This is a genomic window from Micromonospora sp. ANENR4 (assembly GCF_015354395.1).
In the GTDB taxonomy this organism is placed as follows: domain Bacteria; phylum Actinomycetota; class Actinomycetes; order Mycobacteriales; family Micromonosporaceae; genus Micromonospora; species Micromonospora aurantiaca.
In genome coordinates this window covers 1-55,514 of record NZ_JADKYQ010000020.1, presented here as the reverse complement: position 1 = coordinate 55,514, position 55,514 = coordinate 1, and the positions used below count along the sequence as shown (strand labels likewise).

The following is a 55,514-nucleotide window of genomic DNA, read 5'->3' as shown; positions in this document are numbered from 1 at the left end:
CCTCGCTGGCGGTGTGGCCGCTCGGGATGAGCCCGATCTACGGCGTCACCGCGCTCGTGGTCGGCGGGATCTTCCTCGTCGAGGCGCACAAGCTGTGCCGGCGCGCGACGCGTGGCGAGGCGGTCAAGCCGATGCGGCTGTTCCACTGGTCCACCACGTACCTCACGATTCTCTTCGCGGCCGTCGCGCTCGACGCGCTGCTCTGACCCGCCCGTCCGGCGGTTCATCAGAAATTTTTTTCGGGCTTCCCCGGACGTGTTCAACCCGGACAGATTGTGACGATCCAGCCCGCCCGCTTCGCCCAGATATAAGCGACATGTACGGGCGAATTACCTGTGGTTCTTCTTAAACCGATGGGTAATTGGCATCACATTCAGTTCATGGTTCTCGCACATCCGGGTGGAACTCTGCTTAGGCTTCGCGTCATGGCAGATGGTTCCGATACGACGCTGACGGCTGACAAGACCGCCGAGCAGGCCCCCAACGGCCTGGTCGCGGGCATCAAGTCGTTCGCCGCCGGACACGGCGGCGCGAAGGCGGTCATCGAGTACGTCGGCAAGCGCGGCGCACGGATCGTCCTCGTGGGTTCCGACGGGGTATGGGCGGACCAGTTCGCCGACGGCACGGACGTCGCGCGGCAGGCCTGCGCCAAGGCCGGGGTCGACGTCGAGAACGCCTGGGAGCGTGAACTGATGGACCAGATGCGTCCGAGCAACGACCTGTGGCGGTCGATGGCCCGGCGCACGATGGCCCGTTGACATATACCGAATGACCGACCACCACCAGTCGACCCGGGGGAGACCCCGGGTCGCTTTCGTCACCTGCGCCGAACTGCCCGACCTCGACCCGGACGACCGGCTCGCGCTCGGCCCGCTCGCCGCCCGCGGCGTCACCGCCGAGATCGCCGTCTGGGACGACCCGGCAGTCGACTGGTCCGGGTACGACCTGGTCGTGCTCCGCTCCCCGTGGGACTACGCGCTGCGGCGGGACGAGTTCGTGGCCTGGGCGCGTACCGTGCCGGCCCTGGTCAACCCGGCCGACGTGGTCGCCTGGAACACCGACAAGCGCTACCTGTCCGAGCTGTCCGCAGCCGGAGTGCCCACCGTCCCGACCGAGTGGGTCGAGCCCGGGCGGGAGTGGACCCCACCGGCCGGCGGCGAGTACGTGATCAAGCCGGCGGTCAGCGCCGGCAGCCAGGACACCGGCCGCTACGACCTGACCGACCCGGAGCACCGCGAGCTGGCGCCGGCCCACGTGCGGCGGCTCTCCGACGCCGGGCGGGTCACGATGGTGCAGCCGTACCTCGACGCGGTGGACACCGCCGGGGAGACCGCGCTGCTGTTCCTGGCCGGTCCCGGCGGCCTGGCGTTCAGCCACGCGATCCGCAAGGGTCCGATGCTGACCGGGCCGGACCTGGGCGAGGCCGCGCTCTACAAGGAGGAGCGGATCGACGCCCGCGTCGCCACGGCGGAGCAGCGCGCGGTGGCCGAGAAGGTGCTCGCGGTGGTGCCCGGCGGCCCGGACCGCCTGCTCTACGCCCGCGTCGACCTGATCCCCGGCCCGGACGGCGAGCCCGTGCTGGTCGAGCTGGAGCTGACCGAGCCGAGTCTGTTCGTCGGGTACGCCGACGGCGCCCCGGACCGGCTCGCCGACGCGGTGCTCACCCACCTGGCCCGCCACTGACCCGGATCGGCCGGGGGAGCCCGGCTGGCTAAGCGCCGGCCGGTGCGAGCCGGGCCAGGTGGGCGTCGATCTCCGTGCGGGCGTCCGCCGGGTCCAGTCCGGTGGTCAGGATCCGTACCGTGACGCCGTCCAGCAGCGTCGCCAGCGCGGCGGCCTCGGCCCGCGCGTCCACGTGCCCGGCGATGCCGCCGGTGGCCCGGCCGAGCGTGAGCAGCCGCTCGACGTTGGCCCGCATCTGCGCCTCGCTCTCCGCCAGGATCGCCGCGACCTGCTCGTCGACGAGCGCCTCGGCGGTGAGGACCAGCCAGACGCGGGCCTCGAAGGCGCGTTCGGCGTCCAGCGGGACGAGTTGCCGTACCGCCTGCCGGATGACCTCCGGAGTGACCGGGTCGGCGGGGATCGTCCGGGCCCGCGCCACCACGCGCCCGGCCAGGTGGTCCATGGCCGCCCGGACCATCAGTTCCCGGGTCGGCAGGTAGTGCTGCGCGGTCGCCAGCGGCATGCCGGCCTCGGCGGCGACGGCGCGCACCGTCATCCCGGCCGACCCCGCGCGCGCCAGTACGACGCACGCCGCCGCGCCGAGATGACGCCGCCGCTCCTCGTGGTCCACAACCTTGGGCACGACGTGATCATAGATGGTCGGTCATTTGACCGATATAGGTCGGCCGCCTAACGTTGCCCGGCATGACCGCACCCCTCACCGACCCCGCACGCGACACCCGCCGGTTCAGCTACCTCGACATGGCGCTCGTGCTCGCCGTCGGTGTCGGCCTGGCCAACTCGGCGGTCGCGGACTTCCTGGCCCGGGGACCGGAGCGGCTGGGCATGCCGGAGACGGCGGCGTCCACCATCGCCTGGGCCCTGATCAACGGCGCCCAGCTCGCGGTCGGCCTCGCGGTGGTGCGCCACCGCTTCGGCGAGATCGCCAGGCCGCTGCGACTCGTCCGCCCGGCGGGCCGCCAGGTGGGTGCCGCGGTGGGCTGGGGCCTGGCCAAGGCCGCGCTCACCCTCGTGCTCGTGGTGGCGCTGCCCGCGGCGCTCGTCGAGGGTGGCGGCGGTGAGGGCGGCTACCCCGCCGGAAGCCTGCTCGTGCAGTTCGCCTTCGCGTTCGCCTTCGGCGCCGTCGTCTCCCCGCTCTACGAGGAGATCCTCTACCGGGGTGTCTTCTACCAGGGGCTGGCCGCGCGGCTGCCCGCGGTGGCCGCCGTGGTGCTGTCGGCGGCCTTCTTCGCCGTCGTGCACCTGCCCCGGGTGTTCAACACCGTCAGCGCCCTCTTCGCCGGGCTGCTGTTCGCCTGGCTGCTGCACCGGCACCGCAACCTCTGGGTGCCGATCCTCGCCCACGCCGTCAGCAACGGGACGCTCGTCGCGCTGGCGTTCGCCGCCGAGGCGTCCGCCTGACCGCCGGCGGCGGCGACGGCGCGCTCAGTCGCGGTCGCTGTGGTTACGTGCCCAGCGGCCGCCGATCGGCGGCGTGTCCAGCCGCAGCGCGGCCTCGGCGCCGGTCAGGTCGTTGTCCTCGAACGCGCACGAGACACAGCTGCCCGCCTCGGTGACCCAGATGCCGTACGCCTGGGTGTCGGCGTCCCGGTGCCAGATCCGGTTGCCGCGCACGGTGGCCGAGTCGAACGGCGCGGCGATCGTGATGCCGCCGCACGCCGGTGGCGAGTCGGGCAGCTCGTACGCCGTGCCGGGCTCCGGTGTGTCCGCGCTCCAGCCGGTGGAGCCGTCCGGGCGTACCTCGGCCAGGGAGAGCCCGGTGGCGCTGTTGTCGGACACCACCGCGTCCCGCGAGCCGACCCGCACCACCTTGCCCCGGTGCCCGCCGGCCGGCCAGTCGGCGTTGCCGTCGGTGACCTCGCGCGGGCCGTATCGCACCGCCTCACCGGAGCCGGAGCAGGCCGGGGCGGAGCGGCGGCCGTTGTCCCGGATCCGGTTCCCGACGATCGACGTGTCCAGCATCGGCCGGTCGATCCGGATGCCGTCCAGCGCGTTCTCCCGGATGTCGTTGTCCTGGATCACCACGTCGGCCGCCGCACCCCGGTAGCCGTGGCCCAGGTCGTGCTCGTGGTAGCCGAAACCGCCGTTGCGGCTGATCCGGTTGGCCTGGACCGCGTACGGGCCGGGGGTGTTGCCCATGCTGATGCCGTCGCCGACGTTGTAGTCGATCACGCAGCCGGTGACCAGGCCGCCGCGCCCGGCGACCCCGGCGGTGCCGTTGCCCGACACGTCGAAGCCGGCCTCCAGGTTGTTGGTCATGGTGCAGGCGGAGACGATCAGCCCGTCCGCGCCCCAGTCGGAGATGCCGAACCGGTTGGCCTGGCTGTGGCAGCCGACGATCCGGATGCCGCGCGGCGGGGTCCAGTAGTCCTTCTGCAGCTCCAGGAAGATGCCGTTGGTGCCGTTGCCGATGGTGGTGCAGTTGGCGATGGTGAGGCGCTCCACGTCGCCCCAGCCGCCGATGCCGACGCCGATCCCCGCGCCGCCCATCTGGTCGCCGTTGTCCAGCCGGCCGCATCCCACCACGACCACGCCGTCGATCAGGCTGTCCTGGAGGAAGTCACAGCCCAGGCCGGTCGCCCCGGTGTGGTGGATGTAGAGGTTGCGGAACACGCCGCGCACCACGTACTGCAGGCCCAGCCCCTTGGCCAGGTAGTCGTAGGACGTCTGGGCCACGCCGGAGCCGTCGATCTCGAAGTCGGCGAACGAGCAGTCGGCGATGTGCCGGTCCCGGTCCGCGCCGTGCTGCACCGTGGTCCAGAAGGCGAGCGGGACCGGCGCGCTGCGGTTGCCCTCGTTGCTGAGCAGGAAGCGGGTCGCCGCCGGTCCGGCGCCGATCAGCGAGACGCCGCTGCGCCAGACGGTGCCGGCGTCACGGATCGAGTACAGGCCGGGCGGGCAGTAGATCACCCGCGCCCGGCCGTCGGCGTCGTACCCGGCGCCGAGGCGGTCCACCAGCGCCGCCAGGGCGGGCTGGTCGTTTGTGACCCCGTCGCCGGTGAGGCCGTACTCGCGGGCGTCGCACCACAGCGGCGCGCCGGCGACCGGGGTCAGCCGTTGCGGTGTGGTGGTGGAGAGGCTCTTGCGCGACACGGGGAGCTCCCCTCGGGCGACGGTCGGTGGCCCGGACCGCTTTCCCGCTCCCGCCGCGCGGTAACGCCCGCGCTCAGGCGGCGGCGCCCACCCGTCGCTCGGCGGGCGCGGCCGGCACCTCCGGGGTGGCCGGCAGTCGCTCCCGGGTCGCCCAGAGCACGCCCAGCGTGGCCAGCAGCACCAGGCAGGAGCCGAGCATGTGCGCGCCGACCAGCACGGCGGGCAGGTGGGTGAAGTACTGGACGAAGCCGATCACGCCCTGGCCCAGCTCGACCGCGATCAGCACCGCGGCGGCCCGCGCCGCCCGAGCCGCGCCGACCGCCCGGAACGCGAAGTACAGCGCCACCGACAGACCGATCAGCAGGAAGACGCCGTCGGCGTGCACCTGGGAGATCGCCGCCGGGTCCAGGCCGTTGCGGGCCGCGCCGTGGTCGCCGGCGTGCGGTCCGCTGCCGGTCACCCACGTGCCGACGACCAGCACCGACGCGCTCACCGCCGTGGTGATCCAGGCGAGGGTACGCAGCGGCGCCGGTACGGTCGGGGACACCGGCCCGTCCGGGTCCTTGATGCGCCGCCAGAGCGCGTACGCGACCGCGATCACCGCCATCGAGGCGAGGAAGTGCAGCCCGACCACCCACGGGTTGAGGTTGGTGAGCACGGTGATGCCACCGATGACCGCCTGGGCCGGAATGCCGAACAGCACGCCCACCGCCAGCGGCAGCGTCCCGCGGCGGCGGGGGCGGTGCGCCAGCACGGCCAGCACCACGGCGAGCGCGATGATTCCGACCGCGAAGGTGAGCAGCCGGTTGCCGAACTCGATCACCCCGTACACGCCCATCTCGGGCGTGGTGGTGTAGGAGTCCTCGGTGCACCGGGGCCAGGTGGGGCAGCCGAGGCCGGAGGCGGTGAGCCGGACGGCCCCGCCGGTGACCACGATCGCGACGTTCGCGATGATCGAGGCGAGCGCGAGGCGGCGCAGCAGCGTGGCGGAGACCGGAAACCGGACGGATCGCTTCACGGAGCGAATCCTACGCACCGTAGTTGATCCCGATCGGGTGACTCCGGCACCCCGGTGGTCGGAATCACCGGACCCCGGGTTTGCGGGCCCTCCGCGAATTACGTAACGTTGCCGTTGTGAAAAACGCGGCGGCGCTCTCCCGAACGCCGGTGACCGGTCCGGTCGCCGGTGGTTCGCGCGCACGTCGCGGCGTACGGCCCGGCGAGCGGGAGACCGCTCCGGCCGACCTGTCGACCCGCGACCGGGTCACCCAGCTGCTGCTGGAGCGTGGTCCCACCACCGCCGCGCAGCTCGGCTCGGCGCTCGGCCTGAGCCCGGCGGCGATCCGCCGCCACCTCGACGCGATGCTCGCCGACGGTGACGTGGTCGCCCGCGAGCAGGCCGTGCGCGGCAGCCGCGGGCGCGGCCGGCCGGCCAAGGTCTTCGCGCTCACCGAGGCGGGCCGCGGCCGCTGTGGCACCCACCACTACGACAACATGGCCACCGCCGCGCTGCGGTGGATCGCCCGCACCGGCGGCACCGAGGCGGTCGCGGCGTTCGCGGCCGAGCAGGTCTCCGCGCTGGAGACCCGCTGCCGGGCAGCAATGGAGGACGCCGGTGACGCCCCGCTCGCGCGGGCGGAGGCGCTCGCCGGCGCGCTGACCGCCGAGGGCTACGCTGCCAACGCGTCCACGATCGCCTCCGGCGGCCAGCTCTGCCAGCACCACTGCCCGGTGGCGCACGTGGCCGCCGAGTTCCCTCAGCTGTGCGAGGCCGAGACCGAAGTGATCTCCCGTCTGGTCGGCACTCACGTACAGCGCCTGGCCACCATCGCGCACGGCGACGGCGTGTGCACCACGCACATTCCCGCCCAGTCCGGTTCCACCGTCACCACTGTGAGGACAGATAGATGACCGAGCAGATCGTCCAGCCCCTGACCCAGGAGGAGCAGCTCGCGGCCCTCGGCCGTTACGAGTACGGCTGGGCCGACCCCGACGTCGCCGGGGCGTCCGCCCAGCGCGGCCTCAGCGAGGCGGTGGTGCGGGACATCTCGGCCAAGAAGAACGAGCCGGCCTGGATGCTCGACCTGCGGCTCAAGGGCCTGCGGCTGTTCGGCCGCAAGCCGATGCCGAACTGGGGCGCCGACCTCACCGGGATCGACTTCGACAACATCAAGTACTTCGTGCGGTCCACCGAGAAGCAGGCCACCTCCTGGGAGGACCTGCCCGAGGACATCAAGAACACCTACGACAAGCTCGGCATCCCGGAGGCGGAGAAGCAGCGCCTGGTCGCCGGTGTCGCGGCGCAGTACGAGTCCGAGGTCGTCTACCACCAGATCCGTGAGGACCTGGAGGAGCAGGGCGTCGTCTTCCTGGACACCGACACCGCGCTCAAGGAGCACGAGGACCTGTTCAAGGAGTACTTCGGCACGGTCATCCCGGTCGGCGACAACAAGTTCGCCGCGCTGAACACCTCCGTCTGGTCCGGTGGCTCGTTCATCTACGTGCCGAAGGGCGTGCACGTGGACATCCCGCTGCAGGCCTACTTCCGGATCAACACGGAGAACATGGGCCAGTTCGAGCGGACGCTGATCATCGTCGACGAGGGCGCGTACGTGCACTACGTCGAGGGCTGCACCGCGCCCATCTACTCCTCCGACTCGCTGCACAGCGCCGTCGTGGAGATCATCGTCAAGAAGAACGCCCGGTGCCGGTACACGACCATCCAGAACTGGTCGAACAACGTCTACAACCTGGTCACCAAGCGCGCCGTGTGCCACGAGGGCGCGACCATGGAGTGGGTCGACGGCAACATCGGCTCCAAGGTCACCATGAAGTACCCGGCGGTCTACATGACCGGCGAGCACGCCAAGGGCGAGGTGCTGTCGGTGGCGATGGCCGGCGAGGGCCAGCACCAGGACGCCGGCGCCAAGATGGTGCACGCCGCGCCGCACACCTCCTCGACCATCGTGTCGAAGTCGATCGCCCGGGGCGGCGGCCGCACCTCGTACCGCGGTCTGGTGCAGGTGCTGGAGGGCTCGACCAGCAGCAAGAGCACGGTCAAGTGCGACGCGCTCCTGGTCGACACGATCTCCCGCTCCGACACCTACCCGTACGTCGACATCCGCGAGGACGACGTGTCGATGGGGCACGAGGCGACCGTCTCCAAGGTCAGCGAGGACCAGCTCTTCTACCTGATGAGCCGGGGCCTGAGCGAGGACGAGGCGATGGCGATGATCGTGCGCGGCTTCATCGAGCCGATCGCCAAGGAGCTCCCGATGGAGTACGCGCTGGAGCTCAACCGCCTGATCGAACTCCAGATGGAGGGCGCGGTCGGCTGACGCCGGCCACCCTCGCCTCACTGACACCGTCGTCGCTGAACAGACCAAGGAAGAGATGACTACCCAGGCTTCCGCGCCGCCCACGACCAAGTCGCAGGCGCTCCGCTCGTACGACGTCGCCGACTTCCCGGCCCTGACCGGCCTGGAGGAGGAGTGGCGCTTCACCCCGCTCAAGCGCCTGCGCGGCCTGACCGGGTCGGCGCAGGGTGCGACCGGCACGGTCCGGCACGAGTACGGTGACCTGCCCGAGGGCGTCACCGTCGACCGGATCGGCCGGGACGACCCGCGGGTGGGCAGCGTGCTCACCCCGTTCGACCGGGTCAGCGCGCTCGCGTACGGCGGGGCCGACGGCGCGCTGCTGGTGCGCGTCGACCGCGACGCGGTGGTGGAGGCGCCGGTGCGCCTGCGGGTGGTCGGCGAGAACGCCGAGGCGCTCGCCTTCGGTCACACGTTCGTCGAGGTGGACCGGTTCGCCGAGGCCACAGTGGTGATCGAGCACGTCGGCTCGGCCACGCTGGCCGACAACGTCGAGGTGACTGTGGGCGACGGGGCGAAGCTGACCCTGGTCACCGTCGCCGACTGGGCCGACGACGCGGTGCAGGCGCAGCACCTCAAGGTGCGGCTGGGCCGCGACGCCCGGATCCTGCACGTGCAGGTCAGCCTCGGCGGTGACCTGGTCCGGCAGTACACGTCTGTCGAGTACACCCAGCGCGGCGGCGAGGCCGAGCTGTACGGCGTCTACTTCGCCGACTCCGGCCAGCACCTGGAGCACCGGCAGCTGGTCGACCACACCGTGCCGGACTGCCGCAGCAACGTCGGCTACCGGGGCGCGCTGCAGGGCGACGACGCGCACACGGTCTGGGTCGGCGACGTGCTGATCCGTGCCGAGGCGACCGGCACCGACACGTACGAGATCAACCGGAACCTGCTGCTCACCGACGGCGCGCGGGCCGACTCCGTACCCAACCTGGAGATCGAGACCGGCGAGATCGCCGGCGCCGGGCACGCCAGCGCGACCGGCCGGTTCGACGACGAGCAGCTGTTCTACCTGATGGCCCGGGGCATCCCGGAGGCCGAGGCGCGGCGCCTGGTGGTGCGCGGCTTCTTCGCCGAGCTGATCAACAAGATCCCGGTCGAGGACCTGCGCGAGCGCCTGGGCGACGCCATCGAGGCCCGGCTGGCGAAGGCCGGCGCCTGATGCTCAAGATCTGCTCCACCGAGGACGTGCCGAAGGGCACCGCGATCAGCGCCGACGTGGACGGCGTGCAGGTCGCGATCGTGCACGGCGAGGACGACGTGTTCTACGCGGTGCACGACGAGTGCTCGCACGCCGCCGTGGCGCTGTCCGAGGGCGAGGTCGAGGGCTGCACGCTGGAGTGCTGGCTGCACGGATCCCGTTTCGACCTGCGTACCGGTGAGCCCACCGGGCTGCCCGCGACCGAACCCGTACCCGTCTATCCCGTCGAAGTCCGCGACGGCGACATCTACCTTTCCGTGGACGGCGACGGCCGTCCGCTGCCGAGCAATGGAGTGACCCGCTGATGAGCACCCTGGAGATCCGCGACCTGAAGGTGTCGGTCAAGCTGCCCGAGGGTGAGCTCAAGCCGATCCTGCACGGGGTCGACCTGACCGTGCGCTCCGGCGAGACGCACGCCATCATGGGCCCGAACGGCTCCGGCAAGTCCACGCTGGCGTACTCGATCGCCGGTCACCCCAAGTACGAGATCACCGGCGGCGAGGTGACCCTCGACGGCGAGGACGTGCTGTCCATGTCCGTCGACGAGCGGGCCCGCGCCGGTCTCTTCCTGGCCATGCAGTACCCGGTCGAGGTCCCCGGCGTGTCGGTGGCCAACTTCCTGCGTACCGCCAAGACCGCCATCGACGGCGAGGCGCCGAAGCTGCGCACCTGGGCCGGGGAGCTGCGGGGCGCGATGGAGAAGCTCCAGATGGACCCGGCGTTCGCCCAGCGCAACGTCAACGAGGGCTTCTCCGGTGGCGAGAAGAAGCGGCACGAGATCGTGCAGCTGGAGCTGCTCAAGCCGAAGATGGCGATCCTCGACGAGACCGACTCCGGTCTGGACGTGGACGCGCTGCGCGTGGTCAGCGAGGGCGTGAACCGGGTGCGCGACACCGGTGACACCGGCCTGCTGCTGATCACCCACTACACGCGCATCCTGCGCTACATCAAGCCGGACTTCGTGCACGTCTTCGTGGCCGGCCGGATCGTCGAGCAGGGCGGCCGGGAGCTGGCCGACAAGCTCGAGGAAGAGGGCTACGAGCGGTACGTCGCCGGGGCCGGCGCGGCGCGGGCCTGAGACTCGACATGACCTCGATGGCCATCCCGGCGGGCATGCCGCAGTACGACGACGTGCCCCGCTTCGACGTGGCGAAGGTGCGGGCCGACTTCCCGATCCTCGACCGGGAGGTCAACGGTCACCCGCTCGTCTACCTGGACAGCGCGAACACCTCGCACAAGCCGCGGCAGGTGCTCGACGTGCTCGCCGAGCACTACGCGCTGCACAACGCCAACGTGTCGCGCTCGGTGCACACGCTGGGCACCGAGGCGACCGAGGCGTACGAGGGCGCGCGGGCGAAGATCGCCGCGTTCATCAACGCGCCGAGCGTGGACGAGGTGGTGTTCACCAAGAACTCCACCGAGGCGATCAACCTCGTGGCGTACGCGTTCTCCAACGCCTCGCTGCGCGCGGACGGCGACCCGCGGTTCCGGCTGGGCCCCGGCGACGAGATCGTGATCTCCGAGATGGAGCACCACTCGAACATCGTCCCGTGGCAGCTGCTGGCGGAGCGCACCGGCGCGACGCTGCGCTGGTTCCCGGTCACCGACCAGGGCCGGCTCGACGAGTCCGGCCTGGACGACCTGGTCACCGAGCGGACGAGGATCGTCTCGCTGGTGCACATGTCGAACATCCTCGGCACCGTCAACGCCACCTCGCGGATCACCGCGCGGGTCCGCGAGGTCGGCGCGCTGCTGCTGCTCGACTGCTCGCAGTCGGTGCCGCACCTGCCGATGGACGTGGTCGACTACGACGCCGACTTCATCGTCTTCACCGGGCACAAGATGTGCGGCCCGACCGGGATCGGCGTGCTGTGGGGCCGGGGCGAGCTGCTCGCCGCGATGCCCCCGGTGATGGGTGGCGGCTCGATGATCGAGACGGTGACGATGGCGGGCTCGACGTTCGCCGCGCCGCCGGCCCGGTTCGAGGCGGGCACCCCGCCGGTCGCCGAGGCGGTGGCGCTCGGCGCGGCGGTGGACTACCTCACCGCGATCGGCATGCCGGCGATCCAGTGGCACGAGAAGGAGCTGACGGCGTACGCGCTCGACGCCCTCGCCACCGTGCCGGAGCTGCGGATCTTCGGCCCGACGGTGCCGGTGGGCCGGGGCGGGACGATCTCGTTCGCGCTCGGTGACGTGCACCCGCACGACGTCGGGCAGGTGCTCGACTCGCTCGGTGTGCAGGTGCGGGTGGGCCACCACTGCGCCAAGCCGGTGTGCACCCGCTTCGGGGTGCCGGCCATGACGCGGGCGTCGTTCTACCTCTACACCACCACTGCGGAGATCGACGCCCTGGTGGCGGGTCTGGAGCGGGTGCGGAAGGTGTTCGACTGATGCAACTTGAATCTCTCTATCAAGAGATCATTTTGGACCACTACAAGCACCCGCACGGCCGTGGTCTGCGGGACGCGACGGACCCGGCGGCCCGGGTCGGCGAGGCGCACCACGTCAACCCGACCTGCGGCGACGAGATCACCGTACGGGTGGCGACCGACGGCAGCGTGTTCACCGACATCTCGTACGACGGGATGGGCTGCTCGATCAGCCAGGCGTCGGCGAGCATCCTGCACGAGCTGCTGCGCGGCAGGGCCGCGAGCGACGCCGCCGTGGTGCACGAGGCGTTCGTGCAGTTGATGTCCGGGCGGGGCCAGGTCACGCCGGACGAGGACGTGCTCGGAGACGGGGTGGCGTTCGCGGGTGTCGCGCGCTACCCGGCCCGGGTGAAGTGCGCGCTGTTGTCGTGGATGGCGTTCAAGGACGCCGCGGCACGCGCCGGGGTGGGCGTGAGCCCGGAGGTGAAGGCATGAGCGACGAGAACATGACCCCCGAGGCCGGCGCGGTGGCGACGGACGGCACCGCCGTCAACGGGACTGTTGCCGACGGTGCGGCAGCGGGTGCGGCGGCCCCGGCCGGCGGCAAGGCCGCGATCGGTGACATCGAGGAGGCGATGAAGGACGTCGTCGACCCCGAGCTGGGCATCAACGTGGTCGACCTCGGCCTGGTGTACGGCGTCCACGTCGACGACGAGAACGTCGCCACCCTGGACATGACGCTGACCTCGGCGGCCTGTCCGCTGACCGACGTCATCGAGGACCAGGCGCGGCAGGCGCTGACCACCGGTCCGGGCGGCGGCCTGGTGAACGACATCCGGATCAACTGGGTGTGGCTGCCGCCGTGGGGCCCCGACAAGATCACCGACGAGGGGCGCGACCAGCTCCGCTCGCTCGGCTTCAACGTCTGACCGTTCTCCCGGTCACCGCCACGGGCGCGGCACCCCTGCCAAGGGGATGCCGCGCCCGTCGTGTCTGCGGGCTTGATCGACACCGTTACGCCGAAGTGTTGTGGTTGGAGGGGGTCTGATGCCGCTACGTAGCGGTGTCGTCAAGGTGTGGGCTGACGGCACTGCCATCGGCGGCGGGGCCGGGAACGGCGAGATCTTGGTACGAGAACGCCCCTTGGGCGGCCGTTTCCTTCCGTGACCTCCTCGCTTCCCTCATGCCGGGATCCGGCTCCCTAGTTGTGGGAAACTGTCCGCCTGTTCGGCTTGATCGACACCACTTCGCCGAAGTGGTGTGGTCGGAGTCGCTTTGATGCCGCTACATCGGCGTAGTGGTGCCGATCAAGGTGGGCTGACGGCACTGCCATCGGCAGCGGGGCCGGGAACGGCGAGATCTTGGTACGAGATCGCCCCCGAGGAGGCAGATTCGTACCAAGATCCCCAGCCCAGCCCAGCCCAGCCCAGCCCAGCCCAGCCGCGGGGTGCGCGTGCGGGCGCGCGGGAAAAGGGGTCGCGGGGTGGGGGAGTGGGGCGCAGGATGAGCGGGTGATCGAGGCGTACCCGAAGCAGGTTCCTGTCCGTGCGGCCACTGCCGCGCGTCGACAGCGCACCCTGCCCTCGGCCGCCTCGACCCATCACCCGTCGTCGTGACCGGGGCGTTCCTGGCCGGCCTGGTCGCCGGCTACGGCGTCGCCATTCCGGTCGGCGCGATCGCGATCCTCATTCTCGGACTCAGCGCCCGTACCTCGTTCCGGGTCGGTGCGGCTGCGGCGCTCGGCGTGGCCAGCGCCGACGGGCTCTACGCGGCCGTGGCGGCGCTGGGCGGCGCCGCGGTGGCGAGCCGGCTCGCGCCGGTCGCGGGTCCGCTGCGACTGGTCGCCGCGGGGGTGCTGTTGGCTCTCGCCTGCCTCACCGCCTGGCGTGCGCTGCGCCCACCCGCCCCGACGCCAGAGCCGAGCGTGGAAGGCGGACCGGCCCGAGAAGGCGGGCCGCATCGGACGGCGGCGGCGCGGGGCGGGCTGGACACACCGGTGCGGGCGTTCGCCGCGGTCCTCGCGCTGACCCTGCTCAACCCGGCCACAGTGGTCTACTTCGTGGCGCTCGTCCTCGGCCGGGGTGACGTGCTCGGTGGTGGTCCGGCGGGCGCGGGTGCCTTCACCGCCGGGGTGTTCCTCGCCTCGGCGAGCTGGCAGTTGCTGATCGCCGGCGGCGGCACGCTGATCGGCCGGGCCCTCACCGGTCCCCGCGGGCGGCAGGTCACCGCGCTGCTGTCCAGTGTCATCGTCGCCGCGCTCGCAGTCGCCACGGTGCTCGCTGTCTGACCGACGTGGACACGCCGATGTGTCGGCCGGATTGCGGGCCGGTTCATGATCCGTAACCCCGGGATCGGCCGGAACGGCGGTTCCGGATGACGGAAGGAGCCGTCCCGGTCCCGCGTCCGACCACAGGTGCCCTCGGTCGTCAGGCCGGCCGTGCCGGGCCTGCGAAGCGCAGATCCCGCAAGCCGGGACGACCCGGATCACCGTCCAGGTAGAACCGCATCCTCTTTGCGGGTGATGTTCGAAGTCGCGAGTGGTCCTAGGGTCACGGAACAATCCGTGGACCGTTCACGTACGTCCGGTCATCCCCACCGGTCGTGCGTCAGTCCACACCCGACCGAACAGGGAGAAGACTTGAGGATCACCCTCGGGCGCCCGCCGCGCGACCGGCAGCCCGCCGGACCGCCTCGGCGCGGACGGACCGCTGCCCTCCTCGTCGCCGCGCTGGCCGCGGCGACGCTTCCCGTTCTCGCGGCGCCCGCGCCCGCCTCCGCCGCTCCCGGCGTCCACGGACCGTGGCAGAAGGTGGACGGCAAACCGGCGGCCACGAAGGCGGGCCGCAAGGCGGCGATCAAGGCCAAGCGACTGGCCGCGTACAAGCTGGACCGCGGCACCATGCAGGGCCTGCTGGACAAGGCGCCGGCGGAGAAGCGCGTCGCGGTGGCCCGGGTGGCGAAGCAGGTGGTGTCGCTGCCCGCTCCGGACGGCACGTTCCAGCGCTTCGAGCTGGTCGACTCGCCGGTGATGGAGGCCGGCCTGGCGGCGAAGCACCCGGAGATCACCACGTACGCCGGCAAGGGCCTGGACGACCCGACCGCTACCATCCGGGCGGACCTCACCCCGCTCGGGTTCCACGCCTCGGTCCGCTCGGCGAAGGGCAACTGGTACATCGACCCGTACTACCAGCGCGACCAGAGCCTGTACGCGAGCTACTTCGCCCGCGACCTGGAGCACCCCGACGGCGAGTTCGTCGAGCGTGAGGACGTCACGCAGGAGGCGCACGCGCTGGCCGAGGAGATCGCCGAGGCGGAGGTGCCGGCCGGGCCGCTGGTGAAGCTGCGCACCTACCGGGTGGCGCTGGTGACCGACCCGTCGTACGCCACCTACTTCGGCGCGGAGAACGTCACCGCCGCGAAGGTGACGCTGATGAACCGGGTCACCCAGATCTACGAGGACGAGACCGCGATCCGGCTCGTCCTGATCAACGACACCGACAAGACGAACCTGAACACACCGGCCCTGGCCACCGAGCCGAACGGTCCGTGCGGCGCGGCGGCCTGCTTCACGCCGGCGCAGCTCACCTCCTGCGGCGGCGGCACGCTCAGCCGTAACCGCATCGTGCTCGGCCAGCTGGTCGGCGCGAGCAACTACGACGTGGGCCACGTCGGCCTGGGCGTCAACGGAGGCGGCGTGGCCAGCCTCGGCGTGATCGGCGGCAACGGCAAGGCGCAGGGCTGCACCGGCCTGCCCACGCCGGTCGGCGACTTCTACGCGGTCGACTACGTCTCGCACGAGATGGGTCACCAGTTCGCCGGCAACCACACCTTCAACGGCACGCAGTACAACTGCTCGGGCGGCAACCGCAGCGCGGCCAACTCGTACGAGCCGGGCAGCGGTTCGTCGATCATGGCGTACGCGGGCATCTGCCAGCAGGACAACCTCCAGCCGCACAGCGACCCGTACTGGTCGCACCGCAGCTACACCGAGATCACCAACTACGTCACGTCGAACCGCCCCGCCATCAACGAGGTGCAGAGCGTCTCGCTGTACGGGTTCGACGCCGACGGTGACTCGTTCACCATCAGCTACGCGGGCAGCGACTCGGCGCCGATCGTGCGGGGCGTCAACTACACCACCGCCGGCATCAAGGCCGCCGTCGAGGGCATCGCCGGCTGGCCGGCCGGCGCGACCGTCACCGTGGCCGCGTTCGGTGGCAGCGGCACGCTCAACGACAACGGCTTCCAGGTGACCTTCGGCGGCACGCTGGCGACCACGAACGTGGCGTCGCTGGAGCTGACGAACGCCGCCGGTGCCTCCGGCTTCGTCGGTGAGACGGCGAAGGGCGGCGCCATCGACAACGGCGGCTGGCTGGTCGAGGAGACCACCAACCACGCCCCGGTGGTCACCGTGCCGGACACCGTCACCATCCCGGTGCGTACGCCGTTCGCGCTGACCGGCAGCGCCACCGACGCCGACGGCGACACCGTCACGTACCTGTGGGAGCAGAACGACAGGGGTGCCACGACCGGCACCGCGCTGACGAACAACACGAAGGTCAACGGCCCGCTGTTCCGGGTGTTCGGCGAGGCGGCGATCGTGTCGCCGACCGACACGCTGAAGTACTACTCGCCGGGTCTGAACGCGGTCACCACCGACTCGACCCGGGTGTTCCCGGACCTGCGGCAGATCCTGGCCGGCAACACCAACGCGGCCACCGGCGCCTGCCCGGCGCCCCCGGCGCCACCGGCCACCGGTGGCGCCTCGAACGTGCCGGCCGAGCTGGTCGACTGCTACTCCGAGTTCCTGCCCACCCGCGACTGGGTCGGCATCGCGGGCGACCGGACCCTGCACTTCAAGCTCACCGCCCGGGACGGGCGGCTGGGCGGCGGCGGCATCGGCAGCGCCGACGTCTCCGTGGTGCTGGCGCCGGACGCCGGTCCGTTCCTGGTGACCTCGCAGGGCGCCGCCGCCGTCCTGGACGGCGGCTCGACCCAGACCGTGACGTGGGACGTGGCCGGCACCGACGTGGCGCCGGTGAACGCCGCGCAGGTGAAGATCTCGCTGTCCGCCGACGGCGGGCTGACCTTCCCGTACGTGCTGGCCGAGCAGACCGCGAACACCGGCACCGCGACGGTGACGCTGCCGAACGTGGCGACCGGGAAGGCCCGGATCAAGATCGAGGCGGTCGGCAACGTCTTCTTCGACGTCAACGACGCCGACTTCACCATCCGCTCCGCCCCGGTCGTCACCAGCACCGCCCCGGACGGCGGCGTGCGTGTGCAGTACAGCGACGCGCTCTCGCCCGCCGTCACGGTGACCGCCACCGACGGCGACACCACGGGCGCGGACCTGACCGCTGCCGCCACCGGGCTGCCCGCCGGCCTGTCCCTGGCCGTCGCGAGCACCTCGGCGACGGACGCCCGGCCCGGGGCGCGCACCTGGACGGTCGCCGGCACCACCACGGCGGCCCCGGGCGACTACCCGGTCACCGTGACGGCCTCCGACGGCTCCGGTCTGACCGGCAGCACCTCGTTCACCGTCACCGTCGCCGCCGAGGACGCGGCGGTCAGCTGGGCCGGTGACACGCTCGTGAACACCGCGACCGGCGGCTCGTCCAGCCAGGTGTTGCTGCGGGCCGTGGTCCGGGACGGCTCGGTGCTGCCCGGCGCCACGGACACCACAGCCGGTGACATCCGGACCGCCACCGTCACCTTCACCAAGGACGGCGTGACGCTCTGCGCCGCAGTGCCCGCCCTGCTCGGCACGGCCACCACCACCGCGTCCGCGGCGTGCACGGCCACCCTGCCGAAGGGCACGCACACCGTCACCGCGACCGTCGGCGGCAACTACACGGGCAGCACCACCGCCCAGGTGACAGTCGCCGTCTCCGACGGCGGGTTCCTCACCGGCGGCGGTCACCTGACCGCCACCCGCTCGGCGGGGACCTACCCGGCCGACGTGAACTCCACTGTCGAGGTGGAGCTGAACGCGAAGCCGGGCAAGCCGAACAAGCCCGCCACCGGTAAGGCCGAGGTCGAGTTCCGCTCCGGCGGGAAGTCGTACACGATCAGGGCCGGCACTGTGGACGCACTCGGCGTCACCTCGGCGGGCAAGGTCGCCCAGGTGCGCTACCAGGCCGCCCTGTACGACAACAAGGGCAAGCTGGTGGCCTCCGGCCTGACCCTGGCCGTGACGGTGACCGACAGGGGCGCCCCCGGTAGGAACGACACCGTCGGGCTGACCCTGTGGCGGGGCGGCTCGCTGCTCTTCTCGTCCGACTGGACGGGCGGCGCGACCGCCGAGGTCACGCTGAAGGGCGGCAACCTCACCGTCCACTGATCCACGCGGCAGACGCGGGAGGGCACCGGTCACGGTGTCCTCCCGCGTTGCGTTCCCGGGTCCGTCGATGGCGTACCGTCGGGCCATGAGCAGCCGACCCGCCGCCGGGGGTGGCCGGTGGGTCGAGGTCGACCCCGGCCGCGTCGCCCGCTGGGTCGAGGGCTTCACCGACCGGCACGGCCCGCCGACCACGACAGTCCAGGAGTACGGGCTGCTGCTCACCGCCCCGGACGGCGCCACCGCCGAGCTGCACACCCCGCCCGGCGCGAGCGCGTCGGCGGACGTACCCGGATTCGTCGCCTCCGCCACGGCGGCCCGCCGGCTCGGTCTGCTCCTGGCCCGCAAGGGCGCTGTCGCGGTCGGCGTCGCCGACGGCACCGACCTGGCGGTCTCCAAGGTGGACACCCGGTACGTGCAGGGCCGGACCGCGGCGGGCGGCTGGTCCCAGCAGCGGTTCGCCCGGCGGCGCGACAACCAGGCGAAGGCCGCCCTGGGCGACGCGGCCGAGCTGGCCGTACGCCTGTTGTTGCCGGAGGCGGGCACGCTGGCGGCGCTGGTGTGCGGCGGCGACCGGCGCGCGGTGGACACCGTGTTGGCCGACCGGCGGCTGGCCCCGCTCGCGACGCTGCGCGCGCCGCGCCTGCTCGACGTGCCGGAACCCCGGCACGCGGTGCTGGTGGCGGCAGTCGCCGCCGCCCGGGCGGTCCACATCCTGGTCCGCTGAACAGGAAAGATCACCTCAAGACGGCGCAATCCCGCTCCTCGATGATGCATCGAATCGACTCGATGCATATGGTCGGTGTCACGAAGCGGCGGGTCTCCGGGCGACCCGCAGGGCCCGCTTCACCTCCGCCATCACGTGCCGACATCGTTGGGAGAGAACAACTTCATGAGCGGATATCAGGACGGCCGGCTGCGGGCCCGGTGGCGCCGTGCGACGAGGCTCCTCGTCGCGGCGGCGGCGATGAGCGTCGGAAGCCTCGTGCTCACCACCGCACTCACGGCCGGTACGGCGAACGCGGGCCCGGTGCAGCGCGCCGCCCTCGCCGCGCCCACCGTCAGCAGCGTCACCGCGGGTGGCGCGCACACGTGTGCGATCAGCACCGACGGGGGACTGTGGTGCTGGGGCTCGAACTACGGCGGCCAGCTCGGCGACGGGACCACCACGAACCGTAGCGCCCCGACGCAGGTCGGCACCGCCACCTGGACGAACGTCGACGCCGGCTCCGGGCACACCTGCGCGGTCCGCACGGACGGGACGCTGTGGTGCTGGGGCTCGAACTTCCGGGGTCAGCTCGGCGACGGGAGCACCACCAGCCGCAGCGCCCCGACGCAGGTCGGCACCGCGACCACCTGGGCCCGGGTCGACGCCGGCCCCCAGCACACCTGCGCGATCCGCACCGACGGCACGCTCTGGTGCTGGGGCTTCAACCGGACCACCCAGCTGGGCGTCGGCGCCTCGCCGTACGTCGCGAACACCCCGTTGCAGGTCGGCACGGCCACCGACTGGGTGAGCGTCTCGACCGGCTACGGGCACACCTGCGGTGTCCGGACCGGCGGCACGCTCTGGTGCTGGGGGGCCAGCTCGGACGGCCAGCTCGGGCTCGGCAACCTGACGCCCCAGACCGCGCCCGCGCAGGTCGGCACCGCGACCGGGTGGACCGGCGTCGCCGCCGGGTACGCGCACACCTGCGGGGTCCGCTCCGGCGCGCTGTGGTGCTGGGGGGAGAACGGATACGGGCAGCTCGGCGTGAGCGGCACGTACCGGACCGCGCCGGTGCAGATCGGCACGGCCACCACGTGGAACCGGATCGCCGCCAGCAGCGACACGTCCTGCGCGTCGCGTACCGACGGCACCCTGTGGTGCTGGGGCAAGAACTCGGCCGGCCAGGTGGGCGACGGCAGCACCAACCACCGGTCCGCGCCCGCCCAGGTCGGTACGGCCACCACCTGGACCGGCGGCCTCGCGGTCACCGATCACGGCTGCGCGATCCGTACCGACGCCGGACTGTGGTGCTGGGGCGACAACAGTGGGGGCCAGCTCGGTGACGGGACGACCGTCAACCGGTCCACCCCGGCTCAGGTGACACTGCCGGCCTGACCGGCCCCGGAAACGACATCGGCCCGCACCGCCGACCAAGTCGGCGGTGCGGGCCGGTGCACGAGCGGCTCAGGCCCCCGAACCGAAGGTGTCGCAGGACTTCGGGTCACCGGTGGTGAAGCCCTTGGTGAACCACTGCTTGCGCTGCTCCGAGCTGCCGTGGGTGAACTCGTCCGGGTTCACCGGCCGGCCGGACCGCTGCTGGATCGCGTCGTCACCGATCTTCTCGGCGGTGTCGATGGCCTGCGAGATGTCCTGCTCGGTGATGCTCTTGAAGATCTTCTGGCCCTTGTCGTCGGCCGTGCCGGTGGCGTTCTTCGCCCACGCCCCGGCGTAGCAGTCGGCCTGCAGCTCCAGCTTCACCGCGAGCGCGTTCGCGCTCTGCGGATCGCGCTGCTGCTGGCGGCGCATCTGCGCCTCGGTGCCGAGCAGGTCCTGCACGTGGTGGCCGTACTCGTGGGCCAGCACGTACGGCTGGGCGAACTCGCCCTCGGCGCCGAGCTGGTCGGCGAGCAGCTTGTAGAAGGTGAGGTCGATGTAGACCAGGTCGTCGGCCGGGCAGTAGAACGGGCCCACGCCCGAGTCGGCAGCGCCGCAGGCGGTGCTCACGTTCTGGCTGAAGAACACCGTCTTCGACGGCCGGTACTGCTCGCCGAACGCCTCCGGCATCGCGGTACGCCAGTACGCCTGGATCGAGTTGACGTAGAGCGCGTTGCGGCAGTCGAGCTGCTTCAGCGCGTCCTGCGCCGAGCACTTCTGCTCCAGCGAGGTGTTGTCGCCCTGCTCGTCACCGCCGCCGTTGGTGGCGGCGTTGAGGCCGAAGCCGCCGCCCACCAGGGCGACCAGTACGGCGATGATGATGCCCACGATCCCGCCCCGGCCGCCGCCGATCGGGATCGGAATGCCCATCCCGCCGCCTCCGCCGGACCCTCGCCGGTCGTCCACCTGGCTGGTGTCGACCCGCGCGTTCTCGTTCAGCTCCATGTTGACCCCGATCACCGATGTGTCCGTTTGTGATGGTTGCGGTACCGGACCGGGTCCGGACGGCGGATTTCGTACCCGATGATCTTGCGCGGTAATCCGGGGGAGGGGGCCCGCGGGGCCCGGTACACTTGCCCCCGTGCTGCGCTGCGAAGGCTGAACCGCCCCGCGCCGACGGGAAATTCCACCCGCCGGCGCTTTCGCGTGCCCTGAATCAGCCCTTCCGGACCCGAGAGCGAGTACTCCGAGATGATCACTGCCACCGGCCTGGAACTGCGCGCCGGTTCCCGGATCCTGCTGTCCGACACCACCCTGCGGGTGCAGCCGGGGGACCGGATCGGCCTGGTCGGCCGCAACGGCGCCGGCAAGACCACCACACTGAAGGTGCTCGCCGGGGAGGGGCAGCCGTACGGCGGCCAGATCGACCGGCGCAGCGCCATCGGCTACCTGCCGCAGGACCCGCGTACCGGTGACCTGGACGTCACCGGCCGGGACCGGGTGCTCTCCGCCCGCGGGCTGGACGTGCTCATGGCGCAGATGAAGGAGCTGGAGAACAAGCTCGCCGAGGGCGCCGACGACGAGCGGCTGGTCCGCCGCTACGGCGCGCTGGAGGACCAGTTCGCCTCGCTCGGCGGCTACGCGGCCGAGGCCGAGGCGGCCCGGATCTGCGCCAACCTCGGCCTGCCCGACCGCGCCCTGGCGCAGACCATCGGCACGCTCTCCGGCGGTCAGCGCCGCCGCATCGAGCTGGCCCGGATCCTGTTCCGCGACGCCGGCGAGAACGGCGGCGGCATCCTGCTGCTCGACGAGCCCACGAACCACCTCGACGCCGACTCGATCACCTGGCTGCGCGGCTTCCTCGCCAACCACAAGGGCGGCCTGATCGTGATCTCCCACGACGCCTCGCTGCTGGAGGCCGTGGTCAACAAGGTCTGGTTCCTGGACGCCACCCGCTCCGTGGTCGACACGTACAACCTGGGGTGGAAGGCGTACCTGGAGGCGCGCGAGACCGACGAGCGGCGCCGCCGCCGCGAGCGCGCAAACGCCGAGAAGAAGGCCGGCGCCCTGATGGCGCAGGCGGACAAGATGCGGGCCAAGGCCACCAAGACCGTCGCCGCGCAGAACATGGCCCGGCGCGCCGAGCGCCTGCTCTCCGGCCTGGACGAGGTCCGCGTCGCGGACAAGGTCGCGAAGGTACGGTTCCCGAGCCCCGCGCCGTGCGGCAAGACGCCGCTGACCGCGACCGGGCTGTCCAAGTCGTACGGGTCGCTGGAGATCTTCACCGACGTCAACGTGGCGGTCGACCGGGGTTCCCGGGTGGCCATCCTCGGCCTCAACGGCGCCGGCAAGACCACGCTGCTGCGGATGCTCGGCGGGCTGCTCGAGCCGGACACCGGCGAGGTGCGCCCCGGGCACGGGCTGCGGCTCGGCTACTACGCCCAGGAGCACGAGACGCTCGACGTGGACCGGACGATCCTGGAGCACATGCGCAGCGCCGCGTCCGACCAGACCGACACCGACCTGCGCAAGATCCTCGGCGCGTTCCTGTTCTCCGGCGAGGACGTGGACAAGCCGGCCGGGGTGCTCTCCGGTGGCGAGAAGACCCGGCTGGCCCTGGCCACGCTGGTCTGCTCCGGCGCCAACGTGCTGCTGCTGGACGAGCCGACGAACAACCTGGACCCGGTCAGCCGGGAGCAGGTGCTCGACGCGATCGCCCGCTACCCGGGCGCGATCGTGCTGGTCACGCACGACCCGGGTGCGGTCAGCGCGCTCAAGCCGGACCGCGCCATCCTGCTTCCCGACGGCGACGAGGACGCCTGGTCCGACGACCTGCTGGAGCTGGTCGAGCTGGCCTGACCCCGCCGTCGCCGGGGGCGTCCGGCGTGCCGGAGGGTCACGAACAGCACCATGAGCACGACGGTGTCGTCGAGATCGGTGGCGGCGAAGACACCGGCGGCACCCGCCGCGGCCGTGATCACGTCAAACACCCCGCGCACGATACGGCCCGCCGCACCGGCCATCGCATGATCCACACCAGTTCGCCGAAGTGGAGGTGTCCGGAGCACGGTGATGCAGCCACTTCGGGGAAGTGGTGTCGATCATGCGGGAGGATGCCGCCACCTCGCCGAACTGCCGCGTGCAGGCTCGCCGGCGGGGCGGTACGGATCAGCCGGCCGGAAGGATCACTCTATCGGGAAGCTGACATTGCGTAGCGTGTCGGTTGGCGAATAGTTGATATCTGGCGCATGATCGTCCGAGGCGGTCTAATAGGTGGGACCGTATCCGAACCGCACAGTCTGGGACGTGAGGAATCAGCATGGCAGCCACCGGCACAGCCACCAGCACTGAGAAGGGTCGCCGGATCGTCGGGGCCGAGCGTCAGACGCTCGCCAAAGACCTGGTAAAGCGGTACACCGGCGGAGAGAGCATCCGTGCTCTGGCGGCCTCGACCGGCCGTTCCTACGGGTTCATCCACCGGGTGCTCACCGAGTCCGGGGTGCAGCTGCGGCAGCGCGGCGGCGCCCGGCGCCGGAAGAAGGCGTGACCCGCCCCCCAGCGTCGTCCATCAGCGCGTTCCGGGGCGTCCGGTGACCGCCGAGACGACCGGAGTGCGCTTCGACTGCGACGGGCCGGTCGCGACGGTGACGTTGTGCCGGCCCGACGTACTCAACGCCCAGACCCCGGCGATGTGGCGCGCCATGAGCGACTTCTCCCGGGACCTGCCCGGCGACGTGCGCGTCGTCGTCGTACGCGGAGAGGGGCGCGCCTTCTCCGCGGGCCTGGACCTGACGGTCGCCGGTGCGACCGGGCCGGGCTCCTTCGCCGAGCTGGCCGCGATGCCGGAGGCGGAGTGCGCCGACCGGATCGCCGACTACCAGGGTGGGTTCACCTGGCTGCACCGGCCGGACGTGGTGTCGATCGCCGCCGTGCAGGGCCACGCCATCGGCGCCGGCTTCCAGCTCGCGCTGGCCTGCGACATGCGCGTGCTCGCCGCCGACGCGAAGCTCTCGATGGCCGAGGTGACCCTCGGCCTGGTTCCCGACCTGGCCGGCACGCGCCGCCTGGTCGAGCTGGTCGGCTACTCCCGGGCGCTCGAGATCTGCGCCACCGGCCGGCGGATGGACGCCGCCGAGGCGGACCGGATCGGCCTGGCCACGCTCGTGGTGCCGAACGACGAGCTGGACGGCGCCGTGCGTGATCTCTCCGCCGGGCTGCTCGCCAACAACCGGGACGCGATCATCGAGATCAAGGCGCTGCTCGCGGGCGCGGCCGACCGTTCGCACGCCGAGCAGCAGCGCGCCGAGCGGGAGGCGCAGACCCGGCGGATCCGGGACCTGGCCGGGCGGGGCGAATAGCCGGTACGGCGATTTCGTAAGGACCGTTCGGGAAGATCTGGGTTACTCGCGAGGTTGTCACAGGCGTCGGGAGAATGGACTCCGACGGTTCATGCTGCCCCGACGACCCGGAGGTGACGAGTGTCCCACCCGATGGCCGGCGGCGGCATGGGCGGCTGGAGCATGCTCCGGTCGCTGCGCAACCGCGACGAGGTCTCCGCCCACGAGCTCAAACGCGGCACCGCCCGGCGGATCGTCGCGTTCGCCCGGCCCTACCGGCGCGACATCGTCGTCTTCCTGATCACCGTGGTCATCGCCGCGGTGATCGGCGTGGCCACGCCGCTGCTCGCCGGCGACGTCATCGACGCGATCGCCGGCGGCGGCGCGGACGCCCGCTCGACCGTCGTCCGGCTCGCCCTGATCATCGCCGCGCTCGCCGTGGCCGACGCGCTGTTCTCGCTGGTCCAGCGGTGGTATTCGGCCCGTATCGGCGAGGGCATCATCCTCGACCTGCGCACCCGGGTGTACGACCACGTCCAGCGGATGCCGCTGCAGTTCTTCACCCGCACCCAGACCGGCGCCCTGGTCAGCCGGCTCAACAACGACGTGCTCGGCGCCCAGCGGGCGTTCACCTCGACGCTGTCCGGCGTGGTCAGCAACGTCATCCAGCTCGTGCTCACCGCCGGGGCGATGCTCGTGCTGTCGTGGCAGATCACCGTGCTGGCGCTGGTGCTGCTGCCGATCTTCATCATCCCGGCCCGCCGGGTCGGCCGGCGCCTGGCCGAGATCACCCGCGAGTCGTACAACCTCGACGCCAAGATGAACGCCACGATGACCGAGCGCTTCGGCGTGGCGGGCGCGCTCCTGGTCAAGCTGTTCGGCGCGCCGGAGGTGGAGGCCGACCGGTTCGCCCGCCGGGCCGAGCGGGTGCGCGACATCGGCATCCAGTCCGCGATGTACTCGCGGACGTTCTTCGTGGCGATGCTGCTCGTCGCGTCGCTGGCCCAGGCGCTGACGTACGGCGTCGGCGGCTGGCTCGCGGTCACCGGGGCGGTCAGCGCCGGCACCGTCGTCAAGCTGGCGCTGCTGCTGACCCGCCTCTACGGCCCGTTGACCGCGCTGTCCAACGTCCGGGTCGACGTGATGAGCGCGCTCGTCTCCTTCGACCGGGTCTTCGAGGTGCTCGACCTGCGCCCGACCATCGCCGAGAAGCCCGACGCGGTTCCGGTGCCGCGCGGCAACGGCCGGGTCGAGTTCCGCGACGTGCGCTTCCGCTATCCGAGCGCCGCCGAGGTGTCCCTCGCCTCCCTGGAGGAGGTCTCGACGCTCGACCGGACGGTGAACGAGCCGGTGCTGCGGGGCGTCTCGTTCGCCGTCGAGCCGGGTCAGATGGTGGCCCTGGTCGGTCCGTCCGGCGCCGGCAAGTCGACGCTGTCCATGCTGATCTCCCGGATCTACGACGTCAGCGACGGCCAGGTGCTCGTCGGCGGCGTCGACGTACGGGACGCCACGCTCGCCTCCCTGCGCGACGAGATCGGCGTGGTCACCCAGGACTCGCACCTGTTCCACGAGACGATCCGGGAGAACCTGCGCTACGCCAAGCCCGACGCCACCGACGACGAGATCTGGGCGGCGCTGGCCGGCGCGCAGGTCGCCGACCTGGTCCGGGCGCTGCCGGACGGGCTCGACACGACTGTCGGCGAGCGGGGCTACCGCTTCTCCGGCGGCGAGAAGCAGCGCATCGCCATCGCCCGGCTGCTGCTCAAGGCCCCGTCGATCGTGATCCTCGACGAGGCCACCGCCCACCTGGACTCGGAGAGCGAGGCGGCGGTGCAGCGGGCGTTGTCGGTGGCGCTGACCGGGCGTACCGCGCTGGTCATCGCGCACCGGCTCTCCACGGTGCGCGACGCCGACCAGATCCTCGTGCTCGACGAGGGCCGGATCGTGGAGCGCGGCCGGCACGACGAGCTGGTGGCGGTCGGCGGCCTGTACGCCGAGCTGTACCGCACCCAGTTCGCGGTCACCGACTCGCCCGCGCCCCACGCCGAGGCCGAGCAGCCCGAGCCGGTGGTGACCACGGTGCCGATGGGCACCTACGTCGCCCACGAGGCCATGCCCCCGGCCGCCGCCAACTAGCGGCCCGGCGAGACCACATCCCGGCGCCGAGCCGTCGACAGCGCGGCGGCGCCGGACGACCGGCCCGCGACGACCGAAGCCCTAACCCGCGACGACCTCGGCGCGCAGCTCGGCGAACGCGGCGCCGAGCGTCTCCGGGGTGAAGTGGGCGTTCAGGCCGCTCGGATTGGGCAGCACCCAGAGCCGGGCCGCCGCGAGCGTCTCCGGCTGCGGCCCGAAACCGGCCTTCGGCCGGGCGAACCCGATCCGGTACGCGGTCACCCCGACCACCGCCACCCAGCGCGGCCGGTAGTGCTCGACCTTCGCGGTGAGCGTGGCGGCGCCGTCGACCAGTTCATCGGCGGTCAGCTCGTCGGCACGGGCGCTGGCCCGGGCCACCATGTTGGTGATGCCGAGGCCCAGCGCCGGAAGCATGTCCTGCTCACTGGGGTGCAGCAGCCGCGGCGTGAAGCCGCCGCGGTGCAGGGCGGGCCAGAACCGGTTGCCAGGGCGGGCGAAGTGCCAGCCGGTGGCCGCTGACCACAGGCCCGGGTTGATGCCGACGAACAGCACGTCCAGACCGGGTGCGATCACATCGGGCAGCAGCCGGTCGGCCGCCGCGGCGAGCTGCTCGCGGCTGGGCCGGGGATGGCTGCGGGCGGGCGTGCCGGGTCCGGGCGCGGCCTCGGGCCGTCCACCGCCCGGCCGCCGTCGATCGCTCATCGGCCCACCGTCCCGGGTGAACGGCCCGCCGCGGGCGCGGCCACCCGCACCCGGCCGGCCGCCGCGGAAAGCCCGCCCACCGCCGCGGGAAGCCCGGCCGTCGCGCCCACCGTCACAGCCCGCGCAGCGCGCCGCCGTCGACCGGAACGGTGATCCCGGTGACGTACCCGGCGGCGGGGGAGAGCAGGAACGCGGCCACCCGGCCGAACTCCGCCGGGTCGCCGATGCGCCCGAGCGGGATCGCCGCCTCGGCCTGCGCGCGGGCCCGCTCCGGATCGCCGGAACCGGCCAGCAGCTCCCGGTTGCGGTCGGTCATGATCCGTCCCGGCAGCAGGCTGACCACGCGGACGCCGCGCGGGCCGAACTCGTCCGCCATGTCCTTGGCCACGCCGGCGAGGCCCGGCCGCAGGCCGTTGGAGATGCCGAGCCCGGGCAGCGGTCCGCGTACCGAGGTGGACAGCACCAGCCCGATCGCGCCGCCGTCGGTGAGCGCGCCGGCCACCGTGCGGGCGAGCCGGACGCTGCCCAGGAAGACCGTCTCGAACGACTCCCGCCACTGCTCGTCGCTGACGGTGGCGACGGTGCCGGGCGGTGGGCCGCCGACCGAGATCAGCGCACCGTCGAGACGGCCGAAGTGTTCGCGGGCGGCGGCGACGAGCCGCTCCGGGGTGGCGGGGTCGGCGAGGTCGGCGGTCAGCCCGATCGCCCGCTGCGGGTCACCGAGCGCCTCGATCGCGGCGGCCACCCGTTCCGGGGTACGCGCGGAGATGACCACCCGGGCGCCGTCGGCGACGAGGTGTTCGGCGGTGGCGAAGCCGAGGCCGCCGGAGGCGCCGGTGAGCACGTACACCCGGTCGGCGAGTCCGAGATCCATGCACCGATCCTGCCGTACCGGCGGGTGCCTGTCAGCGCGGGGCGGGCCGCACCAGGCGTACCCGGCCGAGAACCTGAACCGCGACGGCGCCGCCGGTCCGGGCGAGGGCCGGCAGCCGGCGCGGCCGGGGCGGGCGGTGGCCGTCGTAGCGGCTCGCGGACTCCCGCGCGGCCAGCTCGTCCGCGCCCAGCGGCGGCAGCGCGTGACGGTCGCGCAGGTCGCGGGCCAGGTCCCAGCCGTCGCGAAGGGAACCGTTCGTGGGACGGCCGTCGGCCCACGTGGTGAACGTGGCCGGCCAGGCGGACCCGAGGCCGGCCGCGAGCAGCGGCCAGTGCCGGGCCACGTCGCCGGCCCGTTTGCGCAGCAGCGCCCGGCGGGCCGCCTCGACCGGGGCCGGGGCGAAGCCCGGCGGCAGCGGTCCACCGGCGACGAGCGCGGCGACCAGCTCGGCCTGCCGGGCCGCCAGGTCGCCGCTCACGTGACAACCGGGTGGCCGGAGGCGGCGGCCAGCGCGTCGAGTTCGCCCCGCAGCTCGGCGGCGGGCGGGTAGTGCCCGTCGCGTTCCAGCAGCAGCGCGGGCGGCCGGCGCCTGGTGCACAGCTCGCGGACCAGGTCCAGCACGGCGGCGGGCACCGGGTCGGTGTGCGTGTCGTGGTAGAAGCCGCCGTGTTCGGCACCGCCCGCCACGTGCACGTAGGCGATGCGCTCCAGCGGCAGCCGGTCCAGCAGCGCGGCCGGGTCGCCGCCCCGGTTGCGGGCGTTGGCGTGCACGTTCGCCACGTCGAGCAGCAGCAGCGCGTCGGTGGCGTCGAGGATCTCGGTGAGGAAGTCCGCCTCGTCCAGCTCGTCGTCCGGCCAGTCGAACAGCGCCGCGATCGGTTCCAGGGCCAGCGGCACCGGCAGCTCCGCCTGCGTCCGCCGGACGTTCGCCACCACCGCCGCGACCGCCTCGCGGCTGCGCGGCAGCGGCAGCAGGTGACCGGCCTCCAGGCCGCCGGCCCGCACGAACGCGATGTGCTCGCTCACCAGCGGCGCGTCCAGGGCCGCGGCCACCCCGGCCAGGTGCGCCACCCGGGCCGGATCGACCGGTTCCGCGCCGCCGAGGGACAGCCGCACCCCGTGGGGTACGACGTCGACGCCGCGTCCGCGCAGCTCGGCGAGCCCGTCCGGGAGCGGCCCGGCCGGGGCGACCGCCTCCGCGACCACCTCGACGAAGCGCAGCCCCGGCAGCCCGGCGACGAAACCGGCGATCTCGGGGCGCCAGCCGATGCCGACGCCGGACGGGCCGCTCATCCGCCGCACCCGCCGCCCCCGCCGCAGCCACCACCCCCGCCGCACGAGCTGCCGCCCCCGCAGGAACTGCCGCCTGCGGTCGCCCCGCCGCCGCACGAGGTGCCGGTGCTCGCGCCGCCCGCGCTGCCCATCGCCTGCCGCTGGATCTCGGCCTGCTCCGCGAAGCCCGGATCCATCGTCCAGAGCGTGGCGGTGCCGAACAGGGCCACGCCCAGCGCCACGTCCGTCGCGCCGTACGTGGAGTAGGCGGGCTCGGCGGCCGGTCGCAGCCAGGCGTGCCGGCGGCGCATGTCGTTCAGCGCGGCGGTGGCCGCCCGGGTGCGCCAGGGCACGCGGTTGAGCAGCACGAACGCGAGGCCGAGCGGGAACAGGCTGAGCAGCAGCCAGCCGGTGGGCCGGTCGTTCAGCATCCCGGAGATCGCGCGCACGATGCCGATCACCAGCAGGGCTCCGACCAGCAGGGCGCCGCGCCGCAGCGTCCGGCGCCGCTCCTGGTCGAGGGCCAGACCCCGGCGTACCAGGCCGTCGCGCAGCTCGTCGAGCGCCCGCCGGACCCACTCGTCGGCGGCCAGTTCCCGGGTCCGCAGACCGCGGCTGGCCGCGTGGTGCACCGCCTGGTCCAGCGGGGTGGCGCCGGCCGGCAGCGGGCCGCCGGTGGTGAGCCGCCGGTCCGGCCGGACGCCGACCGCGCCGCAGTGGCGCAGCCCGCCGAGCGCGGCCCAGACGGCGAGCTGGTCGCCACCGTTGAGGTAGGCGACCTGCTGCGGACCCAGGTCGCCGTACGCGGTCACCGGCGTGCCCGCCAGCATGCGCCGCCGGTACACGATCGCACCGATGACCAGGACGACGGCGAGCAGGAGGTACCAGCGCAGGAATACGGGGCCGGGGATGCCCCAGGTGTCGGAGGGGGTCATCGTCTGCTCCTGTCGCGAGGAGGGGTCGCGGCTCATTGTGGAGCAGGCGCGCCAGAGTCGATCTCCTGGAGGGGCGTAGTTACCGGACCGAGACCGGCGCCGGTTCAGTGCCGGCGGACGGCCTCCTCGACCAGGTCGAGCACGCGGGCCAGGTCGCCGGCCGGACGGCCCATCGCCAGGTGCAGCACCAGTCCGTCGTAGGCCAGCTCCAGGAACTGGGCCAGCACGTCGATCGGCACGTCGTCGCGGAGCACACCCGCCTCGCGCTGGCGCAGCAGACGCTCCCGGGTCGCGGCGGCGATCGCCTCGGACCGTTCCGCCCAGCGCTTGGCGAAGGCGGGGTCGGTGCGCAGCCGGCGGGAGACCTCCAGCTGGCTACCGAGCCAGCCGGTGGTGTCCGGCGAGACGGCCCGGGCGAGCAGGTCGCGCATGACCTGCACCAGGCCGTTACGGGCCACCGTCTCCACCATCGCGGCGGCGTCGTCCTCGGCCACGGCGAGGAACAGCGAGTCCTTGTCCCGGAAGTGGTGGAAGATCGCGCCCCGGGACAGGCCGGTGGCCTCCTCCAGCCGCCGCACTGTGGCGCCCTCGTAGCCGTGCCGGGCGAAACACGCCCGCGCCGCCGCGAGGATCTCCTGCCGGCGCGCGTCGAGCTGGTCCTGACTTACTCTGGGCACGAACGGATCGTCCCAGGTGGAACCGGCCGATGCAAACCGTACGTACGGCTTGAGATGCGATTCCGGATGATCATCCGCGCATCGCCGAGTGGTTAGGATCGGCGCGTGACCGCCCCGCCCGCGCACCCGCTCACCGTCGCCGCCGTCCAGGCCCAGCCCGTCCCCGGTGACGTCGCCGGCAACGCCCGTGCCGCCGCCCGCCTCGTCGGCCGGGCCGAGGGTGCCCGCGTCGTGGTGCTGCCCGAGCTGTTCCTGCCGGCGTACCATCCGCCGACGCTCGGCGCCGATCCGGAGGGCACGGACGTCGCGGCCGACGCCGACGGCCGGGTGACCGACGCCCGGCTGGACCCGCTGCGCTCCGCCGCCGCCGACGCGGGCGCCGCCGTCGTGATCGGCGCCGCCGTCCGCCACCCCGACCGGCGGCGCACCATCTCCTCGCTCGTGGTGGACCGGGCCGGCACGGTCACCGCCGCGTACGACAAGCAGCAGCTCTGGAGCGGCGAGCGGGAGCTGTTCGACGCCGGCCGCCGGGGCGCCACGCTCGAGGTCGACACGTGGCGGCTGGGACTGGGCGTCTGCTACGACGGCTGCTTCCCGGAGCACGCGCGGGCCGCCGCGGGCGACGGCGCGCACGGCTACCTCTGCCCGAGCGGGTACCTGGCCGGCTCGGCGCACCGCCGCGACCTCTACTACGCCGCGCGGGCGCTGGACAACACCATGTACGTGGTGTTCGCCAACTCGGTCGGCGGCGCCGATCCGTGGCGCTTCAACGGCGGCGCGGCGGTGTACGACCCGGAGGGCCGGCCGCTGGCCCGGGGCGCCGACACCGGTGAGGACGTGCTGGTGGCCACGCTGGACCCGGACGCGCTGGCCGCCACCCGTGCGGCGCACACCATGCTGCGGGATCGCCCGCTCGACGCCGGGGCGGCTCGCGCCGTCCTCGTGGCCTGATCGCCGTGGCGGGGCCCTCGGCCCTGTCGGTGCTCCGGCCCGTCCCGTAGGGTGCCCAGGTGCCGTTGCTCCTGCTCGATCTGGACAACACCCTGCTGGACCGCGACGGGCCGTTCCGCGCCTGGGGAGAACGCTTCCTGGACGGCATCGGCGCGCCGCCGGCCGACCTCGACTGGTTGGTGTCCGTGGACGCGGACGGGCTGACCAACAGGTGGGACGTGGCGGACGCGATCCGTGACCGGTACGCGCTGCGTATCCCCTCGATCGACCTGGTCGACGAGCTGCACGACGGCGTGGTGGCGCACATGCGGCTGGACCCGCTGGTGGCCTGCGCGCTGCGGATCGCCGCGGACGCCGGCTGGGTGCCGGTGGTGGTCACCAACGGCGCGTCCCGTCAACAGGACGCCAAGATCCGCAAGACCGGCCTGGACCGCTACGTCGCCGACTGGGTGATATCCGAGGAGGCGGGCGTCAGCAAACCGAACCCGAGGATCTTCGCGCTCGCCGCCCAGCGGGCCCGGATGCCGCTGCGCGGCGCGTGGGTGGTCGGCGACAGCCCGGAGGCGGACATCGGCGGCGCGACAGCCGTGGGCCTGCCCAGCGTCTGGCTGCACCGGGGACGCCGCTGGGCCGATCCGAGGTTCGCGCCCACCCGGATCGAGGACGGTCTGATCGCCGCCGTCGCGGCCGTCCTGGCCGGCTGACGGCGCTCGGCGGCGCGGGCCGGCGGCGGCACGGCGGCGCGGGCCGGCAGGCGGCGCGGCGGCACGGTGGCGCACCGCGCGGAAAATCCGTTGACCCGCCGCGGGCGGGGCACGAGCATGGTGCCGCGCGACTGCGCAGCCGGGTGTGCCCGGTCGAGGAGAGGGGGTCGGTCATGGCCGTTTTCGCAGGGTCTTACCACCTGCCTCCACCAGCCTCGATCGAAGGACAGATCCACCCGTGCGCGATCACGACATCCCGGCGCCGCAGCGCCGAGGCCGCGGCAAGAGCCGCTTCGACGACGACGAACCCGACTTCCTGAAGCGGGGGCGGCGTACCCCGCCGACCCTCACCGACCCGGACGCCGAGCCCGAGGCGGAGGACGCCTGGTCCTCCTGGGACCAGGCCGTCCACGGCCCCGAGCCGCACCCGGAGTGGCTGGTCACCGAACTGGCCGCCCGGGACACCGAGCTCGGGGTACTCAAGACCGGCAAGGAGGCGGACGTCCACCTGGTCCGCCGTGCCGTGCCGGGTACCGACCGCGCCTGCCTGCTCGCGGTCAAGCGCTACCGCGACGCCCAGCACCGGCTGTTCCACCGCGACGCCGGTTACCTGGAGGGCCGCCGGGTACGCCGGTCCCGTGAGATGCGGGCGATGACCGGCCGCACCGCGTTCGGCCGGCAGATGATCGCCGGGCAGTGGGCGGCGGCCGAGTTCGCCGCGTTGTCCCAGCTCTGGGAGATCGGGGCCGCCTCCGGGCGGATCGCCGTGCCCTACCCGGTGCAGCTGCTCGGCACCGAGCTGATGCTGGAGTTCGTCGGCGACGCCGAGGCGGGGGAGGCCGCGCCGCGGCTGGCCCAGGTCCGGCCCGACGACGACGAGCTGCGCGACCTGTGGGACCAGCTCGTGGAGGCGTTGACGGTGCTCGCCCGGGCCGGGTACGCACACGGCGACCTGTCCCCGTACAACCTGCTGGTGCACGCGGGCCGGCTGGTGATGATCGACCTGCCCCAGGTGGTCGACGTGGTGGCGAACCCGCAGGGGGCCGACTTCCTGGCCCGCGATGTGCGGGTGGTGGCCGCCTGGTTCACCGCCCGCGGGATGCCCGCGACGGTGACCGACCCGATGGCGCTGACCGAGGCGCTGCTGCGGGAGGCGGGCGTCCGCTGACCGGCCGGCGTCCCGGGCGGGAGACCGCCCGGGACGCCGGTCCGGGTCACTGCAGGTAGCGCTCGACCTCGGGCACCGGGCGTTCGCCCTGGGCGTCCGGGTCGCCGTGTGCCTGGCGGGCCGCGCGGCGGCGGCGCAGCAGGTCCCAGCACTGGTCCAGGGACTCCTCCAGCGCGCGCAGCCGCTCCCGCGCCTCGTCGTCGGTGCCGGCCTCGTGCTGCTGCGCGTCGGCACGCAGCCGGTGCTCCTCGTCGACGAGTTCCGAGATCCGGCTCAGGATGGTCTTGTCGTCCATGCCCGAAGCTTGGCACAGCGGACGGGTCCGCGCCCGCGTTCCGCCGCCGTCCGTCAGAGGTGAGCGTTGCTCGCTCTCCGCAACGGCCACTGTGTACGCGAGTGACGCATATCCCACGGGCTCCATTCTCGACAAAGAGATTGTTGTTACGTGAAATATCCTCCGACCTGCCTTTTGATCTGCGGCTCAGGATGGCATGCTCGCGAGCAACGTCACGGGTCGATACGGAGTCGCGACCCTGAGTCAACCGAGGGAGCGTTCAGGTGCCCGAACCGACGGACACACCGAGGCCCACCGGCCGACCCCGAACCGTGCCGCTGCGGCAGATCCTGCCGGCGGTGCTCCGCGACCCCGCCCGCGCACTCATCGACATCGGTAACCGTACCGAAGGTGAACTGGTCCGGCTCAACCTCGGCTCGTTCCGCCCCTACCTGGTCACCCACCCCAAGCACGTGCAGCACGTCCTGCGTGACCGGGCGGACAACTACGAACGAGCAGGTGACGGGCTGTTCTGGCGCCCGGTCAAGCGGCTGTTCGGCGAGGGGATCCTCGGCGAGGGGCAGATCTGGTCGGCCAGCCGCCGGATGCTCCAGCCGATGTTCACCGCCAAGCGGGTCGAGGCGCTGGTCGACGGGATGGCCGACGCGATCCGTGACGCGGTGGAGGAGCTGGACGAGCCGGCCCGCGCCGGCCAGCCGGTCGACATCGGCGTGGAGCAGGCGCGCATCGTCAGCCGGGCGATCATGAAGGTGCTGTTCGCCGACCGGATCTCGGTGCCGGACGCGATGCGCGTCATCGAGGCGCAGGACCGCATCGCCACCGCCGTCATCCCCCGGATCATCGTGCCGTTCGCGCCGCTGTCCCTGCCGATGCCCGGCGACCGCACGTTCGCCCGCGCCGTCCGCATCGTCGACGACGTGCTGGTGCCGATCGTCCGCGAGACGCGGGAGTCCGCCGACCAGGGCGACGACGTCATCTCGACGCTCTGGCAGGCCCGCACCGACGACGGGCGGCAGCTCGACGAGCGGCAGGTCCGCAACGACACAGTGGCGATGTTCGCCGCCACCACGGAGACCACCATCAACGTGCTGACCTGGGCCTGGCCGCACCTGGACCAGCACCCCGAGGTGGCCGGGCGGCTCTACGCCGAGATCGACGAGGTGGTCGGCGGCGAGCCGGTACGCCGTGAGCACCTGAGCCGGCTCACCTACACCCGGATGGTGCTGGACGAGCTGCTGCGGCTCTACCCGATCGGGTGGATCATCCCGCGCCGTGCGGTCGCCGGGGACGTCATCGACGGCGTGCCGATCGAGCCCGGCGCCACGATGGCGGTCAGCCCGCTGATCACCCAGCGGATGCGGCAGTTCTGGGACCGCCCGGACGAGTTCGACCCGGAACGGTTCCGCCCCGAGCGCGTCCGCACCCGCCACCGGTACGCCCACTTCCCGTTCGGCGGCGGGCCGCACCAGTGCCTCGGCATGTACCTGTTCTACCTGGAGGCCCAGCTCATCCTCGCCACCATGCTCAGCCGCTACCGCTTCCGGCTGCACCGCCCCGGCGTACCCGGACTGCGGCTGGCCGCGGCGCTGCGGCCGCGCGAACGCGTCGAGCTGACGCTCGTCGCCGCCGGGCGGACGGAGCCGGCGTGACCGACGGGCCGACACCCGATCCGCTTACGGTCGCCGCGGAGCAGGGCCGGGTCTGCGCGCTCGCCGCGCAGGGCCAGCGCGGCCTGCGCAGGGCCGCCGCCGCGCACCCCGAGCTGTTCCCCGGCGACCCGTTCGACGCGACGCTGTTCAGCAGCATCGCGCAGGCGATGGCGTTCAGCGCCCCCTGGCACACCGCCGCCGAGCTGGCGGTGACCAACCGCGCGGTGCTCTGGGGCTTCGCCGTCGACTGGCTGGTCGACCACCAGGCCACCAGCCGGGCCGAGGTCGACCGGATCACCGCCGTCTGCCTGGACGTGCTCGACGGCGGCGAGTCCGCCGACCCGCTGGGCCGGTTCCTCGCCGAGCTGCGCGACGACGTCGCCGCCGCACCCGCATATCCGGCGCTGCGCGGCCTCTGGCGCGACACGATGGCCCGCACGCTCGACGCGATGGCCCGCGAGTGGGACTGGCGGCACACCGGCCGTCCCACGCTCGCCGAGTACCTCGCCAACGCCGACAACCTCGCCGCCACTGTGGTGAACGTGGCCCACTGGATCCACACCGGATCGGTGTCCGACGCCGCCACGCTGGCGCGGCTGATCGAGGTCGGCGACGAGGTGCAGCGGGCCCTGCGCCTGGTCAACGACCTCGGCACCCACCGCCGCGACGCCGAGTCCGGCGACCTCAACGCGCTGCTGCTGGTGGACGATCCGGCCGAGGTCGAGCGGCTCTTCGCCGAGCAGGTCGACCACTGCAGCGTCCTGCTGGCGAAGCTGGCCGGCGAGGTGCCGCGGGAGGCCGGCTTCCTGTCCCGGCAGCTCGGCTTCACCGCCGGCTTCTACCGGAACACCGACTTCTGGGGCGTGCGGTGACGCTCACCGCCGGATCGGTGCCCGCCACCCGGTCCGGGACCACGCACGACCTGATCACCGCGCTCGGCGGCGAACCGGAGGGACAGACGTCGGCGTCGGTCTACGAGACCGGACGGCTGGTCGCGCTCGCACCCTGGCTCGACGGCCACGACCGGCGCGTGGCCTGGCTGCTGGACCGGCAGCGCCCGGACGGCGGCTGGGGCGGTCCCGGCGGGTACGCGCTGGTGCCGACGCTGAGCGCGGTCGAGGCCCTGCTCGCCGTGCTGCACCGCGACGGGCCGTCCGTCGCGCCCGCCGACGCCGCGCGCCGGGGCCTGACGTACCTGACCGGCGCGCTGCGCGACGGCACCCCGCCGGACCTGCCGGCCACCGACCTGATCGTGCCGGCGCTGCTGACCGCCGTGGACCGGCACCTCGGCGGCCCGGCCGGGCCGCCACCCGGGCTGGCCGAGTGGGCCGGCCGGCCCCGCCTGCCGCTGCCGGCCGGTCTCGACCCGGCCCGCCTGAACCGGGTACGCGGACTGCTCGCCACCGGACGCCCGGTGCCGGAGAAGCTGGCGCACGCGCTGGAGGTGGCGGGCGAGCTGGCGTACCGGGCGCCCGGGGTGCGCCCCTCGGTCAGCGGCGCGGTCGGCGCCTCACCGGCCGCCACCGCCGCCTGGCTTGGCGGCCCGGAGCCCGGGCCCGCGCTCGACTACCTGAACACGGTCGCCCGGCCCGGCCCGGTGCCCTGCGCGAGCCCGATCACCGTGTTCGAGCGGGCCTGGGTGCTCGGCATCCTGGTCCGGGCCGGAGTGCCGGTCGGCGCGCCCGAGCCGGTGCTGACCGAGCTGCGCGCCGCGGTCGGACCGTCCGGCGCGGCCACCGCGCCCGGCCTGCCCGCCGACGCCGACACCACGGCGGTCACGCTCTATGCGCTGGCCCGGCTGGGCCGCGCACCCGGTGTCGCGCCGCTGGCCGGGTTCGACACCGGAGCGCACTTCTGCACGTGGCCGGGGGAGGACGGCGCCTCGCTGACCACGAACGCGCACGTGCTCGACGCGCTCGGCGAGCATCCGAGCGCACCCGGCGTCACCGGCGCCCGGCGCCGGGTCACCGAGTGGCTGCTGGAGCGGCAGGAGCCGGACGGGCGGTGGGAGGACCGCTGGCACGCCTCGCCGTACTACGCCACGTATGCGGTGCTGCTGGCACTGGCCGACCACGCGCCGGACGGCGCGGCGCGTACCGCCGTCGAGCGCGGGGTGGCCTGGCTGCTGGACACGCAACGCCCGGACGGCTCCTGGGGACGGTGGGACGGCACCGCCGAGGAGACCGCGTACGGGGTGCTCGCCCTGGCCGACGCGGGCCGGCCCGGTGACCCCCGGATCACGTCGGCGCTGGTGCGGGGGCGTCGTCGACTGTCCGAGCTGGACGGATCCGAGGGTGAACCGGCACTATGGCACGACAAGGACCTCTACCGCCCGACGCGGATCGTGCGCGCCGCGGTGCTGGCGGCCTCCGGCCGTGCCGGGGCGGCCTGGACCGGGGCCGCACCTACCATGATCAGGATCGCTTGAATGAGGTTCACGACGGCTGCTAGCGTGCGCCGGAGTCGATCGGATTCCGAACCGACCGAAGACCGGGCCAGGACGGTGTGATGGGTTCCCGCAGTACGAATCTCCGTACGAAGATCATCGCGCTGCTGGCGTCGCTGACCGCGCTCTGGGCGTTCGCCGCGTGGGTGACCGTACGGGACGGATTCAACCTGCTCGGCGTGCAGACGCTCAACGCGCGCGTCTTCGAGCCGAGCGACCCGCTGCTGCAGGAGTTGCAGGCCGAACGCCGGCTGTCGCTGCGCTACCTCGGTGAGTCCGACCCGAGCCGGCTGCAGGAGCTGGAGGCCCAGCGCGCGCGTACCGACGAGACCGCCGGCGCGCTGTGGCGCTCGGTGCGGGACTGGCGCACCGAGATCCCGGCCAGCGAGGAGCTGATGCAGCGGCTCGACGAGCTGAAGACCGAACTGGACCAGCTCGGCCAGATCCGCGCCGACGTCAGCCGCAAGACCATCGACCGGACCACCACGCTCATCGCGTACGACGAGGCGGTAGACGGGATCTTCGCGGTCTTCGACGCCCTCGGCGGCCTCGACGACGACGAGATCGCCAAGGACACCGCCGCGCTGATCGACCTCAACCGGTCCCGCGAGCTGCTGTCCCAACAGGACGCGCTGCTCACCGGCGCGATCGCGGCCAACCGGATCACCGTCGGCGAGCAGACCGCGTTCGCCCGCCTGGTCGGCGCGCAGTGGTTCCTCGCCGACCGCACCGCCCGCGAACTCGCCCCCGGCGACCGTGCCCGCTTCGAGCGGATGGTCGAGGGCGAGGCGTTCCAGCAGCTCCGCACGCTCCAGGACCAGGTGCTCGCGGCCAAGGGTGCCGAGGTGCGCCCCCCGGTGACCGCCGCGGCGTGGCAGGCCGCCGCCGAGAAGGCGATGGCCGACCTGCGCGAGGTCATCCTCGCCGGCGGTGAGGACATCGTGTCCCGGGCCACGCCGGTCGCGGTGGGCGTCATCGTACGGCTGGTGCTCGCCGCCGGTCTCGGCCTGATCGCCGTCATCGCCTCCGTGGTCGTCTCGATCACCACGGCCCGGGCGCTCGTCCGCCAGCTCGAACGGCTCCGCGAGGCCGCCTTCAAGCTGGCCCACGAACGCCTGCCGAGCGTGGTGGACCGGCTCGGCCGCGGCGAGGAGGTGGACGTCGCCCGCGAGGCGCCACCACTGCAGTTCGGCGACGACGAGATCGGTCAGGTGGGCAAGGCGTTCAACGTCGTGCAGGAGACCGCCGTCCGCACCGCCGTCGAGCAGGCCGAGCTGCGCCGCAGCGTCCGCGACGTGTTCCTGAGCCTGGCCCGGCGCACCCAGGCGCTCGTGCACCGGCAGCTCACGCTGCTGGACGCGATGGAACGGCGCGAGCACGACGCCGAGGAGCTGGAGGACCTGTTCCGGGTCGACCACCTGGCCACCCGGATGCGGCGCAACGCGGAGAACCTGATCGTGCTCTCCGGCTCGACGCCGGGCCGGGCCTGGCGGCGCAACGTCCCCATGGTCGACGTGGTGCGCGGCGCGGTCGCCGAGGTCGAGGACTACACCCGGGTCACCGTGCGCCCGCTCGGCGAGGTGGCGCTCACCGGCCGTGCCGTCGGTGACGTCATCCACCTGCTGGCCGAGCTGATCGAGAACGGACTCTCCTTCTCCCCGCCGCAGACCACGGTGGAGGTACGCGGTCAACTGGTGGCGAACGGCTTCGCCATCGAGATCGAGGACCGTGGCCTCGGCATGAGCGCCGACGAGCTGGCCGCCGCCAACGCGCGCATCGTGGACCGGTCCGAGCTGAACCTCGCCGACGCCGCCCGGCTCGGCCTGTTCGTGGTCAGCCGGCTCACCGAGCGGCACGGCGTCAAGGTGCAGCTCAAGGAGTCCGCGTACGGCGGGACCACCGCTGTGGTGCTGATCCCGCGTGAACTGATCACCGCCGACGGGGCCGACGGGGCCGACGCCCTGCCCGCACCCGGGACGGCCCTTCCCACGGCACCTGCGCCGGACCCGGTGCGGCGCACGCCGGCCGGCGACGGCGACGGACCGGCGACCCCGCCCGGTCCGGACGGCGCCGCCGAATCGGACCAGCCGTCCGAGCCCGCCCCGCAGGTGCCGGAGCCGGTGACGCGGGCGCCCCGGCTGACCCCGTCCGGGCTGCCGGCGCGTACCCGCAAGCGGCAGCCCGCGGTGGCGGGGCCGACCACGGAGCTGGCGGTGGTGGAGCGGCGGCCCGCCGCCACGACCGACGCGGCGGAGGCGTCGCCGGCGACGGAGCCGGAGACCGAGGCGGAGACGGCGCCGGTCACCGACGCGGGACTGCCGGTCCGGGTACGCCAGGCCAGCCTCGTGCCGGAGCTGCGGCACGACCAGAACGCGGCGGACGACGACGCCGCCGACGACGACACGGCGCGTGCACCGGAGCAGGTGCGCCGGATGATGAGCTCCTACCAGAGCGGCACCCGACGCGGCCGTACCGATGCCGCACGCCTGCTCGGCGGAGCGCAGGGGGCCGGCGGTGGGCCGGCCGACGCGGACGAGCAGGTTACCTGACCGGGACGTCGACGCGACGGAAACCGGAAGCTGACGGCACACAAGCCGGGAAGATGAGGACGACGAGTGGCGCAGAAGACGGCTTCGAGCGCGGATCTGACGTGGCTGCTGGATGACCTGGTCGGCCGGGTCAAGCAGGCGGAGCACGCCGTGGCGCTCTCCACCGACGGACTGTTGATGGCCTCGTCCCGCGGATTGAGCCGGGACGACGGCGAGCACCTGGCGGCGATGGCGGCGGGCATCCAGAGCCTGGCCCGCGGCGCGGGCAAGCGGTTCGGTGGCGGACAGGTACAGCAGACCATCATCGAGATGCAGTCCTCCTTCCTGTTCGTCACAGCGGCCGGGCGCAACGCATGCCTGGCGGTGCTGGCCTCGGAGGACGCGGACGTCGGCCTGATCGCGTACGAGATGGCCATGCTCGTCACCCGGGTCGGCCGGTTCGTCGCGTCACCGACCCGGGAACAGCCCCTCGGCGAGAACGCGGCACGATGACCGGCCGGGGGGACTCCGCGGAGCAGGAGTGGGTGGACGACCACGCCGGCCCGGTGGTGCGCCCGTACGCGGTGACCGGAGGCCGGGCCCGCCCGGTCACCGGCACGTTCGACCTGATCTCGCTGGTCACCTCGACCCGCACCGATGTCGGGTCGGAGTCCGGGCTGGGCCCGGAGCACGTGGCGATCGTCGGCCTCTGCCAGCGGATCCTCTCCGTGGCCGAGATCGCCGCCCATCTCGACCTGCCGGTGGGCACGGTCCGGGTCCTCCTCGGAGACCTGGCCGCCCGCAGCCTGGTACAGGTACGCGAGCCGCGCGCGACCACCGCCGGCCTTCCCGACGAGCACGTTTTCGAGGCGGTAATCAATGGACTACGGGCGCTCTGAGCGGCCGGCGGGCGCCGCTCCGCTGCCCACCGCGATCAAGATCCTGATCGCGGGCGGGTTCGGCGTCGGCAAGACCACGATGGTCGGCGCGGTCAGCGAGACCCGGCCGCTGCGCACCGAGGAGGTGCTGACCGAGACCGGGATCGGCATCGACGACCTGTCCGGCATCGAGGAGAAGTCGACCACCACGGTGGCGATGGACTTCGGCCGCATCACCATCAGCGACGACCTGGTGCTCTACCTGTTCGGCACACCCGGGCAGGACCGGTTCTGGTTCGTCTGGGACGAGCTGGCGCTCGGCGCGCTCGGCGCGGTGGTGCTCGCCGACACCCGCCGGCTGGCCGACTGCTTCCCGTCGATCGACTACTTCGAGGGGCGCGGTACGCCGTTCGTGGTGGCGGTGAACTGCTTCGAGGGCGCCAAGACGTTCCGCCTGGACGAGGTGCAGGCCGCGCTCGACCTGGACCCGGGCGTACCGGTGGTGCTGTGCGACGCACGCAAGCGGGAGTCGGCCAAGGAGGTGCTGATCACGCTGCTGGAGCACGCCATGAAGCTGCGGGAGGCGCGCCGCCGCGCCGCCGAGGACTGAGCGGTCACAACATCGACGGGGGAGTGGCGATGACCGAGGTGAGCGTACGGGCGATGTCGGCGGAGGAGTTCGAGCGCTGGCAGGACGACCTGGCGGCCGGCTACGCGCAGGAGCACGTGGCCGCCGGCAACTGGACTCCGGAGGAGGCGCTCGACCGGGCCCGGCGGGAGAGCGCCGCCTTCCTGCCGCAGGGCATGGACACGCCCGGCATGCTCTTCCTGCTCGGCGTGCTGGCCGACGGCTCGCCGGTGGGGCGCCTGTGGATCGGTCTCACCCACCCGCGCGGTCTCGCCGACTGCGCGTTCCTCTACGACATCGAGGTGGACGCCGGGCACCGGGGCCGGGGGCTCGGGCGGGCGCTGCTCGCGGCCGGGGAGCGGGCGGCCCGGGAGCACGGCGCCCAGGCGCTGGAGCTGAACGTCTTCGGCGCCAACGAGACGGCGCGAAAGCTGTACGAGACGTCCGGCTACCGGGTGGTGACCCAGCAGATGCGCAAGGATCTGCCCGCCTAGGAGGCGGGTCAGAGGCGGGTGGCGGTCCGGATCAGGGCGGCGAGGGGCCGGGACCGGCTGTGCGGCGGCCACGCGATCACAGTGGTCACCGCCGGGGCGTCCGGCACCGGCACGGCGGTCAGGTCGGCGAGCAGCAGCGACCGGACCGACTCCGGCAGCACCACGGCGGTGCGGCCGAGCGCGATGAGCTGGAACAACTGGGCGTGGTCCCGGACCTCGGGGCCCGGACCGTCCGGGTACGACCCGTCGGCCCGGGGCCAGCGCGGCATCGGCAGGCCGGGCAACGTCTCCACCTCGGCCATCAGCAGGTGCGGCCGCCGGGCCAGCGGATGTCCGGCCGGCAGGACCGCCACCTGCTGCTCGGTGACCAGTTCCTCGGTGTCCAGCCCCGTGGTCGAGTCGAACGGCAGGTGCAGCAGCGCCACGTCGGCCCGACCGTCGCGCAGCAGCCGTTCCTGTTCGCCGATGCCGCACAGCAGCACCTCGACGGGGACCGCGTCCGGCTCGGCCGCGTACGCGTCGAGCAGTTTCGGCAGCAGCTCGCTCGATGCACCCGCCTTCGTCGCCAGCACGAGTCCGGGGCCGCCGTTCACGGCCTCACCGGCGCGGCGGGTACGGCGGTCGGCGGCGTCCACGGCGTCCAGCGCGGCCCGGCCCTCCCGGAGCAGCACCGCACCGGCGGGGGTGAGCACGACGCGGCGGCTGTCCCGTTCCAGCAGCGTCACGCCGAGGCGCCGTTCGAGCTGGCGGATCGCCCGCGACAGCGGCGGCTGGGCGATGCCGAGGCGGCGCGCGGCGCGGCCGAAGTGCAGTTCCTCGGCGACCGCGACGAAGTAGCGAAGCTCCCGCGTCTCCATCCCGCCACCGTACCGCCGGATCGATACCCGTCGGGTATCGCTCGCTACCGAGGTGGTGTTGGAGGCCCGTCCGCCGCGCGGACAGGATCGAGACCATGAGCGAACGGACGATCGCGCTGGTGACCGGCGCGAACAAGGGAATCGGGTACGAGATCGCGGCCGGCCTGGGCGCGCTGGGCTGGCGGGTGGGCGTCGGCGCCCGGAACGAGCAGCGGCTCGCCGAGGCGGTGGCGAAGCTGCGCGCGGGCGGCGTGGACGCGTTCGGCGTACCGCTGGACGTCACAGACGACGCGAGCGTGACCGCCGCCGCCCGGCTGCTGGAGACGGAGGCCGGCGGCCTGGACGTGCTCGTCAACAACGCGGGCGTGACAGGTGGTGTGCCCCAGCACCCGGGTGACGTGGACCTCGCGACCATCCGGACGGCGGTCGAGGTGAACGTGATCGGGGTGGTCCGGGTGACCGAGGCGATGCTGCCGCTGCTGCGCCGCTCGGCCACGCCGCGGATCGTCAACATGTCCAGCGGCGTCGGCTCGCTGACCCGGCAGAGCGCCTCGGAGGGCGAACACCAGACCGGCCCGCTGTCGGTGGCGTACTCGCCGTCGAAGAGCATGCTCAACGCGGTGACCATCCAGTACGCGCGGGCGCTCGCCGGCACGGGCCTCCTGATCAACGCCGGCTGCCCGGGTTTCACCGCGACCGACCTGAACGGCTTCCGGGGCGTGCGGACCCCGCAGCAGGGCGCGGCGATCGGAATCCGGCTGGCGACGCTGCCGGACGACGGGCCGACCGGCGGCTACTTCGAGGACGCGGGCGTGATCCCGTGGTGAGCGCCGTTCGTCAGCACCACATGACCGGGTTGCCGGTCGCCACCGACGCCGCGCACAGCCGGCGCAGCGGCTCCACGATGTAGGCGAAGTCGCCGCCCGACCGGCTCCTGGTCCGCACCCCGAGCCGTTCGGGCGGCGGCTCACCGTGCTCGCCCACCGGCCGCATCGCCACCACCGTCCGCGTCCCGCCGGCGGTGAACTCCACCCGGTCGCCGGGCAGCGGCCGCTGACCGAACCGCACGGCCCGGAACAGCGTGGCGGGCGGGTCGGCGGTGTCGACAACGAAGAAGCCGTCCGGATCGACCCCGGCCCGGAAATCCGGGCCCAGCATGAACACCCCGTGGTAGCTCTCGACGTACTGCATCAGCACCCGGCCGGTCGCCTCGTCGACCAGCTCCACCTCGTCGGTGATCCGGTCGGTGCGCGCGAACGCGTCCAGCTCGGCGAGCGCGACCGCCGCCCGGTCGGCCGGCACCGAGCCGCCGTTGAGGTTCGGGAGCGCGGTGGCGAGCGTCGGGAAGCGCTCCGGGCCTGCGGCGCGTAGCGCCTGCTGGAACAGCCGCACGCCGGCCCAGTTGGACACGTGCTCGCTCGCCTGCTCCATGGCCTTGTGCGGGCACGCCTCCGACTGCCAGGCGTCGAACGTGCGGTGCGCGGCCTCGTGGCGCTTCCACGGCAGCAACAGCGCGAGGTAGCCCTCCTCGTCGATGCCGACCGGTTCGACCGGGCAGGGCGTGGCGAGGCCGTCCTGCCAGCACCGGCAGTACACGAACGCGTCGAGTCCCACGCCGGCACGCTACCGGCGGCTTCCCGTCGGCGCGTACCCGTTTCCGGCGGGTCAGGTGACGGCGAGCAGCACGGCGTCTCCGCTCGCCGCCGCGTCGCGGTAGAAGTCGCGCAGCGCGGTGAAGTTCGGCAGCAGATAGCCGTCGAACTCGTCGTCGCCGTCGTCCCAGATGTGTGGATAGATCTCGGCCTCCGACATGGCGCCGGGGTCGAAGCTGGCCCGCAGCGTCGCGTCGTCCACCGCGTCGAGCCCGGCGGCCACGATGCGGACGTCGTCGGGCATCAGCAGGCGGGCCGGGCCCATGCCGAGGTCCGGACCGATCGGGTCACCACCCAGGATGGCCGGCCCGGCGTCGCCCCGGATCTCGTACGTGGTGCCGGTCAGCAGGTAGTGCAGCCCGTGCCACGCCTTGTCGAGATCGAGTTCGTCCGGCCCGCCCGGGAACAGCGTGCCGACCTTCTCCGGGTCGGCGAGCACCGCCGCCAGCTCCTCGGCGGACAGCCGGCGTGCGTTGAAGATCATGCCCATGAGTTGCCTCTCGGGAGGGCCGGTGGGAATCGGCGGCAGCGTAACGCGAGCGTCCGACAGCCGTGCCATCATCGGCGCATGGCCACCGACACCCGGCATCTCAGCGTCCACATCGCCCGGCCGGTAGCGGACGTCTACGCCTTCGCCGCCGACCCGGCGAACCTGCCCCGCTGGGCGCCGGGTCTCGGCGGCCCGGTCGTTTCGGTCGACGGTCACTGGTATGTGGACACGCCCGAAGGGCGGGCGCGGCTGACGTTCGCGTCCGCGAACGAGTACGGCGTGCTCGACCACGAGGTGCTGACGCCGTCCGGCGAGACGGTGTACGTGCCGCTGCGCGCGATCGCCGACGGCGACGCCACCGAGGTGGTGTTCAGCCTGCGGCGGATGCCCGGCATGAGCGACGCGGACTTCGAGCGGGACACCGCGCTCGTGGAGGCGGACCTGGCTCGGCTCAAGGCCGTGCTGGAGAGCGCCGCCGGCTGAGAGGCGCGTGTGGTCAGTCCGGCGTCCGTGTCCGTGCCGCCGCCCGGATGACGGCGTCGAGGCCCTCCTCGAACAGCAGGTCGTCGTCCCATCGGGTGTCGTCGAGATGGCCGGAGGCGTCGAGGGTCGGATAGGCGTCGGCGTTCGCGGCGATGTGGTCGCGGGCTGCGGCTCTCGCGCCCGGGTCCGCGCTCCGGTGCCACGTGGCTTCCGTGAGCGAGGCGCCGATGACGTAGTTGGCGAGCAGTCGCGTGGCCACCGCGAGCCGAAGTCCGTGACAGCCGCCCCGCACGAGCGCCGATTGCAGGAACTCGGTACGGGCCAGGACGTTGGGCCCGAGCATCGGACGTCCGATGAGCTTCGGTGCCCAGGGATGGCGCAGCATGACGCCGCGCCAGGCCCGGACCAGGACGCGGATGTCCTCCGTCCAGTCGTCGCCGGCCTTCGGAACCGGCACGTCACCGAAGACGCGGTCGACGGCCAGGTCCAGGACGTCGTTCTTCGTCTTCACGTGCCAGTACAGGGCGGTGGCCGTCACGTCGAGCCGCTGGGCGAGCAGTCGCATCGTCAGGCCCTCGACGCCGTGCTCGTCCAGCACCGTCACCGCGAGTTCCACGATGCGTTCGAGGGTCAGCGGCGGCTTGCGCCGCGCCCGCGGCGGACCTGCCCGCAGCCACACCGGCGTCGTCGGCGCACCGGGCTCTGTCGCCGTCATGGAGCCACTCTAGTTCACTGGACAGGCAGCTTAACGTCGGTAAGCTCATTGAACAGACGAAAGTGCGGCCTCGACAGTGGGCAAGGAGGGACGCCATGCCTCTGCTGCGAGTCCACCTCGACAGCGACCCGGCCACGGCCCGCCGCGTCCTGCACCTGCATCGTGACGGCGGCGTCCATCACGAGTCGCGGGAAGCGGCCCGGGAACAGGTGTGGCGCCAGGGCCGCACCCCGGCCGGTGATCCGGTCTTCGTCGGCATCACCAACGGCCGCCGCAACGTGCAACTGCTCTACGACGTCGAGGTCTACTCCGACACCGTTCCGTGAGGACTCGCCGCCAGTTACGCCCTCCGCGAATGGGAATTGCGCCTCGGGCTCGGCGGGTGACCGTGAGTCGGAAGGAATTCGGCGTACCGGTGCGCCGGAATTCGATTCGGGCGAACGCAGATCCGGCGGACGCAATTCGGCGATTCAGTCGCCGATCGCGTCACGCATTCGTTCCCTCGTCCAGTATTCGGACGGGTCGGTGGCGCCGGGGCTCGGATTGTGCGTCGCAACCACCGGGCCGGGCGGCGCCGGCCGCGCCGAGCCGCCGTCGCGCGCCGCGACGACCACGACGGCCGCGGCCACGGCGAGCGCCGCGACGGCGGCCGCGCCGATCAGCACACGGTGTGACATGTCGCCTCCTCCGGGCCGTGGGGGCCGGTGCCGGTTCGCCTGGTGCCGGTCCGCCTGGTGCGCCGGGCGGCACACCAGGCGGACCGTCGTTCACCAGGTGTCGTTCGCGTACGTGTTGTAGAGCGTCCCCACCACCGCGGCGGAGAAGTACGGCGAGCCGTTCGTGTTCGAGCCGCTCGAGTAACTCATCACCCCGTGCACGTCACCGCGCCTGGTGGTGTTGTCGTAGCTGTAGTACCACGGGCCGCCGCTCGAACCGCCCCCGAAGCCGCAGTTCATCTCGATCCGGTTGCTGCCCGCGTCCCGCGACGTGCCCGAGCAGACCCACTGGATCTCGCCGCTGTCCTTGTTGCTCGGGTAGCCGAAGATGTCGTAGTGGTACGCGCGCCCACCGCCGGTGAGCAGCCCGTTGGCGCCGACCGCGTCCACGATCGACCGGCTGCCGTAGACGAGCGCGACAGCCACGTCGTACTGCCGCTCGCGGGTGCTGATCCAGCCGCTCGGCACCGCGAGCGTGGACCAGTCCCAGGTGCCGTACGGCTGCGCACCGTTGCGGTACGACGGCACGAACATCCAGTTTGCGGTGTGCCAGTCCCGGCCCGGCCCGTCGTGCACGCAGTGCGCGGCCGTGAAGACCATGTTGCGCGCCGGGCTGTTCACCACGCTCGCCGAGCAGTAGTGGCCCAGGCCGTCGGTCGAGCTGGTGTAGAAGATCTTCCCCACCGTGATCGACTCGTTCAGCTGGGCGCCGAAGCCGCTGCCGTCCTTCGGCGCCACCGCCTCCGCGAAGCGCCGCACCCGCTCCGCCGCAGGGCTCTGGGTGACCGGGCCGGCGGACTTCTCCACCTCGTCGGCCGGAGTGGCCGCCGCCATGCGCTCGGCCGTCCAGTAGGCCCTGGCCTGCGCGGACGACCCCGCCTTGCGCTCGATCGACGTGACAGCGGCCGGAGCGGCCGTGCCCGCGGTGGTGCCGGTGCCGGCCAGCGCCGGAGCGCCGGCGAGGATCGCCGGCAGGATCAGGGCCGGCAGGGCCAGAAGTCTGATCGTCGTCTTCATGAAATCCTTCCCAGTGTTCGATTCCCGGATCGAAACTGGAGCGCCCCCGTTGTTCATCGCGATGTCGGCAACGTATCGACGTGCTTCGGATCGTGTCAACGAATCATGGACGTCGATTGTTTGCAGTGTCGGATGTGCGATCGGGGAACATTATCGAATTCCAATTCAGCAATGAGTGGGCTGCCAGCTCCCGCGGGCTGATCGATTCCGCCGGTTCGTGAGCGGCGCTCGGCCTCGGTAGCCTCGAAGCCGTGACGAAGGGACCGGGGCCACGATGACTGCTGATCCGCCGCCCGCCACCGAACGACTGACCTTCGCCGAGATGACCGTCGGCGACCTCGATGACATGGCCGCCATGCTCGGCGACCCGGTCGTGATGCGCTACTACCCGCGACCGAAGATCCGGGCGGAGGCACTGGACTGGATCCGTTGGAACGAGGGCCTCTACCGCGACCACGGCTTCGGATTATGGGTGCTCAGGTCACGGCCGACAGGCGAGTTCGTCGGCGATTGCGGTCTCACTCCGCAGCCGGTGGACGGGGTGACGGAGGTCGAAGTCGGTTACCACCTGCGGATCGGGATGCAGGGTCGCGGATTCGCCACGGAGGCGGCGGCCGTGTGCCGCGACCACGCGCGCGACCGGCTGGGCGTCGACCGTCTCGTCGCGATCATCCACCCGGACAACACGCCCTCGCAGCGGGTCGCGGAGCGGATCGGGCTGAGCTTCGAGCGTGCGACCACGTCCGAATCGGGGGATCCGGTGCACGTGTACGCCGCGCGCCTGGCCTGACCGGGCTCAGCGGCGGGTCGACGCCAGGAACCGGGTCCACGCGGCCGGGGTGAAGGTGAGCACCGGACCGGCCGGGTCCTTCGAGTCGCGGACGCCGACCACGCCGGGCAGGTTGCCGGCGACCTCGACGCAGTCGCCGCCGTTGCCACCGCTGCGGGTGCTCTTGCGCCACCGGGCGCCGCTCAGGTCCATGCCGTCGCCACTTCCCTCAGCAGTTCCAGGGTCCGCGCGCGGGGCAGCGCCTCGCCCCGGATGCGTTCCCACCGACGCTCCAGGGTAGCAATCTCCGAGGGCTGCTCGATGATCTGCGCGCGGGCCTGACTGTCCACATGCGCCACCCGGTTGCCGTCGCGCAGCTCCGCGATGACGAACGGCCCGTCCAGCCCGGGATAGGTCGGTGTGTCCACCGGCACCACGTGGAGCTGTACGTTCGGCAGCTCGGCGCAGGTGAGCAGGTGGGTCACCTGCGCGGCCATCAGCGCGCGGTCGCCGGCGGCGGCGCGGCGCAGCACCTGCTCGTCGAGCACCACGACGTACAGCGGCCTGCGCGGCCGGGTGAGGATGCCCTGCCGGTCCAGCCGGGCGGTGACCAGGTCGGTGACCTCGTCGGCGGTCAGCGGCTGGCCGATGAACGTGGCCCGGGCGTACGCCTCGGTCTGCAGCAGGCCCGGCACCCACGCCAGTTGGAAGGCTCGCAGCGCGACCGCCTCGCGTTCGATGTCCACCCACGGGCGGAACCAGACCGGCTCACGGCGGCGGACCGCGTCCGGCCAGAGCGCCTCGATCGGCTGGCCCAGCAGGTTCGCCACAGTCGCGCGGTGCCGGCTCTGCGGGATGTGCCCGGGGTTCGCCCACCGGGCCACCGTCTTCGGGTGCAGGCCGAGCCGCTCCGCCAGGCTCTCGGCGGTGTGGCCGGCGCCGGCCAGCGCGGTGACGAAGGCATGGTTCATGCCCGTTCCTCCCCGGAGCAAAAGAACCGTCCGAAGGAGATTACACAACGCTGTGTGATTGTTCGGGCACCCTCGGCACGGTGGAGGCATGACCGAACCGACACCCACATCGGCGTACCCCCGGGTGGTGCTGCCGCTGACCGGCCACCGCGCGTGCGGTCCGGCCTGGCGCTGCGACCGCTGCGGCGAGCCCTGGCCGTGCCCGACCCTGCGGGCCGCGCCCACCGACGCGGCCCGCCGCGCCACGATGATCCCCGAGTTCTCCCGGCTCACCCGGCAGGCCATCCGCGACCTGCGCGGCCGGCCCGACGGCCCGGACCCGATCGCGATCGTGCGGCGTTTCCTGTGGTTCCTGCCGCTCACCGACGCGGAGGCACGCGCCGTCGCGCTCCGGCTGCGATGACCACGGTACGGCGAGGGCCGCTTCCCGCCGGAGCGGGAAGCGGCCCTGTGTCAGCCGTACGCGAATCAGCTCGCGATCATGCGGCGCAGCACGTACTGCAGGATGCCGCCGTGCCGGTAGTAGTCCGCCTCACCCGGGGTGTCGATGCGGACCACGGCGTCGAACTCCACGCCGGTGTCGGTGGTGACCTTCACCGTGCGCGGGGTGTCGCCGTCGTTGAGCGCGGTGACGCCGCTGATCGAGAACGTCTCCGTGCCGGTCAGGCCCAGCGACTCGGCGGTCTCGCCACCCGGGAACTGCAGCGGCAGCACGCCCATGCCGATCAGGTTCGAGCGGTGGATCCGCTCGTACGACTCGGCGATGACCGCCTTCACGCCCAGCAGCATGGTGCCCTTCGCCGCCCAGTCCCGCGACGAGCCGGAGCCGTACTCCTTGCCGGCCAGGATGACCAGCGGGACGCCCGCCTCCTGGTAGGCCATCGAGGCGTCGTAGATCGAGGTCTGCTCGCCGGTCAGGTGGTTCACAGTGAAGCCGCCCTCGACACCCGGGACGAGCTGGTTGCGCAGCCGGATGTTGGCGAACGTGCCCCGGATCATCACCTCGTGGTTGCCTCGGCGGGAGCCGTACGAGTTGAACTCGTGGCGGGCCACGCCGTGCTCGGCCAGGTACTTGCCGGCGGGGGAGTCCGCCTTGATCGAGCCGGCCGGGGAGATGTGGTCGGTGGTCACCGAGTCGCCCAGCTTTGCCAGCACGCGCGCGTCGGCGATGTCCTGCACCGGGGCCGGCTCCTGCTGCATGCCCTCGAAGTACGGGGGCTTGCGCACGTAGGTCGACTCGCCGTCCCAGGAGAACGTGTCACCGGTCGGGGTCGGCAGCGACTGCCAGCGCTCGTCACCGGCGAACACGTCGGCGTACGCGGCGCTGAAGCCGGTCGCGCCGATCGCGGAGGCGATGACGTCCTGGATCTCGGCGCTGTTCGGCCAGATCTCCCGCAGGAACACCGGGTTGCCCTGGGCGTCCTCGCCGATCGGCTCGTTCGCCAGGTCGATGTCCATGGTGCCGGCGAGCGCGTACGCGACCACCAGCGGCGGGGACGCCAGGTAGTTCATCTTGACGTCCGGGTTGATCCGGCCCTCGAAGTTGCGGTTGCCGGAGAGCACCGACACGACGGCGAGGTCGCCCTCGTTGACGGCGGCCGAGACCTCCTCCGGCAGCGGGCCGGAGTTGCCGATGCAGGTGGTGCAGCCGTAGCCGACCAGGTTGAAGCCGAGCTTCTCCAGGTACGGCGTGAGCCCGGCGCGGTCGTAGTAGTCCATGACGACCTTCGAGCCCGGCGCCAGGGTGGTCTTCACCCACGGCTTGCGGGCCAGGCCCTTCTCCACCGCGTTGCGGGCCAGCAGCGCGGCACCGATCATCACCTGCGGGTTCGAGGTGTTGGTGCAGGAGGTGATCGCGGCGATCACCACGGCGCCGTGGTCCAGCTCGTACTCGACGCCGTCGGCGCCGGTCACGCGTACCGGATTGCTCGCCCGGCCGCCCGCGCCCACCGCGGCGGTCTCCAGGTCGCGCGGCGCGTCCGCCGGGTCGTTCACGCCGTTGGCGGGGGAGTCGCTGGCCGGGAAGGACTCGGCCGACGCCTCGTCGGCCGGGCCGTCGGCGCCGAACGGCTTCTCCTGCTGCGGCACGCCCGGCTTGCGGCCCGGGTCGCCCCCGGTCTCGTCGGCGGCCACGTAGTCGCTGAGCGCGGCACGGAACAGCGTCTTGGCGCTGCCCAGCGGCACCCGGTCCTGCGGCCGCTTCGGGCCGGCCAGCGACGGCTCGATGGTGCCGAGGTCAAGCTCCAGGCGCTCGGAGTACTCCGGCTCGCGCTCCGGGTCGTGCCAGAGGCCCTGCTCCTTGGCGTACGCCTCGACCAGCGCCACCTGAGACGCGTCGCGGCCGGTCAGCTCCAGGTAGCGCACGGTCTCGGCGTCGATCGGGAAGATCGCCACGGTCGAGCCGTACTCCGGCGACATGTTGCCGATGGTGGCGCGGTTCGCCAGCGGCACCGCGCTCACGCCGGGGCCGTAGAACTCGACGAACTTGCCGACCACACCGTGCTTGCGCAGCATCTCGGTGATGGTCAGCACCAGGTCGGTGGCGGTGGTGCCGGCCGGCATCTCACCGGAGAGCTTGAAGCCGACCACGCGGGGGATCAGCATGCTGACCGGCTGGCCGAGCATCGCGGCCTCGGCCTCGATGCCGCCGACGCCCCAGCCCAGCACGCCCAGGCCGTTGACCATCGTGGTGTGCGAGTCGGTGCCGACGACCGTGTCCGGGTACGCCTGACCGTTGCGCTCCATGATCGTACGAGCCAGGTATTCGATGTTGACCTGGTGCACGATGCCGGTGCCCGGCGGGACGACCTTGAACTCGTTGAACGCGGTCTGGCCCCAGCGCAGGAACTGGTAGCGCTCCTTGTTGCGCTCGTACTCCAGCTCGACGTTGCGCTCGAAGGCGTCCTCGCGGCCGAACAGGTCGGCGATGACCGAGTGGTCGATGACCAGCTCGGCCGGGGCGAGGGGGTTGACCTTGGTGGCGTCGCCGCCCAGGTCACGGACCGCCTCGCGCATGGTGGCCAGGTCGACCACGCAGGGCACGCCGGTGAAGTCCTGCATCAGCACCCGGGCCGGGGTGAACTGGATCTCCACGCTCGGGTCGGCGGTGGCGTCCCACGCGCCGAGCTGCTGGATGTGGTCGGCGGTGATGTTCGCGCCGTCCTCGGTCCGCAGCAGGTTCTCCAGCAGGATCTTCAAGCTGTAGGGCAGCCGCTCGTGGCCCTCCACCTTGTCGATCCTGAAAATCTCGTAGCTCGCGTCTCCGACGCGTAGCTGGGTCTTCGCACCGAAGGTGTCGAGGCTCGCCACGTCGTACTCCTTCACACCAGCGACCGTGAGTAGTCCTGAGCAGTTTGTCGCACCGACCGGTACGCCGCCGTGGTTAGGCGACACTTACCTGCGTCGGTCTCTACAAAACCGTACGTCCGTCTTGCTATTCACGCAACCTCGTGCCACGCTGCGGGACGAGGAGGTGCCACCATGATCCATCACGTCCTGCTCGCCTGCCCGCGCGGCTCCGAGGACGCGTCCCGCTCCTTCTACACCGGCCTGCTCGGCCTCACCGAGAAGCCCAAACCGCCGGCCCTCGCCGCCCGCGGTGGTTGCTGGTTCACCGGGTACGACGCCGAACTGCACCTGGGCGTCGAGGACGACTTCCGCCCCGCCCGCAAGGCACACCCCGCGCTGCTGCGCACCGACCTGGACGAGCTGGCCGCCCGCCTGGACGCCGCCGGGTACACGGTGACCTGGGGCGACGACGAGATTCCCGGCATGCGGCGGTTCCACACGTACGACCCGCACGGCAACCGGCTGGAGTTCCTGGCCCCCGCGGGTTGACCGGGCGCGGGTAGGGTCGGCTGGTGGTCGACGTACAGCACTGGCTCGCCGCCCTCCCACCGGGCCTCATCTGCCTGCTCGTGGGCGTGGTGATCGGCGTGGAGAGCATGGGCATCCCGCTGCCCGGCGAGATCGTGCTGGTCAGTGCCGCCCTGCTCGCCGCCACCGGCGTCGTCGGGCCCGAGTGGGTGGCCGCCGCCGCGGCCACCGGCGCCATCCTCGGTGACTCCATCGGGTACGCCGTGGGCCGGCGCGGCGGCCGTCCACTGCTGGAACGCCTCGGCCGGCGCTTCCCGAAACACCTCGGCCCGGCACACCTGGCCCGCGCCGAGCTGAGCTTCGCCCGGCACGGCGTCTGGGCCGTCTTCTTCGGGCGGTTCGTCGCGCTGCTGCGCATCCTCGCCGGCCCGCTCGCCGGGGCGCTGCGCGTGCCGTACCGCCGGTTCCTGGTCGCGAACGCCGCAGGCGGGCTGGTGTGGGCGTTCGGCACCACCTACCTGTTGTTCTACGTGGGGCAGGCCGCCGAGCACTGGCTCAAGGACATCTCCTGGGCCGGGCTGGTGCTGGCCGTGCTGGCCGGCGTGGCGAGCACCGCGTGGCTGCGCCGTCGCGCCAAGCGCCTGCCCCAGGCCGAAGCCCCCGATCAGCCCACCCCGGTCCCCGCCACCGACCGCTGACGCCGGACGCCCACCCGCCCCGCCCGAAGGCGGACGACCAGTCCAGCGCTCCCAGGACATCACCGGCCAGGGCAACAGCGCGCTCTCCTCGCGCCGTCCCGCCCTCGCGTCGTCCCGCCCTCGCGTCGTCCCGCCCTCGTCCGGTCCCGCCCTCGTCCGGTGATCAAGGAGTTTGTGTCCTGTGAGGGCTCCCGCAGTGACACAAACTCCTTGATCCACCGACGCGGAGTGAGGGCGGGTGAGTGGGGCGGGGCGGACGGGGGAGGGCCGGGTCGGCAGGGCGGGGCGTGGCCGCCCGGAGCCGGCCGGGCAGGCGGGGCGGTTCGGGCCGGACGGGCGATGGGCGGGCGACCGGCGGCGGGGCAGGGGCAGGGCGCGGTGGACCGATGGGCCGGGTGACTGGGGCAGGGCGCAGGGGACCGCTGGGCCTGGTGATTGGGGTGAACGGGATGCGCGCGATGCCCCGCGCTTGCCCTGCCCCGTCGATCATGAAGTTGGCGGTGGTTGGTGCCC

At 72.6% G+C, this 55,514-nt stretch carries 58 protein-coding genes (1 of these 58 running past the window's edge); 38 read left to right on the top strand and 20 right to left on the bottom strand.

What is annotated here, in order from left to right:
• The 3 genes from IRY44_RS28000 to IRY44_RS27990 all read left to right on the top strand — a co-directional run.
• On the top strand, positions 1-206 hold the end of the coding sequence (locus IRY44_RS28000) for a heme o synthase (protein ID WP_194803171.1). 754 nt of this gene lie to the left of the window's left edge; only the last 206 of its 960 coding nucleotides appear in the window; its start codon lies beyond the left edge, outside the window; the stop codon is at positions 204-206.
• Between the two features lie 219 nt (positions 207-425).
• Positions 426-758 carry a hypothetical protein gene (locus IRY44_RS27995; protein WP_013287454.1) on the top strand — a complete coding sequence of 111 codons (333 nt, stop codon included), beginning with the start codon at positions 426-428 and terminating at the stop codon, positions 756-758.
• Between the two features lie 10 nt (positions 759-768).
• The gene (locus IRY44_RS27990; protein ID WP_194803170.1) at positions 769-1,683 is read left to right on the top strand and encodes a RimK family alpha-L-glutamate ligase; all 915 of its coding nucleotides are present in this window, start codon (positions 769-771) and stop codon (positions 1,681-1,683) included.
• 28 nt (positions 1,684-1,711) lie between these two features.
• Here IRY44_RS27990 and IRY44_RS27985 read toward each other — a convergent pair whose 3' ends face one another.
• Entirely contained in the window at positions 1,712-2,305 is a 594-nt protein-coding gene (locus tag IRY44_RS27985; protein ID WP_194803169.1) for a TetR/AcrR family transcriptional regulator, read from the bottom strand.
• A gap of 62 nt (positions 2,306-2,367) precedes the next feature.
• Between IRY44_RS27985 and IRY44_RS27980 the strand changes: the two genes are divergently transcribed.
• Positions 2,368-3,084: a CPBP family intramembrane glutamic endopeptidase gene (locus IRY44_RS27980; RefSeq protein ID WP_194803168.1), complete on the top strand. Its 717-nt coding sequence runs from the start codon at positions 2,368-2,370 to the stop codon at positions 3,082-3,084.
• Positions 3,085-3,108: 24 nt separating this feature from the next.
• Here IRY44_RS27980 and IRY44_RS27975 read toward each other — a convergent pair whose 3' ends face one another.
• Both IRY44_RS27975 and IRY44_RS27970 read right to left on the bottom strand, forming a co-directional pair.
• On the bottom strand, positions 3,109-4,776 hold the full coding sequence (locus tag IRY44_RS27975) for a right-handed parallel beta-helix repeat-containing protein (RefSeq protein ID WP_194803167.1): 1,668 nt from the start codon (positions 4,774-4,776) through the stop codon (positions 3,109-3,111).
• A 73-nt stretch (positions 4,777-4,849) separates the two neighbouring features.
• Complete coding sequence (locus IRY44_RS27970) at positions 4,850-5,812, bottom strand: heme A synthase (RefSeq protein WP_194803166.1); 963 nt, start codon at positions 5,810-5,812, stop codon at positions 4,850-4,852.
• 98 nt (positions 5,813-5,910) lie between these two features.
• On the opposite strand from IRY44_RS27970, the gene IRY44_RS27965 reads away from it, so the two are divergent.
• From IRY44_RS27965 to IRY44_RS27910, 12 genes are all read left to right on the top strand, one after another.
• A complete protein-coding gene (locus IRY44_RS27965; protein WP_194803165.1) occupies positions 5,911-6,687 on the top strand; it encodes a metalloregulator ArsR/SmtB family transcription factor in 777 nt (258 codons plus the stop codon).
• Entirely contained in the window at positions 6,684-8,114 is a 1,431-nt protein-coding gene (sufB, locus tag IRY44_RS27960; protein WP_013287447.1) for a Fe-S cluster assembly protein SufB, read from the top strand. Before IRY44_RS27965 ends, sufB begins: the two co-directional genes overlap by 4 nt.
• A 55-nt stretch (positions 8,115-8,169) precedes the next feature.
• On the top strand, positions 8,170-9,312 hold the full coding sequence (gene sufD, locus IRY44_RS27955) for a Fe-S cluster assembly protein SufD (RefSeq protein ID WP_194803164.1): 1,143 nt from the start codon (positions 8,170-8,172) through the stop codon (positions 9,310-9,312).
• Complete coding sequence (locus IRY44_RS27950; RefSeq protein ID WP_013475890.1) at positions 9,312-9,656, top strand: non-heme iron oxygenase ferredoxin subunit; 345 nt, start codon at positions 9,312-9,314, stop codon at positions 9,654-9,656. Before sufD ends, IRY44_RS27950 begins: the two co-directional genes overlap by 1 nt.
• Positions 9,656-10,429: a Fe-S cluster assembly ATPase SufC gene (sufC, locus tag IRY44_RS27945; protein WP_013287444.1), complete on the top strand. Its 774-nt coding sequence runs from the start codon at positions 9,656-9,658 to the stop codon at positions 10,427-10,429. Before IRY44_RS27950 ends, sufC begins: the two co-directional genes overlap by 1 nt.
• Positions 10,430-10,437: 8 nt before the next feature.
• On the top strand, positions 10,438-11,742 hold the full coding sequence (locus tag IRY44_RS27940) for a cysteine desulfurase (RefSeq protein WP_194803163.1): 1,305 nt from the start codon (positions 10,438-10,440) through the stop codon (positions 11,740-11,742).
• Positions 11,742-12,215, top strand: coding sequence for a Fe-S cluster assembly sulfur transfer protein SufU (sufU, locus tag IRY44_RS27935; RefSeq protein ID WP_194803162.1), 474 nt, complete (start codon positions 11,742-11,744; stop codon positions 12,213-12,215). The genes IRY44_RS27940 and sufU overlap by 1 nt, the downstream gene beginning before the upstream one ends.
• A gap of 11 nt (positions 12,216-12,226) precedes the next feature.
• A complete protein-coding gene (locus IRY44_RS27930) occupies positions 12,227-12,649 on the top strand; it encodes a metal-sulfur cluster assembly factor (protein ID WP_370585031.1) in 423 nt (140 codons plus the stop codon).
• Between the two features lie 683 nt (positions 12,650-13,332).
• Positions 13,333-14,007: a LysE family transporter gene (locus IRY44_RS27925; protein WP_194803161.1), complete on the top strand. Its 675-nt coding sequence runs from the start codon at positions 13,333-13,335 to the stop codon at positions 14,005-14,007.
• A gap of 351 nt (positions 14,008-14,358) precedes the next feature.
• A complete protein-coding gene (locus tag IRY44_RS27920) occupies positions 14,359-18,063 on the top strand; it encodes a M12 family metallo-peptidase (RefSeq protein ID WP_228532959.1) in 3,705 nt (1,234 codons plus the stop codon).
• A gap of 85 nt (positions 18,064-18,148) precedes the next feature.
• On the top strand, positions 18,149-18,787 hold the full coding sequence (locus IRY44_RS27915) for an acVLRF1 family peptidyl-tRNA hydrolase (RefSeq protein ID WP_194803160.1): 639 nt from the start codon (positions 18,149-18,151) through the stop codon (positions 18,785-18,787).
• Positions 18,788-18,952: 165 nt separating this feature from the next.
• On the top strand, positions 18,953-20,164 hold the full coding sequence (locus IRY44_RS27910; RefSeq protein WP_194803159.1) for a hypothetical protein: 1,212 nt from the start codon (positions 18,953-18,955) through the stop codon (positions 20,162-20,164).
• A 69-nt stretch (positions 20,165-20,233) separates the two neighbouring features.
• Here IRY44_RS27910 and IRY44_RS27905 read toward each other — a convergent pair whose 3' ends face one another.
• The gene (locus IRY44_RS27905; protein WP_194803199.1) at positions 20,234-21,148 is read right to left on the bottom strand and encodes a neutral zinc metallopeptidase; all 915 of its coding nucleotides are present in this window, start codon (positions 21,146-21,148) and stop codon (positions 20,234-20,236) included.
• A gap of 246 nt (positions 21,149-21,394) precedes the next feature.
• On the opposite strand from IRY44_RS27905, the gene IRY44_RS27900 reads away from it, so the two are divergent.
• From IRY44_RS27900 to IRY44_RS27885, 4 genes are all read left to right on the top strand, one after another.
• Entirely contained in the window at positions 21,395-23,002 is a 1,608-nt protein-coding gene (locus tag IRY44_RS27900; protein WP_064445312.1) for an ABC-F family ATP-binding cassette domain-containing protein, read from the top strand.
• A 460-nt stretch (positions 23,003-23,462) separates the two neighbouring features.
• Positions 23,463-23,690: a helix-turn-helix domain-containing protein gene (locus IRY44_RS27895; protein WP_007072022.1), complete on the top strand. Its 228-nt coding sequence runs from the start codon at positions 23,463-23,465 to the stop codon at positions 23,688-23,690.
• A gap of 43 nt (positions 23,691-23,733) precedes the next feature.
• Complete coding sequence (locus IRY44_RS27890) at positions 23,734-24,501, top strand: enoyl-CoA hydratase/isomerase family protein (RefSeq protein WP_194803158.1); 768 nt, start codon at positions 23,734-23,736, stop codon at positions 24,499-24,501.
• Between the two features lie 132 nt (positions 24,502-24,633).
• The gene (locus tag IRY44_RS27885; RefSeq protein ID WP_194803198.1) at positions 24,634-26,616 is read left to right on the top strand and encodes an ABC transporter ATP-binding protein; all 1,983 of its coding nucleotides are present in this window, start codon (positions 24,634-24,636) and stop codon (positions 26,614-26,616) included.
• Between the two features lie 81 nt (positions 26,617-26,697).
• Here the strand turns inward: IRY44_RS27885 and mug are convergent, their stop codons facing one another.
• The 6 genes from mug to IRY44_RS27855 form a co-directional block, all read right to left on the bottom strand.
• Positions 26,698-27,318 (bottom strand): G/U mismatch-specific DNA glycosylase, encoded by a 621-nt coding sequence (gene mug / locus IRY44_RS27880; protein WP_194803157.1) that lies wholly within the window; start codon positions 27,316-27,318, stop codon positions 26,698-26,700.
• A gap of 112 nt (positions 27,319-27,430) precedes the next feature.
• Entirely contained in the window at positions 27,431-28,192 is a 762-nt protein-coding gene (locus IRY44_RS27875; RefSeq protein ID WP_194803156.1) for an SDR family oxidoreductase, read from the bottom strand.
• 31 nt (positions 28,193-28,223) lie between these two features.
• Positions 28,224-28,670: a hypothetical protein gene (locus tag IRY44_RS27870; protein WP_194803155.1), complete on the bottom strand. Its 447-nt coding sequence runs from the start codon at positions 28,668-28,670 to the stop codon at positions 28,224-28,226.
• Complete coding sequence (locus IRY44_RS27865) at positions 28,667-29,485, bottom strand: DUF692 domain-containing protein (RefSeq protein ID WP_194803154.1); 819 nt, start codon at positions 29,483-29,485, stop codon at positions 28,667-28,669. The genes IRY44_RS27870 and IRY44_RS27865 overlap by 4 nt, the downstream gene beginning before the upstream one ends.
• Complete coding sequence (locus IRY44_RS27860) at positions 29,482-30,399, bottom strand: TIGR04222 domain-containing membrane protein (RefSeq protein ID WP_194803153.1); 918 nt, start codon at positions 30,397-30,399, stop codon at positions 29,482-29,484. The genes IRY44_RS27865 and IRY44_RS27860 overlap by 4 nt, the downstream gene beginning before the upstream one ends.
• A 104-nt stretch (positions 30,400-30,503) precedes the next feature.
• The gene (locus tag IRY44_RS27855; RefSeq protein ID WP_194803152.1) at positions 30,504-31,076 is read right to left on the bottom strand and encodes a TetR/AcrR family transcriptional regulator; all 573 of its coding nucleotides are present in this window, start codon (positions 31,074-31,076) and stop codon (positions 30,504-30,506) included.
• A 105-nt stretch (positions 31,077-31,181) separates the two neighbouring features.
• Here IRY44_RS27855 and IRY44_RS27850 point away from each other — a divergent pair, with 105 nt between their 5' ends.
• The 3 genes from IRY44_RS27850 (at position 31,182) to IRY44_RS27840 (ending at position 33,899) form a co-directional block, all read left to right on the top strand.
• Positions 31,182-32,027 carry a carbon-nitrogen hydrolase family protein gene (locus tag IRY44_RS27850; protein WP_194803151.1) on the top strand — a complete coding sequence of 282 codons (846 nt, stop codon included), beginning with the start codon at positions 31,182-31,184 and terminating at the stop codon, positions 32,025-32,027.
• A 59-nt stretch (positions 32,028-32,086) separates the two neighbouring features.
• Entirely contained in the window at positions 32,087-32,731 is a 645-nt protein-coding gene (locus IRY44_RS27845) for an HAD family hydrolase (RefSeq protein WP_194803150.1), read from the top strand.
• Positions 32,732-32,969: 238 nt separating this feature from the next.
• The gene (locus IRY44_RS27840) at positions 32,970-33,899 is read left to right on the top strand and encodes a serine protein kinase RIO (RefSeq protein WP_194803149.1); all 930 of its coding nucleotides are present in this window, start codon (positions 32,970-32,972) and stop codon (positions 33,897-33,899) included.
• A 46-nt stretch (positions 33,900-33,945) separates the two neighbouring features.
• Here IRY44_RS27840 and IRY44_RS27835 read toward each other — a convergent pair whose 3' ends face one another.
• Complete coding sequence (locus IRY44_RS27835) at positions 33,946-34,194, bottom strand: DUF2630 family protein (RefSeq protein WP_013287422.1); 249 nt, start codon at positions 34,192-34,194, stop codon at positions 33,946-33,948.
• A gap of 311 nt (positions 34,195-34,505) precedes the next feature.
• On the opposite strand from IRY44_RS27835, the gene IRY44_RS27830 reads away from it, so the two are divergent.
• The 8 genes from IRY44_RS27830 (at position 34,506) to IRY44_RS27795 (ending at position 42,817) form a co-directional block, all read left to right on the top strand.
• Positions 34,506-35,843, top strand: a complete 1,338-nt coding sequence (locus IRY44_RS27830) for a cytochrome P450 (RefSeq protein ID WP_194803197.1) — start codon at positions 34,506-34,508, stop codon at positions 35,841-35,843.
• The gene (locus IRY44_RS27825) at positions 35,840-36,715 is read left to right on the top strand and encodes a terpene synthase family protein (protein ID WP_194803148.1); all 876 of its coding nucleotides are present in this window, start codon (positions 35,840-35,842) and stop codon (positions 36,713-36,715) included. Before IRY44_RS27830 ends, IRY44_RS27825 begins: the two co-directional genes overlap by 4 nt.
• Positions 36,712-38,271 (top strand): prenyltransferase/squalene oxidase repeat-containing protein, encoded by a 1,560-nt coding sequence (locus tag IRY44_RS27820; protein ID WP_194803147.1) that lies wholly within the window; start codon positions 36,712-36,714, stop codon positions 38,269-38,271. The genes IRY44_RS27825 and IRY44_RS27820 overlap by 4 nt, the downstream gene beginning before the upstream one ends.
• Positions 38,272-38,351: 80 nt before the next feature.
• Positions 38,352-40,838 carry a nitrate- and nitrite sensing domain-containing protein gene (locus IRY44_RS27815; protein ID WP_194803146.1) on the top strand — a complete coding sequence of 829 codons (2,487 nt, stop codon included), beginning with the start codon at positions 38,352-38,354 and terminating at the stop codon, positions 40,836-40,838.
• A 66-nt stretch (positions 40,839-40,904) separates the two neighbouring features.
• Positions 40,905-41,330 (top strand): roadblock/LC7 domain-containing protein, encoded by a 426-nt coding sequence (locus tag IRY44_RS27810; protein WP_030503283.1) that lies wholly within the window; start codon positions 40,905-40,907, stop codon positions 41,328-41,330.
• Positions 41,327-41,716, top strand: coding sequence for a DUF742 domain-containing protein (locus IRY44_RS27805; protein ID WP_013287416.1), 390 nt, complete (start codon positions 41,327-41,329; stop codon positions 41,714-41,716). Before IRY44_RS27810 ends, IRY44_RS27805 begins: the two co-directional genes overlap by 4 nt.
• Positions 41,697-42,305, top strand: coding sequence for an ATP/GTP-binding protein (locus IRY44_RS27800; RefSeq protein ID WP_013287415.1), 609 nt, complete (start codon positions 41,697-41,699; stop codon positions 42,303-42,305). The genes IRY44_RS27805 and IRY44_RS27800 overlap by 20 nt, the downstream gene beginning before the upstream one ends.
• Positions 42,306-42,334: 29 nt before the next feature.
• The gene (locus tag IRY44_RS27795; protein ID WP_194803145.1) at positions 42,335-42,817 is read left to right on the top strand and encodes a GNAT family N-acetyltransferase; all 483 of its coding nucleotides are present in this window, start codon (positions 42,335-42,337) and stop codon (positions 42,815-42,817) included.
• Between the two features lie 8 nt (positions 42,818-42,825).
• On the opposite strand, the gene IRY44_RS27790 is transcribed toward IRY44_RS27795, so the two are convergent.
• Complete coding sequence (locus IRY44_RS27790) at positions 42,826-43,674, bottom strand: LysR family transcriptional regulator (protein WP_194803144.1); 849 nt, start codon at positions 43,672-43,674, stop codon at positions 42,826-42,828.
• Between the two features lie 95 nt (positions 43,675-43,769).
• On the opposite strand from IRY44_RS27790, the gene IRY44_RS27785 reads away from it, so the two are divergent.
• Positions 43,770-44,501 (top strand): SDR family oxidoreductase, encoded by a 732-nt coding sequence (locus IRY44_RS27785; RefSeq protein ID WP_194803143.1) that lies wholly within the window; start codon positions 43,770-43,772, stop codon positions 44,499-44,501.
• Positions 44,502-44,511: 10 nt separating this feature from the next.
• Here IRY44_RS27785 and IRY44_RS27780 read toward each other — a convergent pair whose 3' ends face one another.
• Together IRY44_RS27780 and IRY44_RS27775 are read right to left on the bottom strand one after the other, a co-directional pair.
• Entirely contained in the window at positions 44,512-45,288 is a 777-nt protein-coding gene (locus tag IRY44_RS27780; protein WP_194803142.1) for a hypothetical protein, read from the bottom strand.
• A gap of 51 nt (positions 45,289-45,339) precedes the next feature.
• Positions 45,340-45,810, bottom strand: coding sequence for a YfbM family protein (locus IRY44_RS27775; protein WP_228532958.1), 471 nt, complete (start codon positions 45,808-45,810; stop codon positions 45,340-45,342).
• Between the two features lie 84 nt (positions 45,811-45,894).
• On the opposite strand from IRY44_RS27775, the gene IRY44_RS27770 reads away from it, so the two are divergent.
• On the top strand, positions 45,895-46,299 hold the full coding sequence (locus IRY44_RS27770) for an SRPBCC family protein (RefSeq protein WP_194803140.1): 405 nt from the start codon (positions 45,895-45,897) through the stop codon (positions 46,297-46,299).
• A gap of 13 nt (positions 46,300-46,312) precedes the next feature.
• Here the strand turns inward: IRY44_RS27770 and IRY44_RS27765 are convergent, their stop codons facing one another.
• Positions 46,313-47,014: a TetR/AcrR family transcriptional regulator gene (locus tag IRY44_RS27765; protein WP_194803139.1), complete on the bottom strand. Its 702-nt coding sequence runs from the start codon at positions 47,012-47,014 to the stop codon at positions 46,313-46,315.
• 95 nt (positions 47,015-47,109) lie between these two features.
• Between IRY44_RS27765 and IRY44_RS27760 the strand changes: the two genes are divergently transcribed.
• Complete coding sequence (locus IRY44_RS27760; RefSeq protein ID WP_194803138.1) at positions 47,110-47,340, top strand: hypothetical protein; 231 nt, start codon at positions 47,110-47,112, stop codon at positions 47,338-47,340.
• Between the two features lie 144 nt (positions 47,341-47,484).
• Here IRY44_RS27760 and IRY44_RS27755 read toward each other — a convergent pair whose 3' ends face one another.
• Complete coding sequence (locus IRY44_RS27755) at positions 47,485-47,691, bottom strand: hypothetical protein (protein ID WP_194803137.1); 207 nt, start codon at positions 47,689-47,691, stop codon at positions 47,485-47,487.
• Between the two features lie 90 nt (positions 47,692-47,781).
• Positions 47,782-48,747, bottom strand: a complete 966-nt coding sequence (locus tag IRY44_RS27750) for a serine protease (protein WP_194803136.1) — start codon at positions 48,745-48,747, stop codon at positions 47,782-47,784.
• A 274-nt stretch (positions 48,748-49,021) separates the two neighbouring features.
• On the opposite strand from IRY44_RS27750, the gene IRY44_RS27745 reads away from it, so the two are divergent.
• The gene (locus IRY44_RS27745; protein WP_194803135.1) at positions 49,022-49,537 is read left to right on the top strand and encodes a GNAT family N-acetyltransferase; all 516 of its coding nucleotides are present in this window, start codon (positions 49,022-49,024) and stop codon (positions 49,535-49,537) included.
• A 6-nt stretch (positions 49,538-49,543) separates the two neighbouring features.
• Here the strand turns inward: IRY44_RS27745 and IRY44_RS27740 are convergent, their stop codons facing one another.
• The gene (locus IRY44_RS27740) at positions 49,544-49,729 is read right to left on the bottom strand and encodes a DUF397 domain-containing protein (protein WP_194803134.1); all 186 of its coding nucleotides are present in this window, start codon (positions 49,727-49,729) and stop codon (positions 49,544-49,546) included.
• Positions 49,720-50,487, bottom strand: coding sequence for a DUF5753 domain-containing protein (locus tag IRY44_RS27735; RefSeq protein WP_194803133.1), 768 nt, complete (start codon positions 50,485-50,487; stop codon positions 49,720-49,722). Before IRY44_RS27735 ends, IRY44_RS27740 begins: the two co-directional genes overlap by 10 nt.
• A gap of 88 nt (positions 50,488-50,575) precedes the next feature.
• Between IRY44_RS27735 and IRY44_RS27730 the strand changes: the two genes are divergently transcribed.
• The gene (locus tag IRY44_RS27730) at positions 50,576-50,890 is read left to right on the top strand and encodes a hypothetical protein (protein ID WP_013475922.1); all 315 of its coding nucleotides are present in this window, start codon (positions 50,576-50,578) and stop codon (positions 50,888-50,890) included.
• Positions 50,891-50,955: 65 nt separating this feature from the next.
• Here the strand turns inward: IRY44_RS27730 and IRY44_RS27725 are convergent, their stop codons facing one another.
• Positions 50,956-53,811: an aconitate hydratase gene (locus IRY44_RS27725; RefSeq protein WP_194803132.1), complete on the bottom strand. Its 2,856-nt coding sequence runs from the start codon at positions 53,809-53,811 to the stop codon at positions 50,956-50,958.
• A gap of 156 nt (positions 53,812-53,967) precedes the next feature.
• Between IRY44_RS27725 and IRY44_RS27720 the strand changes: the two genes are divergently transcribed.
• Together IRY44_RS27720 and IRY44_RS27715 are read left to right on the top strand one after the other, a co-directional pair.
• On the top strand, positions 53,968-54,324 hold the full coding sequence (locus tag IRY44_RS27720; RefSeq protein ID WP_194803131.1) for a VOC family protein: 357 nt from the start codon (positions 53,968-53,970) through the stop codon (positions 54,322-54,324).
• 23 nt (positions 54,325-54,347) lie between these two features.
• The gene (locus IRY44_RS27715) at positions 54,348-55,001 is read left to right on the top strand and encodes a DedA family protein (RefSeq protein ID WP_194803130.1); all 654 of its coding nucleotides are present in this window, start codon (positions 54,348-54,350) and stop codon (positions 54,999-55,001) included.
• Positions 55,002-55,514: the final 513 nt, after the last annotated feature.

Excerpts from the sequence above, each read along its gene's own strand:
- IRY44_RS27995 (WP_013287454.1), top strand. The coding sequence starts at position 426 with ATGGCAGATGGTTCCGATACGACGCTGACGGCTGACAAGACCGCCGAG.
- IRY44_RS27990 (WP_194803170.1), top strand. The coding sequence starts at position 769 with ATGACCGACCACCACCAGTCGACCCGGGGGAGACCCCGGGTCGCTTTC.
- IRY44_RS27980 (WP_194803168.1), top strand. The coding sequence starts at position 2,368 with ATGACCGCACCCCTCACCGACCCCGCACGCGACACCCGCCGGTTCAGC.
- sufB (WP_013287447.1), top strand. The coding sequence starts at position 6,684 with ATGACCGAGCAGATCGTCCAGCCCCTGACCCAGGAGGAGCAGCTCGCG.
- sufD (WP_194803164.1), top strand. The coding sequence starts at position 8,170 with ATGACTACCCAGGCTTCCGCGCCGCCCACGACCAAGTCGCAGGCGCTC.
- IRY44_RS27950 (WP_013475890.1), top strand. The coding sequence starts at position 9,312 with ATGCTCAAGATCTGCTCCACCGAGGACGTGCCGAAGGGCACCGCGATC.
- sufC (WP_013287444.1), top strand. The coding sequence starts at position 9,656 with ATGAGCACCCTGGAGATCCGCGACCTGAAGGTGTCGGTCAAGCTGCCC.
- IRY44_RS27940 (WP_194803163.1), top strand. The coding sequence starts at position 10,438 with ATGACCTCGATGGCCATCCCGGCGGGCATGCCGCAGTACGACGACGTG.
- sufU (WP_194803162.1), top strand. The coding sequence starts at position 11,742 with ATGCAACTTGAATCTCTCTATCAAGAGATCATTTTGGACCACTACAAG.
- IRY44_RS27930 (WP_370585031.1), top strand. The coding sequence starts at position 12,227 with ATGACCCCCGAGGCCGGCGCGGTGGCGACGGACGGCACCGCCGTCAAC.
- IRY44_RS27915 (WP_194803160.1), top strand. The coding sequence starts at position 18,149 with ATGAGCAGCCGACCCGCCGCCGGGGGTGGCCGGTGGGTCGAGGTCGAC.
- IRY44_RS27910 (WP_194803159.1), top strand. The coding sequence starts at position 18,953 with ATGAGCGGATATCAGGACGGCCGGCTGCGGGCCCGGTGGCGCCGTGCG.
- IRY44_RS27905 (WP_194803199.1), bottom strand. The coding sequence starts at position 21,148 with ATGGAGCTGAACGAGAACGCGCGGGTCGACACCAGCCAGGTGGACGAC.
- IRY44_RS27900 (WP_064445312.1), top strand. The coding sequence starts at position 21,395 with ATGATCACTGCCACCGGCCTGGAACTGCGCGCCGGTTCCCGGATCCTG.
- IRY44_RS27895 (WP_007072022.1), top strand. The coding sequence starts at position 23,463 with ATGGCAGCCACCGGCACAGCCACCAGCACTGAGAAGGGTCGCCGGATC.
- IRY44_RS27885 (WP_194803198.1), top strand. The coding sequence starts at position 24,634 with ATGGCCGGCGGCGGCATGGGCGGCTGGAGCATGCTCCGGTCGCTGCGC.
- mug (WP_194803157.1), bottom strand. The coding sequence starts at position 27,318 with ATGAGCGATCGACGGCGGCCGGGCGGTGGACGGCCCGAGGCCGCGCCC.
- IRY44_RS27875 (WP_194803156.1), bottom strand. The coding sequence starts at position 28,192 with ATGGATCTCGGACTCGCCGACCGGGTGTACGTGCTCACCGGCGCCTCC.
- IRY44_RS27865 (WP_194803154.1), bottom strand. The coding sequence starts at position 29,485 with ATGAGCGGCCCGTCCGGCGTCGGCATCGGCTGGCGCCCCGAGATCGCC.
- IRY44_RS27860 (WP_194803153.1), bottom strand. The coding sequence starts at position 30,399 with ATGACCCCCTCCGACACCTGGGGCATCCCCGGCCCCGTATTCCTGCGC.
- IRY44_RS27835 (WP_013287422.1), bottom strand. The coding sequence starts at position 34,194 with ATGGACGACAAGACCATCCTGAGCCGGATCTCGGAACTCGTCGACGAG.
- IRY44_RS27815 (WP_194803146.1), top strand. The coding sequence starts at position 38,352 with ATGGGTTCCCGCAGTACGAATCTCCGTACGAAGATCATCGCGCTGCTG.
- IRY44_RS27805 (WP_013287416.1), top strand. The coding sequence starts at position 41,327 with ATGACCGGCCGGGGGGACTCCGCGGAGCAGGAGTGGGTGGACGACCAC.
- IRY44_RS27800 (WP_013287415.1), top strand. The coding sequence starts at position 41,697 with ATGGACTACGGGCGCTCTGAGCGGCCGGCGGGCGCCGCTCCGCTGCCC.
- IRY44_RS27795 (WP_194803145.1), top strand. The coding sequence starts at position 42,335 with ATGACCGAGGTGAGCGTACGGGCGATGTCGGCGGAGGAGTTCGAGCGC.
- IRY44_RS27790 (WP_194803144.1), bottom strand. The coding sequence starts at position 43,674 with ATGGAGACGCGGGAGCTTCGCTACTTCGTCGCGGTCGCCGAGGAACTG.
- IRY44_RS27785 (WP_194803143.1), top strand. The coding sequence starts at position 43,770 with ATGAGCGAACGGACGATCGCGCTGGTGACCGGCGCGAACAAGGGAATC.
- IRY44_RS27775 (WP_228532958.1), bottom strand. The coding sequence starts at position 45,810 with ATGATCTTCAACGCACGCCGGCTGTCCGCCGAGGAGCTGGCGGCGGTG.
- IRY44_RS27770 (WP_194803140.1), top strand. The coding sequence starts at position 45,895 with ATGGCCACCGACACCCGGCATCTCAGCGTCCACATCGCCCGGCCGGTA.
- IRY44_RS27765 (WP_194803139.1), bottom strand. The coding sequence starts at position 47,014 with ATGACGGCGACAGAGCCCGGTGCGCCGACGACGCCGGTGTGGCTGCGG.
- IRY44_RS27760 (WP_194803138.1), top strand. The coding sequence starts at position 47,110 with ATGCCTCTGCTGCGAGTCCACCTCGACAGCGACCCGGCCACGGCCCGC.
- IRY44_RS27755 (WP_194803137.1), bottom strand. The coding sequence starts at position 47,691 with ATGTCACACCGTGTGCTGATCGGCGCGGCCGCCGTCGCGGCGCTCGCC.
- IRY44_RS27750 (WP_194803136.1), bottom strand. The coding sequence starts at position 48,747 with ATGAAGACGACGATCAGACTTCTGGCCCTGCCGGCCCTGATCCTGCCG.
- IRY44_RS27745 (WP_194803135.1), top strand. The coding sequence starts at position 49,022 with ATGACTGCTGATCCGCCGCCCGCCACCGAACGACTGACCTTCGCCGAG.
- IRY44_RS27740 (WP_194803134.1), bottom strand. The coding sequence starts at position 49,729 with ATGGACCTGAGCGGCGCCCGGTGGCGCAAGAGCACCCGCAGCGGTGGC.
- IRY44_RS27735 (WP_194803133.1), bottom strand. The coding sequence starts at position 50,487 with ATGAACCATGCCTTCGTCACCGCGCTGGCCGGCGCCGGCCACACCGCC.
- IRY44_RS27730 (WP_013475922.1), top strand. The coding sequence starts at position 50,576 with ATGACCGAACCGACACCCACATCGGCGTACCCCCGGGTGGTGCTGCCG.
- IRY44_RS27720 (WP_194803131.1), top strand. The coding sequence starts at position 53,968 with ATGATCCATCACGTCCTGCTCGCCTGCCCGCGCGGCTCCGAGGACGCG.